Source organism: Streptomyces sp. NPDC030862, from assembly GCF_055571835.1.
In genome coordinates this window covers 470263-524881 of the sequence record NZ_JBVIEN010000005.1, presented here as the reverse complement: position 1 = coordinate 524881, position 54619 = coordinate 470263, and the positions used below count along the sequence as shown (strand labels likewise).

At 72.7% G+C, this 54619-nt stretch carries 52 protein-coding genes and 7 tRNA genes (2 of these 59 running past the window's edge); 23 read left to right on the top strand and 36 right to left on the bottom strand.

Annotation, left to right across the window (positions count from 1 at the left end; translation table 11 throughout):
- Positions 1 to 16: the beginning of a phosphatidylinositol phosphate synthase gene (gene pgsA, locus ACZ42X_RS16935; RefSeq protein WP_468289990.1), read on the bottom strand. Its footprint begins 644 nt before the window's first position; only the first 16 of its 660 coding nucleotides appear in the window; its start codon is at positions 14 to 16; its stop codon lies off the left edge, out of view.
- Positions 17 to 314: 298 nt separating this feature from the next.
- Between pgsA and ACZ42X_RS16930 the strand changes: the two genes are divergently transcribed.
- Positions 315 to 2516, top strand: coding sequence for an elongation factor G-like protein EF-G2 (locus tag ACZ42X_RS16930; RefSeq protein ID WP_468289987.1), 2202 nt, complete (start codon positions 315 to 317; stop codon positions 2514 to 2516).
- A 225-nt stretch (positions 2517 to 2741) separates the two neighbouring features.
- On the top strand, positions 2742 to 4388 hold the full coding sequence (locus ACZ42X_RS16925; protein ID WP_468289984.1) for a hypothetical protein: 1647 nt from the start codon (positions 2742 to 2744) through the stop codon (positions 4386 to 4388).
- On the opposite strand, the gene ACZ42X_RS16920 is transcribed toward ACZ42X_RS16925, so the two are convergent.
- From ACZ42X_RS16920 to ACZ42X_RS16905, 4 genes are all read right to left on the bottom strand, one after another.
- Complete coding sequence (locus ACZ42X_RS16920) at positions 4389 to 4955, bottom strand: HIT family protein (protein ID WP_468289981.1); 567 nt, start codon at positions 4953 to 4955, stop codon at positions 4389 to 4391. It abuts the gene before it with no gap.
- A 145-nt stretch (positions 4956 to 5100) separates the two neighbouring features.
- Positions 5101 to 7083, bottom strand: a complete 1983-nt coding sequence (gene thrS / locus ACZ42X_RS16915; RefSeq protein ID WP_468289979.1) for a threonine--tRNA ligase — start codon at positions 7081 to 7083, stop codon at positions 5101 to 5103.
- Between the two features lie 108 nt (positions 7084 to 7191).
- Positions 7192 to 8463, bottom strand: coding sequence for a hypothetical protein (locus tag ACZ42X_RS16910; protein ID WP_468289976.1), 1272 nt, complete (start codon positions 8461 to 8463; stop codon positions 7192 to 7194).
- Complete coding sequence (locus tag ACZ42X_RS16905; RefSeq protein ID WP_468289973.1) at positions 8463 to 9029, bottom strand: DUF4365 domain-containing protein; 567 nt, start codon at positions 9027 to 9029, stop codon at positions 8463 to 8465. The genes ACZ42X_RS16910 and ACZ42X_RS16905 overlap by 1 nt, the downstream gene beginning before the upstream one ends.
- A gap of 156 nt (positions 9030 to 9185) precedes the next feature.
- On the opposite strand from ACZ42X_RS16905, the gene ACZ42X_RS16900 reads away from it, so the two are divergent.
- Entirely contained in the window at positions 9186 to 9914 is a 729-nt protein-coding gene (locus tag ACZ42X_RS16900) for a 3'-5' exonuclease (protein ID WP_361428891.1), read from the top strand.
- 78 nt (positions 9915 to 9992) lie between these two features.
- Here the strand turns inward: ACZ42X_RS16900 and ACZ42X_RS16895 are convergent.
- A tRNA-Val gene (locus tag ACZ42X_RS16895) sits at positions 9993 to 10064 on the bottom strand.
- A 142-nt stretch (positions 10065 to 10206) separates the two neighbouring features.
- On the opposite strand from ACZ42X_RS16895, the gene ACZ42X_RS16890 reads away from it, so the two are divergent.
- Positions 10207 to 12531: an SCO7613 C-terminal domain-containing membrane protein gene (locus ACZ42X_RS16890; RefSeq protein WP_468289970.1), complete on the top strand. Its 2325-nt coding sequence runs from the start codon at positions 10207 to 10209 to the stop codon at positions 12529 to 12531.
- 73 nt (positions 12532 to 12604) lie between these two features.
- Here the strand turns inward: ACZ42X_RS16890 and ACZ42X_RS16885 are convergent.
- Together ACZ42X_RS16885 and ACZ42X_RS16880 are read right to left on the bottom strand one after the other, a co-directional pair.
- Positions 12605 to 12679 (bottom strand) — tRNA-Val (locus ACZ42X_RS16885).
- Positions 12680 to 12755: 76 nt separating this feature from the next.
- The gene (locus tag ACZ42X_RS16880) at positions 12756 to 13220 is read right to left on the bottom strand and encodes a TIGR02611 family protein (protein WP_468289967.1); all 465 of its coding nucleotides are present in this window, start codon (positions 13218 to 13220) and stop codon (positions 12756 to 12758) included.
- Between the two features lie 190 nt (positions 13221 to 13410).
- Between ACZ42X_RS16880 and ACZ42X_RS16875 the strand changes: the two genes are divergently transcribed.
- Complete coding sequence (locus ACZ42X_RS16875) at positions 13411 to 13824, top strand: SsgA family sporulation/cell division regulator (protein ID WP_003959770.1); 414 nt, start codon at positions 13411 to 13413, stop codon at positions 13822 to 13824.
- Between the two features lie 320 nt (positions 13825 to 14144).
- Complete coding sequence (locus tag ACZ42X_RS16870; RefSeq protein ID WP_468289962.1) at positions 14145 to 14705, top strand: CGNR zinc finger domain-containing protein; 561 nt, start codon at positions 14145 to 14147, stop codon at positions 14703 to 14705.
- Between the two features lie 7 nt (positions 14706 to 14712).
- On the opposite strand, the gene ACZ42X_RS16865 is transcribed toward ACZ42X_RS16870, so the two are convergent.
- Together ACZ42X_RS16865 and ACZ42X_RS16860 are read right to left on the bottom strand one after the other, a co-directional pair.
- Positions 14713 to 14865 carry a hypothetical protein gene (locus tag ACZ42X_RS16865; protein ID WP_355368378.1) on the bottom strand — a complete coding sequence of 51 codons (153 nt, stop codon included), beginning with the start codon at positions 14863 to 14865 and terminating at the stop codon, positions 14713 to 14715.
- Positions 14866 to 14969: 104 nt separating this feature from the next.
- The gene (locus tag ACZ42X_RS16860; protein WP_468290170.1) at positions 14970 to 15389 is read right to left on the bottom strand and encodes a hypothetical protein; all 420 of its coding nucleotides are present in this window, start codon (positions 15387 to 15389) and stop codon (positions 14970 to 14972) included.
- A 176-nt stretch (positions 15390 to 15565) separates the two neighbouring features.
- Here ACZ42X_RS16860 and ACZ42X_RS16855 point away from each other — a divergent pair, with 176 nt between their 5' ends.
- Entirely contained in the window at positions 15566 to 16111 is a 546-nt protein-coding gene (locus ACZ42X_RS16855; protein WP_468289958.1) for a DsbA family protein, read from the top strand.
- A 10-nt stretch (positions 16112 to 16121) separates the two neighbouring features.
- Here ACZ42X_RS16855 and ACZ42X_RS16850 read toward each other — a convergent pair whose 3' ends face one another.
- From ACZ42X_RS16850 to ACZ42X_RS16835, 4 genes are all read right to left on the bottom strand, one after another.
- Complete coding sequence (locus tag ACZ42X_RS16850) at positions 16122 to 16787, bottom strand: maltokinase N-terminal cap-like domain-containing protein (RefSeq protein ID WP_468289955.1); 666 nt, start codon at positions 16785 to 16787, stop codon at positions 16122 to 16124.
- Between the two features lie 83 nt (positions 16788 to 16870).
- Positions 16871 to 17719 carry a GNAT family N-acetyltransferase gene (locus ACZ42X_RS16845; RefSeq protein ID WP_468289952.1) on the bottom strand — a complete coding sequence of 283 codons (849 nt, stop codon included), beginning with the start codon at positions 17717 to 17719 and terminating at the stop codon, positions 16871 to 16873.
- Positions 17720 to 17752: 33 nt separating this feature from the next.
- The gene (locus ACZ42X_RS16840; RefSeq protein ID WP_468289950.1) at positions 17753 to 18565 is read right to left on the bottom strand and encodes an aminotransferase class IV; all 813 of its coding nucleotides are present in this window, start codon (positions 18563 to 18565) and stop codon (positions 17753 to 17755) included.
- Positions 18562 to 19617: a chorismate-binding protein gene (locus tag ACZ42X_RS16835; RefSeq protein WP_468289947.1), complete on the bottom strand. Its 1056-nt coding sequence runs from the start codon at positions 19615 to 19617 to the stop codon at positions 18562 to 18564. The genes ACZ42X_RS16840 and ACZ42X_RS16835 overlap by 4 nt, the downstream gene beginning before the upstream one ends.
- Positions 19618 to 19762: 145 nt before the next feature.
- On the opposite strand from ACZ42X_RS16835, the gene ACZ42X_RS16830 reads away from it, so the two are divergent.
- From ACZ42X_RS16830 to ACZ42X_RS16810, 5 genes are all read left to right on the top strand, one after another.
- Positions 19763 to 19835 (top strand) — tRNA-Gly (locus ACZ42X_RS16830).
- A 35-nt stretch (positions 19836 to 19870) separates the two neighbouring features.
- Positions 19871 to 19944 (top strand) — tRNA-Cys (locus tag ACZ42X_RS16825).
- Between the two features lies 1 nt (position 19945).
- Positions 19946 to 20017 (top strand) — tRNA-Val (locus tag ACZ42X_RS16820).
- A 34-nt stretch (positions 20018 to 20051) separates the two neighbouring features.
- A tRNA-Val gene (locus ACZ42X_RS16815) sits at positions 20052 to 20123 on the top strand.
- Positions 20124 to 20173: 50 nt separating this feature from the next.
- Positions 20174 to 20245: transfer RNA gene (locus tag ACZ42X_RS16810), tRNA-Val, on the top strand.
- A 57-nt stretch (positions 20246 to 20302) separates the two neighbouring features.
- On the opposite strand, the gene ACZ42X_RS16805 is transcribed toward ACZ42X_RS16810, so the two are convergent.
- From ACZ42X_RS16805 to ACZ42X_RS16795, 3 genes are all read right to left on the bottom strand, one after another.
- Positions 20303 to 20584: a TFIIB-type zinc ribbon-containing protein gene (locus ACZ42X_RS16805; RefSeq protein WP_468289944.1), complete on the bottom strand. Its 282-nt coding sequence runs from the start codon at positions 20582 to 20584 to the stop codon at positions 20303 to 20305.
- A gap of 41 nt (positions 20585 to 20625) precedes the next feature.
- Positions 20626 to 21600, bottom strand: coding sequence for a phosphotransferase family protein (locus ACZ42X_RS16800; protein ID WP_468289941.1), 975 nt, complete (start codon positions 21598 to 21600; stop codon positions 20626 to 20628).
- A 174-nt stretch (positions 21601 to 21774) separates the two neighbouring features.
- Positions 21775 to 21981, bottom strand: coding sequence for a hypothetical protein (locus tag ACZ42X_RS16795; protein ID WP_361428914.1), 207 nt, complete (start codon positions 21979 to 21981; stop codon positions 21775 to 21777).
- Between the two features lie 545 nt (positions 21982 to 22526).
- Here ACZ42X_RS16795 and ACZ42X_RS16790 point away from each other — a divergent pair.
- Positions 22527 to 23744 carry a serine/threonine-protein kinase gene (locus ACZ42X_RS16790; protein WP_468289937.1) on the top strand — a complete coding sequence of 406 codons (1218 nt, stop codon included), beginning with the start codon at positions 22527 to 22529 and terminating at the stop codon, positions 23742 to 23744.
- Between the two features lie 21 nt (positions 23745 to 23765).
- On the opposite strand, the gene ACZ42X_RS16785 is transcribed toward ACZ42X_RS16790, so the two are convergent.
- The 8 genes from ACZ42X_RS16785 to ACZ42X_RS16750 form a co-directional block, all read right to left on the bottom strand.
- Positions 23766 to 24584 (bottom strand): TrmH family RNA methyltransferase, encoded by an 819-nt coding sequence (locus ACZ42X_RS16785; RefSeq protein ID WP_468289934.1) that lies wholly within the window; start codon positions 24582 to 24584, stop codon positions 23766 to 23768.
- Between the two features lie 58 nt (positions 24585 to 24642).
- Positions 24643 to 25896 carry a uroporphyrinogen-III C-methyltransferase gene (cobA, locus tag ACZ42X_RS16780; protein ID WP_468289931.1) on the bottom strand — a complete coding sequence of 418 codons (1254 nt, stop codon included), beginning with the start codon at positions 25894 to 25896 and terminating at the stop codon, positions 24643 to 24645.
- Between the two features lie 502 nt (positions 25897 to 26398).
- Positions 26399 to 29734, bottom strand: coding sequence for a nicotinate-nucleotide--dimethylbenzimidazole phosphoribosyltransferase (gene cobT, locus ACZ42X_RS16775; protein ID WP_468289928.1), 3336 nt, complete (start codon positions 29732 to 29734; stop codon positions 26399 to 26401).
- Positions 29735 to 30046: 312 nt separating this feature from the next.
- The gene (cbiE, locus tag ACZ42X_RS16770) at positions 30047 to 31255 is read right to left on the bottom strand and encodes a precorrin-6y C5,15-methyltransferase (decarboxylating) subunit CbiE (RefSeq protein WP_468289925.1); all 1209 of its coding nucleotides are present in this window, start codon (positions 31253 to 31255) and stop codon (positions 30047 to 30049) included.
- Positions 31256 to 31322: 67 nt separating this feature from the next.
- The gene (locus tag ACZ42X_RS16765) at positions 31323 to 31970 is read right to left on the bottom strand and encodes a GNAT family N-acetyltransferase (RefSeq protein WP_468289922.1); all 648 of its coding nucleotides are present in this window, start codon (positions 31968 to 31970) and stop codon (positions 31323 to 31325) included.
- A 171-nt stretch (positions 31971 to 32141) separates the two neighbouring features.
- On the bottom strand, positions 32142 to 33011 hold the full coding sequence (locus tag ACZ42X_RS16760) for a MetQ/NlpA family ABC transporter substrate-binding protein (RefSeq protein ID WP_468289919.1): 870 nt from the start codon (positions 33009 to 33011) through the stop codon (positions 32142 to 32144).
- A gap of 69 nt (positions 33012 to 33080) precedes the next feature.
- The gene (locus ACZ42X_RS16755) at positions 33081 to 33752 is read right to left on the bottom strand and encodes a methionine ABC transporter permease (RefSeq protein WP_468289916.1); all 672 of its coding nucleotides are present in this window, start codon (positions 33750 to 33752) and stop codon (positions 33081 to 33083) included.
- Entirely contained in the window at positions 33749 to 34813 is a 1065-nt protein-coding gene (locus ACZ42X_RS16750; RefSeq protein WP_468289913.1) for a methionine ABC transporter ATP-binding protein, read from the bottom strand. Before ACZ42X_RS16750 ends, ACZ42X_RS16755 begins: the two co-directional genes overlap by 4 nt.
- 613 nt (positions 34814 to 35426) lie before the next feature.
- Here ACZ42X_RS16750 and ACZ42X_RS16745 point away from each other — a divergent pair.
- Positions 35427 to 35786, top strand: coding sequence for a hypothetical protein (locus tag ACZ42X_RS16745; RefSeq protein ID WP_468289910.1), 360 nt, complete (start codon positions 35427 to 35429; stop codon positions 35784 to 35786).
- Positions 35787 to 35823: 37 nt separating this feature from the next.
- Positions 35824 to 36198, top strand: coding sequence for a hypothetical protein (locus ACZ42X_RS16740; protein ID WP_468290168.1), 375 nt, complete (start codon positions 35824 to 35826; stop codon positions 36196 to 36198).
- Here ACZ42X_RS16740 and ACZ42X_RS16735 read toward each other — a convergent pair.
- From ACZ42X_RS16735 to ACZ42X_RS16725, 3 genes are all read right to left on the bottom strand, one after another.
- Positions 36176 to 36652 (bottom strand): GNAT family N-acetyltransferase, encoded by a 477-nt coding sequence (locus ACZ42X_RS16735; RefSeq protein ID WP_361422410.1) that lies wholly within the window; start codon positions 36650 to 36652, stop codon positions 36176 to 36178. The genes ACZ42X_RS16740 and ACZ42X_RS16735 overlap by 23 nt on opposite strands.
- A gap of 39 nt (positions 36653 to 36691) precedes the next feature.
- Complete coding sequence (locus ACZ42X_RS16730; RefSeq protein WP_468289907.1) at positions 36692 to 37318, bottom strand: sigma-70 family RNA polymerase sigma factor; 627 nt, start codon at positions 37316 to 37318, stop codon at positions 36692 to 36694.
- An 88-nt stretch (positions 37319 to 37406) separates the two neighbouring features.
- Positions 37407 to 38555 carry a glycerophosphodiester phosphodiesterase gene (locus ACZ42X_RS16725; protein WP_468289904.1) on the bottom strand — a complete coding sequence of 383 codons (1149 nt, stop codon included), beginning with the start codon at positions 38553 to 38555 and terminating at the stop codon, positions 37407 to 37409.
- 242 nt (positions 38556 to 38797) lie between these two features.
- On the opposite strand from ACZ42X_RS16725, the gene ACZ42X_RS16720 reads away from it, so the two are divergent.
- Positions 38798 to 39469 (top strand): lysophospholipid acyltransferase family protein, encoded by a 672-nt coding sequence (locus ACZ42X_RS16720; protein WP_468289901.1) that lies wholly within the window; start codon positions 38798 to 38800, stop codon positions 39467 to 39469.
- 189 nt (positions 39470 to 39658) lie between these two features.
- On the opposite strand, the gene ACZ42X_RS16715 is transcribed toward ACZ42X_RS16720, so the two are convergent.
- Together ACZ42X_RS16715 and ACZ42X_RS16710 are read right to left on the bottom strand one after the other, a co-directional pair.
- Complete coding sequence (locus ACZ42X_RS16715; RefSeq protein ID WP_468289898.1) at positions 39659 to 41203, bottom strand: MFS transporter; 1545 nt, start codon at positions 41201 to 41203, stop codon at positions 39659 to 39661.
- Positions 41200 to 41751, bottom strand: coding sequence for a TetR/AcrR family transcriptional regulator (locus ACZ42X_RS16710; protein ID WP_468289895.1), 552 nt, complete (start codon positions 41749 to 41751; stop codon positions 41200 to 41202). The genes ACZ42X_RS16715 and ACZ42X_RS16710 overlap by 4 nt, the downstream gene beginning before the upstream one ends.
- Positions 41752 to 41836: 85 nt before the next feature.
- Between ACZ42X_RS16710 and ACZ42X_RS16705 the strand changes: the two genes are divergently transcribed.
- Positions 41837 to 42343, top strand: coding sequence for an HAD domain-containing protein (locus tag ACZ42X_RS16705; protein ID WP_468290166.1), 507 nt, complete (start codon positions 41837 to 41839; stop codon positions 42341 to 42343).
- 21 nt (positions 42344 to 42364) lie between these two features.
- Here the strand turns inward: ACZ42X_RS16705 and argH are convergent, their stop codons facing one another.
- Together argH and ACZ42X_RS16695 are read right to left on the bottom strand one after the other, a co-directional pair.
- Positions 42365 to 43792: an argininosuccinate lyase gene (gene argH, locus ACZ42X_RS16700; protein ID WP_468289892.1), complete on the bottom strand. Its 1428-nt coding sequence runs from the start codon at positions 43790 to 43792 to the stop codon at positions 42365 to 42367.
- Between the two features lie 96 nt (positions 43793 to 43888).
- Positions 43889 to 45082, bottom strand: coding sequence for an argininosuccinate synthase (locus tag ACZ42X_RS16695; protein WP_361422391.1), 1194 nt, complete (start codon positions 45080 to 45082; stop codon positions 43889 to 43891).
- A 217-nt stretch (positions 45083 to 45299) separates the two neighbouring features.
- Here ACZ42X_RS16695 and ACZ42X_RS16690 point away from each other — a divergent pair, with 217 nt between their 5' ends.
- The 6 genes from ACZ42X_RS16690 (at position 45300) to ACZ42X_RS16665 (ending at position 50852) form a co-directional block, all read left to right on the top strand.
- The gene (locus tag ACZ42X_RS16690) at positions 45300 to 45791 is read left to right on the top strand and encodes a keywimysin-related RiPP (RefSeq protein ID WP_468289890.1); all 492 of its coding nucleotides are present in this window, start codon (positions 45300 to 45302) and stop codon (positions 45789 to 45791) included.
- Positions 45792 to 45866: 75 nt separating this feature from the next.
- Positions 45867 to 47762, top strand: a complete 1896-nt coding sequence (locus tag ACZ42X_RS16685) for a lasso peptide isopeptide bond-forming cyclase (protein WP_468289887.1) — start codon at positions 45867 to 45869, stop codon at positions 47760 to 47762.
- Positions 47743 to 48063 (top strand): lasso peptide biosynthesis PqqD family chaperone, encoded by a 321-nt coding sequence (locus tag ACZ42X_RS16680; RefSeq protein ID WP_468289884.1) that lies wholly within the window; start codon positions 47743 to 47745, stop codon positions 48061 to 48063. The genes ACZ42X_RS16685 and ACZ42X_RS16680 overlap by 20 nt, the downstream gene beginning before the upstream one ends.
- Entirely contained in the window at positions 48060 to 48476 is a 417-nt protein-coding gene (locus ACZ42X_RS16675) for a lasso peptide biosynthesis B2 protein (RefSeq protein ID WP_468289882.1), read from the top strand. Before ACZ42X_RS16680 ends, ACZ42X_RS16675 begins: the two co-directional genes overlap by 4 nt.
- Positions 48473 to 50251 carry an ABC transporter ATP-binding protein gene (locus tag ACZ42X_RS16670; protein WP_468289879.1) on the top strand — a complete coding sequence of 593 codons (1779 nt, stop codon included), beginning with the start codon at positions 48473 to 48475 and terminating at the stop codon, positions 50249 to 50251. The genes ACZ42X_RS16675 and ACZ42X_RS16670 overlap by 4 nt, the downstream gene beginning before the upstream one ends.
- A 7-nt stretch (positions 50252 to 50258) precedes the next feature.
- Positions 50259 to 50852, top strand: coding sequence for a pyridoxamine 5'-phosphate oxidase family protein (locus ACZ42X_RS16665; RefSeq protein ID WP_468289877.1), 594 nt, complete (start codon positions 50259 to 50261; stop codon positions 50850 to 50852).
- Positions 50853 to 50914: 62 nt separating this feature from the next.
- Here ACZ42X_RS16665 and ACZ42X_RS16660 read toward each other — a convergent pair whose 3' ends face one another.
- The 4 genes in view from ACZ42X_RS16660 to argJ are tightly spaced (at most 7 nt apart) and all read right to left on the bottom strand, a layout consistent with a single transcriptional unit that may run on beyond the window.
- Positions 50915 to 51451 carry an arginine repressor gene (locus tag ACZ42X_RS16660; protein ID WP_361422385.1) on the bottom strand — a complete coding sequence of 179 codons (537 nt, stop codon included), beginning with the start codon at positions 51449 to 51451 and terminating at the stop codon, positions 50915 to 50917.
- Positions 51452 to 51458: 7 nt separating this feature from the next.
- Positions 51459 to 52655: an acetylornithine transaminase gene (locus ACZ42X_RS16655; protein ID WP_468289874.1), complete on the bottom strand. Its 1197-nt coding sequence runs from the start codon at positions 52653 to 52655 to the stop codon at positions 51459 to 51461.
- Positions 52655 to 53554, bottom strand: coding sequence for an acetylglutamate kinase (gene argB / locus ACZ42X_RS16650; RefSeq protein WP_468289871.1), 900 nt, complete (start codon positions 53552 to 53554; stop codon positions 52655 to 52657). Before argB ends, ACZ42X_RS16655 begins: the two co-directional genes overlap by 1 nt.
- Positions 53551 to 54619, bottom strand: the 3' portion of a protein-coding gene (gene argJ / locus ACZ42X_RS16645) for a bifunctional glutamate N-acetyltransferase/amino-acid acetyltransferase ArgJ (protein WP_468289868.1). The gene runs 86 nt beyond the window's last position; the window shows 1069 of its 1155 coding nt (coding positions 87–1155); its start codon lies off the right edge, out of view; it ends in the stop codon at positions 53551 to 53553. Before argJ ends, argB begins: the two co-directional genes overlap by 4 nt.

Below are 54619 nucleotides of genomic sequence, written 5' to 3'. Positions count from 1 at the left end.
CGTACTTGTTCAGCATGGCCTTCCCGAGGGTCGGTGGGCCGCGCGGCCCCATCGGCCGCCGGCTGGCCCATCGTAGCCAGCACCGCCCCGCCCACACCCCGGGGCACCACGCACCCCACGTGGCATCGGCGAGTACCCGATGCGCGACGCACCCGTATGTCTGTCGTATGGACGCGGCCTGACCGGAGTGGAAAGCTCGAAAGACCACCGCGGGCACCGCCGGAGCTGCCCCGTTTGAGGGTCGCTCCCCCGCGCCCGCGCCCCCCACCTCCACCGTGCACGCACCGTGCACCGGCGATCAGGAGGAAGAAATCATGGGCGACAAGGCGAACACCCACCCAGGAGCCGCCGGCAGGGCTCTTACGGCCGACCAGCCCGCATCGGTACGGAATGTGGTGCTGGTCGGCCACAGCGGATCCGGTAAGACCACCCTCGTCGAGGCCCTCGCGCTGACCGCCGGCGCGGTCAACCGGGCAGGACGGGTCGAGGACGGCGCCACGGTCTCCGACTACGACGAGATCGAGCACCGTCAGCAACGCTCCGTACAGCTCTCCCTCGTCCCCGTCGGCTGGGACGGCTACAAGATCAACCTGCTCGACACCCCCGGTTACGCCGACTTCGTCGGGGAGCTGCGGGCCGGCCTGCGCGCCGCGGACGCGGCCCTCTTCGTCGTATCGGCGGCCCAGGAGGCCGACGCCGTCGCCGGCTCCACCCGGATGGTGTGGGAGGAGTGCGCGGCCGTCGGCATGCCCCGCGCCATCGTCGTCACGCACCTCGACACCGCGCGCACCGACTTCGAACGGCTCACCCAGGTCCTCGCCGACATCTTCGGCGGCGACGACCCCGACGCCATCCTCCCCCTCTACCTGCCCGTACTCGGCCCCGAGGCACCCGACGGGCACGCCCCCGCCACCGGACTGGTCGGCCTGCTGACCCAGAAGATCTTCGACTACTCCTCCGGCGAACGGAGGGAGAACCCACCCGACGACACCCAGCGCGACCTCATCGCCGAGGCCCGCAACCGGCTGATCGAGGGCATCATCGCCGAGAGCGAGGACGAGACCCTCATGGACCGCTACCTCGGCGGCGAGGAGATCGACCTCAAGACCCTCATCGAGGACCTGGAGAAGGCCGTCGCACGCGGCACCTTCCACCCCGTCCTCGCCGCCGCCCCCGCCGCCCCCGGCGGCAAGCAGGGCCTCGGCACCGTCGAACTGCTGGAGCTGATCACCCGCGGCTTCCCCACGCCCCTGGAACGCGAGGCACCCGCCGTCACCACCCCGGACGGCGCGCCGCGCCCGGCGATCACCTGCGACCCCGACGGGCCGCTGGTGGCCGAGGTCGTCAAGACGGCGTCCGACCCGTACGTCGGCCGGATCTCGCTGGTACGCGTCTTCTCCGGGACCCTGCGCCCCGACGAGACCGTCCACGTCTCCGGGCACGGCCTCGCCGACCGCGGCCACGAGGACCACGACGTCGACGAGCGCGTCGGGGCCCTGTCCGCGCCCTTCGGCAAGCAGCAGCGGCAGATGAACCACTGCATCGCCGGCGACCTGTGCTGCGTGGGCAAACTGGTCCGCGCCGAGACCGGCGACACGCTCTCCGCCAAGGACGACCCGCTCCTCATGGAGCCCTGGACCATGCCCGAGCCGCTGCTGCCGCTCGCCATCCAGGCCCACAGCAAGGCGGACGAGGACAGGCTCTCCCAGGGCCTCGCGCGCCTCGCCGCCGAAGACCCCACCATGCGCCTCGAACAGAACCAGGACACCGGTCAGGTCGTCCTGTGGTGCCTCGGCGAGGCCCACATGGACGTCGCCCTGGAACGGCTGCGCACCCGCTACGGCGTCCAGGTCGACGCCGTACCCCACAAGGTGGCCCTCCGCGAGACCTTCGCCGACAGGTCGGCGGGGCGCGGACGGCACGTCAAACAGTCCGGCGGACACGGCCAGTACGCCATCTGCGAGATCGAGGTCGAACCGCTGCCCCAGGGTTCCGGCATCGAGTTCGTCGACAAGGTGGTCGGCGGCGCCGTGCCCCGCCAGTTCATCCCGTCCGTCGAGAAGGGCGTACGGGCCCAGGCCGCAAAGGGCGTCGCCGCCGGGCACCCGCTCGTCGACGTACGCGTCACCCTCCTCGACGGCAAGGCTCACTCGGTGGACTCCTCCGACGCCGCCTTCCAGACCGCCGGCGCCCTGGCCCTGCGCGAAGCCGCCGCCGACGCCCGGATCAACCTCCTCGAACCCGTCGCCGAACTCCAGGTCCTCGTCCCCGACGAGTACGTCGGCCCGGTCATGAGCGACCTCTCCGGCCGCCGGGGCCGCGTCGTCGGCACCGAACAGGCCGGGCCCGGGCGGACCCTCGTCCGCGCCGAGGTGCCCGAGCTGGAGATCGGACGGTACGCCGTCGACCTCCGCTCCATCTCCCACGGCACGGGCCGGTTCGACCGGACGTACGCGCGCCACGAGCCCATGCCCGCGCACGTCGCGGAGAAGGTCCGCGAAAAGACCGAAAGCTGACCCAAATCCATCCCGAATCCATCCCGAATCGATCAGCCGCCCACCGCAACCGTCCCGAGGACCACCCGCGGTGGGCGGCATTCGGCCGTCTCCGGACACCGGCCCGTACACCCCGATAGGCTGTACTGCTCGGCTCAGGGCGGCCACCAGGTGTGCCGGGCACGGTCGTTGGGAAGGCCGCAGAGCGGACAGCTGTGAGAGGTGGGGGCGGCGGCAGTGACGACGATGGACAGTTTCAGCCCCGGGGCGCAGGTCCCGATCCAGGGCTCGGCCGGACAGATGGCGGCGACGCACGCGCTCGCCTCCGCCGCCTACCGCGACGACAAGATGGAGAAGATCCTCGACGCCAACAACGAATGGCACGAGTCGACGGTGAAGAAGGGCAAGTTCTCCCTCTTCGCACCCAACCTCGGTGAGGCCTTCTCCCGTGCCGTACAGGTCCGGATGCTGGGCGGCGCCCGCAAGCCGCTGATCCAGTCCTTCGGCGCCGAACCCCAGACGGTCGTCGAGCACTGCCTGGCCGCCACCAACATCCGCAGGCGGCGCGACAAGCTCCTCACCCTGATCACCGTCTTCTTCGGCGTCGTCTTCCTGCCCGGCATGCTCGCCTGGATGACGGTCTTCCAGGTGCGCAGCGCCCTCGCCAAGACCTCCGCCGACAAGAAGGGCGCCGGCGCCCTGGGCACCGGCCTCCTCGTCGGCATGGGCATCCTCGCCGTCCTCTTCCTGCTCCGGCTGCCCTTCACCGGCTTGCTGGGGCTCTACCTCCGCATCATGATCGTCGCCCCGGTCGTCGGCTGGTTCCTCGCCAAACGCGTCTGCGAGCGCACCGCCAAGGACCTGCGCGCCCGCTGGGACTCCCTCCTCAGCGGCGGTGGCGGCATCGGCCCCAAGATCCCCGAAGCCGTACCCCAGGACCCCAACGAGACCGCCGCCGAAGAGCTGCGCCGGTCCCTGGAGAAGCTCACCGCCGAGCAGCGCTCCAACGTCGTCTTCTACGCAGGCCCCAAGGGCATACTCGGCATGGGCACGCGCTGGGGCAGCTGGCACCTCGCCGAGGAGCTGATCCCCAAGGAGGGCAAGGAGATCCACGCCTTCCGCACCTGGGACGTGATCCGCCCCATCCACGACCAGCTCAAGATGCTCGAACGCGGCACCCTCAAGACCGGCTTCCCCACCCCGTCGGTCAGCCACTGGATCGTCTCCCCCGTCGGCGAGGGCGCCAAGGAGGTCGCGCGGCCCGAGGGCGAGGACGTCGTCGCGTACCAGGTCAAGCCGCACGAGATACAGCGCATCTGCAACGAGAACCAGTTCGGCAAGGGCAACCGCCACTACCTCGGCGTGCAGTTCGTCCTCTGGGACGGGCAGCTGGTGCTCACCATGATGGTCACCGTCACCGCCCTGCTGCACACGCTCCGCATCGAGGTCACCGGCCACGCCCTCGGCCCCGTGCACTCGCTCTTCACCACGAAGCCGGAGGCGCCGAAGAAGGAGGTCTCCAAGACCGTCCGGTTCTGGGAGACCAAGGAGGTGCTGCTGCCGCTGATCACCAACGACGAAGTCGTACGGCTGGCCGTCCGCGCCCCGCTGACCTGGTTCCCGCCGGTCCTCGACTTCCTCGGCGGCAAGCTCGTCCTGCCCGAGCCCTTCGGCCTGCGGCACGCCTGGGCCGCCCAGCCCTGGCGCCACCGCTTCATGGCCGACGACGCCATCCGCGCGGCCACGCCCGTCCTGCGGGCGGTCCACGCCGCGACCATCAAGATGCTCGACGATCACGGCGTGGACACGGAGCGCTTCACCAACCGCTCGATGGTGCTCAGCGGGTTCGTCCAGGACCCGATGCCGAAGAAGGCGGACGTGTACGACGCCTGACTAGGCGGTCGGCGTCGGCCAGGCGTCGGCGAGCATCCGGCGGGTGTCCGCGAGGAGTTGCGGCAGCACCTTGGTGTGGCCGACGACCGGCATGAAGTTGGTGTCGCCGCCCCAGCGCGGCACGATGTGCTGGTGCAGGTGGGCGGCGATCCCGGCGCCGGCGGCGCTGCCCTGGTTCATGCCGATGTTGAACCCGTGCGCACCGGAGGCGGTGCGCAGCGCGGTCATGGCCTGCTTGGTGAACACCGCCAGCTCGGCGGTCTCGGCGTCGTCGAGCTCGGTGTAGTCGGCCACGTGCCGGAACGGGACGACCATGAGGTGCCCGCCGTTGTAGGGGTACAGATTGAGTACGGCGTACACCTTCTCGCCCCGCGTGACGATCAGCCCGTCCTCGTCGGACTTCGCCGGGATGGTGCAGAACGGACAGCCGTCGTCGGCCCCGGGGCCGGTGGGCTTGTTCTCGCCCTGGATGTACGCCATCCGGTGGGGCGTCCACAGGCGCTGGAACGCGTCAGGCGTCCCGACTCCGATCTGCTGCTCCGGCTCAGTCGTCATGCGAGCCAGCATATTCGCTGGCGTGCGGGCGGATGCGGCGAGGGGCGGACCCGTCTGGGACCGCCCCTCAGAACCCCCGCGGGTGCGGGGACCACAAACGCTGACCCCGATTCTGGATCTCCTGCATCGGGCCACCCCCGCTTATGCGGGGAACGTGTCACACCTGTACCCGGCGCTCCACCACATCAACGATCTTCGCGATCGCCTGGTCACGGGGAATCCCGTTCTCCTGCGAACCGTCTCGGTAGCGGAAGGAGACCGTGCCAGCCGCCATGTCGTCGTCGCCGACGATGATCATGAACGGAACCTTCTGCTTCTGCGCGTTCCGGATCTTCTTCTGCATCCGGTCCGAGGACGCGTCCACCTCGACCCGCAAGCCCTTCTTCTTCGCCTCGGCGGCGAAGTCCTGAAGGTACGAAACATGCGCGTCACCGACCGGGATGCCCACCGCCTGGACCGGAGCCAGCCAGGCCGGGAAGGCGCCCGCGTAGTGCTCCAGGAGCACGGCGAAGAAGCGCTCAATGCTTCCGAAGAGCGCCCGGTGGATCATGACGGGCCGCTGCTTGGAGCCGTCGGCCGCCGTGTACTCCAGGTTGAAGCGCTTGGGCTGCTGGAAGTCGACCTGGATGGTCGACATCTGCCAGGAGCGGCCGATGGCGTCCCGCGCCTGCACCGAGATCTTCGGGCCGTAGTACGCCGCGCCGCCCGGGTCCGGGACCAGCGGCAGGCCCTGCTTCTCGGCCGCCTGGCGCAGCGCCTCGGTGGCCTCCTCCCACTCCTCGTCCTCGCCGATGAACTTGTCGGACTCGGGGTCGCGGGTCGACAGCTCCAGCTCGAAGTCGGTCAGGCCGTAGTCGCGCAGCAGGTCCAGGACGAAGGTGAGGAGCGAGTCGAGTTCCTGCGGCATCTGCTCCTTGGTGCAGTAGATGTGCGAGTCGTCCTGGGTGAAGCCGCGGGCGCGGGTCAGGCCGTGCACCACACCGGACTTCTCGTACCGGTAGACCGTGCCGAACTCGAACAGCCGCAGGGGCAGCTCACGGTAGGACCGGCCACGCGCCCGGAAGATCAGGTTGTGCATGGGGCAGTTCATCGCCTTCAGGCGGTAGTTCTGCCCGTCGAACTCCAGCGGCGGGAACATCGCGTCCGCGTAGTTCGGCAGGTGCCCCGAGGTCTCGAAGAGCTGCTCCTTCGAGATGTGCGGCGTGTTGACGAACTCGTAGTCGGCGTCCTCGTGGCGCTTGCGCGAGTACGCCTCCATCTCCCGGCGGACGATGCCGCCGCGGGGGTGGAAGACGGCCAGGCCGGAGCCAAGCTCCTCCGGGATGGAGAAGAGGTCCAGCTCGGCACCCAGCTTGCGGTGGTCGCGCTTCTCGGCCTCGACCAGGAAGTCGAGGTACGCCTTCAGCTCGTCCTTGGACGGCCACGCGGTGCCGTAGATGCGCTGGAGCTGCGGGTTTTTCTCGCTGCCGCGCCAGTAGGCGGCGGCCGAGCGCATCAGCTTGAACGCCGGGATGTTGCGGGTGGTGGGCAGGTGCGGGCCTCGGCACAGGTCGCGCCAGCAGAGCTCGCCGGTCTTGGCGTCGAGGTTGTCGTAGATGGTCAGCTCGCCGCCGCCGACCTCGGCGTCGGCGCCCTCGGCGGCCTGCGCGGCGTTGCCCTTGAGGCCGATGAGTTCCAGCTTGTACGGCTCGTTCGCCAGCTCCTCGCGGGCGGCCTCATCGGTGGTGACCCGGCGCGAGAACTTCTGGCCTCGCTTCTGGATCTCCTGCATGCGCTTCTCGATGCGCTTGATGTCCTCGGGGGTGAACGGCTCCGCGACGTCGAAGTCGTAGTAGAACCCGTCCTTCACCGGCGGGCCGATGCCCAGCTTCGCCTCGGGGAAGAGCTCCTGCACGGCCTGCGCCATGACGTGCGCGGTGGAGTGCCGGAGGATGTTCAGGCCGTCCTCGGAGGAGATCTCGACCGGCTCGACGGTCTCGCCGTCGCGGACCTCGTACGCGAGGTCCTTCAGCTCGCCCGCGACGCGCGCCGCGACGATGGTGCGCTCGCCGGCGAAGAGGTCGGCGGCGGTAGTGCCCGTCGTCACCACGCGCTCTTCCCGCTCGGAATCGCGTTGGATGATCACACGGACGTCTGACACCGGTCTCTCCTGCCTGAAGGGGAAGCGCCGCATTCGTATCGCGCGCGCCGTACCGAATGGTACCGAGGGACCGACTCCGCCCGCGAAACGGTTTCCCCTTCCGTCCCCTCAGTCGGCGGGCGCGTCCGCCTCCCCGAAGAAGCCCAGGTTCTCCTGGAGGGACTTCATCAGCCGGTCCCGCTCCGCCTCGTCGACCTGGACGAGTACGACGTCGGAGGCGTCCGTCAGCCGCCGGAAGCCGCCCCGGCTCTCCAGCCGCCCGGTGACGCGGAGGGGCAGGCCGTGCAGGTGGGCGTGGCCGGCCGTGCGGTACGCGTCCTCGTCCAGGGCCACCCGTACGTGCGGTACCTCCGCCCCGGCGAGCACCCGGAGCCGTACGGTGCCCGGCCCGCGCGGTCCCGACCGGCGGAGGCGTACGACCGCTCCGGTGAGGCGGACGGGGACGGAGGGCTCGTCCTGGAGGTAGCGGGCGCCGGCCTCGCGCAGGGCGGGCAGGTCCCCGGGCGAGAACTCGACCGGTTCGGGGCGGGGCGCGCACCCTTCGGGCGCGCCGGCGGCGGGGGCCCAGGCGAGGGTGATCGCGGCGCCTTCGGCGCCTCGTACGAGGGCGATGAGGGCCTCGGTGAGCTCGCGGCTGGCGCCCGCCTCGACGGCGGCGTCGAAGGCGTCGTGGCGTCCGGTGGCCCGCTGGTAGTCGACGGCCTCGCGGGTGGCGTACAGGGCGTGGTAGAGCCGTGCGGTGACGGCGCGGGCGGGGTCGACGGGGACGAAGGCGGTGAGGCCGCGCCCGCCGGGCGCCGCCGCCACGAGGACGCCGTCCAGGAGGGCCTGGGCCTGCCGCCGGTGGCGTGCGCCGTGGTAGCGGGCGCGACCCCGTACGGCGAGGGCGCCGGCGAGGAGGATCTGGCGGGCGGCGGAGCGGAACTGCTCCTGGGCGGTCCAGGTGGCGGTGGAGGAGGGGCCGGGGGGCGTGTCGCGCCACCAGCGGATCTCGTCGCTGGGCACGGTGAGGCCGACGAGCACCTCGCGGGCGGAGGGCGCGGGGCAGCGGGCGAGCGCGGTGAGGGCCTCGCCGAGGAGGTCGTCGCAGTCCGGGAAGGCGCGGCTCTCAGGGACGAGGAGGCTGATGGGCGTGGTGCCGGGGCCCGGCGGGGTCCACCGGCTGTAGCGCCCGGTCGCGCCGCCGCGGCGCCGCCAGCCGTGCCGGCCGAGCAGCGCGCCGAGGACGAGGGGGTCGACGCGGGCGGGGTCGAGGGCCGGGCCGGGGGTACCGGCGGCGGGGCCGGGGGCCGCGCCCGTCCACGGGGACGGGACTCCGGTCACGGGGTGGGGGTGGGGGTGGGGGTGGGGCCACATGGGCTCGTCGGTCGGCCGGTGCATCAGGGTCTTCCTCCCGCCCCGACCCGGGCCATGATGTCGCACAGTGCCCGGTCGTCGAAGATCCGTGTGGTGGGGATGCGCACGGTGGTGCGGCGCCTGCCGGTGACCGGGTGGCCCGCGAGGTTGGTCCAGTAGCAGCAGTGCCGCAGGTCGAGGCGGTCGTGGTCGGCGCGCAGCCATTCCTCCCGGACCCTGGGGACGATCATCACGACCAGGATCTTGTGCACGGCGACGGGGGTCCGGGCGAGCTTCACCAGGTGCTCGTTGTCGAGGGTGAAGGAGAACGTCGGCCCCGGGGGGTGCGGCGGGATCTGGTACGTGGCCTTGAGCTGCACCTTGACGGTGACTTCGTCGTCGACCACGTGCCCGGGGGCGCTGTGGCTGACGTGCCAGTCGATGCCGTTGTCCGGGAAGGGCTGGGAGAGCGAGCAGCCGGCGGCGGCCGCGACCGCGTGGAGGTAGCCCACTTGGAGGGTCTCCATGCAGGCGGTGGTGGCGAGTGCGCCCCGCAGCGGTGCGATCTGCTGGGGAAGCAGCCCCCCGGGTTCGGGCTGCGCGAGCGCCATGGCTCTTCATGCCTTCCAGGCGACGACGGGGCGTCAGTTCGACCACCCCTCACCTGTGTTGTCACCGCGTTGCGTACGGTGCAAACGGCGCGGGTATCACCGTTCCGGGCAGATGGCATGACGCCATGTGCCGGGCACGCGCGAGGAGTTCGGGGTATGACGCTCTGGTACGAGGGGCCCCTGGCCGCATTCGACACGGAAACCACGGGAGTTGACGTCGAGCGGGACCGGATCGTGTCGGCCGCCGTCGTCGTTCAGGACACCGCGGGCGGGCGGGTCCGGGCCACGCGGTGGCTGGTGAACCCGGGCATACCGGTGCCGCGGGAGGCGACGGAGGTGCACGGCCTGACGGACGATCACCTCCAGCGCAACGGGCGCTGGCCCGCCCCGGTGATGGAGGAGATAGGCCGGACGCTGGCGGAGCACTGTGCGGCGGGGCGGCCGCTGGTGGTGATGAACGCGCCGTTCGACCTGACGCTGCTGGACCGGGAGCTGCGCCGCCATCGCGCCTCGTCGTTCGCGCGCTACCTGGAGAACGCGCCGCTGTGCGTGCTGGATCCGCGGGTGCTGGACAAGCACCTGGACCGCTACCGCAAGGGCCGGCGCACCCTGACGGACCTGTGTGCCGAGTACGAGGTCCCGCTGGAGGGGGCGCACGACGCGGCGGCGGACGCGGCGGCGGCGCTCGAGGTGGTACGGGCGGTGGGCCGGCGGTTCGCGGCGCGCCTGGAGCGGCTGTCGCCGGCGGAGCTGCACGCGCTGCAGGCGGTGTGGCACGCGGCGCAGGCGCGCGGGCTGCAGGCGTGGTTCGCGCGCAACGGGTCGGAGGAGGCGGTGGATCCGGCATGGCCGTTGCGTCCGGAGGTGCCGGCGGCGGCCGCGTAGCCCCGGCCTCCCGTGGGACTCTCCCGTGGGACACGAAAAAGCCGGTCCGTACGGTGACGGACCGGCTCTTCCCGGCGGTGGGCGATACTGGGTTCGAACCAGTGACCTCTTCGGTGTGAACGAAGCGCTCTCCCACTGAGCTAATCGCCCGGGAACGCACTGAACCATACAGGTCCGGGTGCGTTTCCTTCAAACCCGTTACGACCCCGGACCGCGTGCGCCGGGTGTACTCATGCGCATCTGAGTACGAGCACCGATGCCGCGGCGGCGTGACGGGCACCACACTCCGCATATGAACAACATTCCGCCGCCCGCACAGGAGCTCGCGCTCGTCGAGCGTGAGCTGGCTCAACTGGATGCGCGCCGCGCGCAGTTGCTGGCACGCCGGGCCTGGCTGCTCAGCGTGCTCCACGCCCCTCTTCCGCCCGTTCCGCCGGTGGCGGGGCGGGAGGCCTCGCCGCGCAGCGCGCAGAACGTGCTGCTGACGCTGGGCGGGGCGCTGCTGACGGTGGCCGCCGTCGCCTTCACGCTGGTCAGCTGGGGTCACTTGGGCATCGCCGGCCGCGCCGCCGTCCTCGGTGTCGTGACGGCCGTGGCGCTGGCGGCGCCGGTGGCGCTGCTGCGGCGGGGGCTGGCGTCGACCGCGGAGTCGGTGGCGGGGCTGGGTCTGGTGCTGATGGCGCTGGACGCGTACGCGCTGCACCGGGTGGCGCTGCCGGACGCGGGCGGCCTGGGGTACGCGGCGGTCGCCTCGGGTGTGCTGGCGGTGCTGTGGGCCGGTTACGGCACGGGGGTCGCGCGGCTGCGGCTGCCGCTGCCCGCGGCGGTGGCGGCGGCGCAACTGCCGCTGCCGTTGGGGGCGCTGGCGGCGGACGCGGGGGCGTTGTCGGTGGCGTGGGCGCTTCTGGTGACGGCGGGACTGGACGCGGTGCTGGCCCTGTGGGCGCGGCCGACGCCGGCGGTGCGCGGGGTGGCGTGCGCCGGGGCGTGTGCGGCGGGCGCCTGGGTGGTGCTGACGGGTGTCCGGCTGTCGGTGGTGGCGGGCGGCTCCGGTGGGGCCGTGCTGCTGCTGGGGGCGTCGGGCCTGGCGCTGTACGTGGCGTGGCGCACGGCCGCGCTCCGGGAGGACGTGGCGGTGGTGTGCGCTGCGGCGGCGGGCCTGGCGGCCGTGGCCGGTGCGGGCGGGTTGCTGCGAGGGGTGCTGCCCGCGGGGTGGGTGGTGCCGGGGTACCTGCTGTGCGCGGTGGCCGTGGCGGCGGTGGCCGGTGCCGGGCGGGTGCCGGGTGGTGTGCGGCTGGGGCTGCTGGGCGCGTCGGGCGTGGTGCAGGGCCTGTCGGTGGCGTGGGCGGCGGCGCCGCTGATGGCGGCCGTGGCGGGGCCGGGCCGGGGAGTGCCGTGGTCGACGCCGGTGGTGCTGGTGACGGTGGCGGCGGTGCTCGCGGTGGTGCGGTGGACGGCGGCCCGTTCGGGCGCGCTGATCGTGGCGTCGGCGGCGGCGCTGTCCCTGCCGGAGGCGGTGCGGCTGCCGTACGCGGCGTCCCTGGCGGCGCAGTTGGTGCTGACGGCGGTGCTGCTGGCGCTGGTGGCTCGCCCGGAGGCGCTGGCGCGGCGGCTGCCGCAGCAGGGCGAGGCGGGCGCTCCGGGTGGTGTTCCGGCGGCTGTGGCGCTCGGTTGCGGGCTGGCGTCGGCCGGGGCCGCCGCGTGGGCGGCGAGTGCCGGGCCGGTGGCCTCCGTGGTGGTGGCCGGGGTGCTGGCCGCACTGTTCGCGGGCGCGGCGCTGGCGGCGGTGGCGCAGGGCGTGGCCGTACGGGCGGTGGCGGCGTGCGTGGCGGTCGTCGCGGCGGCCGGGTGCGTGGGCGCGGGCGCCGGGCTCGCCGCGCTGTCCGCGCACGGCACGGCTCTCGCGCTGCTCGCGGTGCCCGCGGCGACCGTCGCCGTGGGAGCGCGGCTGCGGCTCCACCCGGTGGCGCTGCCGGTCGAGCTGACCGGTGCGGGCGCGGCGGTGGTGGCGGTGGGACTCGCGGCCGGCCGTCCGGCGCACCTGGCGCTCGTGCTGGCGCTGTGCGGCGTACTGGCGGCGGCCACGGCGCTGCGCCCGGAACGGCGCCCTGTCGCCGGGTACGCGGCCGTGGTGCTGTGCGTGGCGGCGACGTGGGTGCGGCTGGCGGCCTCGGGGGTGTCGGTACCGGAGGCGTACACGCTCCCCGTGACGGTGCCGGCCCTGGTGGTGGGCGTGCTGCGCAGGCGGCGCGACCCGGAGGCGTCGTCGTGGGCGGCGTACGGCCCGGGGCTGGCCGCGACGCTGGTGCCGAGCCTGTTCGCGGCGTGGGGTGACGCTCAGTGGGCGCGGCCGCTGCTGCTCGGGCTGGGGGCCCTCGCGGTGACGCTGCTGGGGGCGCGGCTGCGGCTCCAGGCGCCGCTGGTGCTGGGTGGTGCGGTGCTGGCGCTGGTGGGGCTGCACGAGCTGGCGCCGTACATCGCGCAGGTGGTGGGTGCGCTGCCGAGGTGGCTGCCGCCGGCCCTGGCGGGGCTGCTGCTGCTCGCGGTGGGCGCGACGTACGAGCAGCGGTTGCGGGACGCTCGCCGGCTGCGCGAGAGGGTGGGCCGGATGCGCTGACGCAGGGACGCGGGCGGGCCGGGTACGCCGGAGGCCCGGAGACGTGATCACGTCTCCGGGCCTCCGGTCCGGGTGGTGGGCGATACTGGGTTCGAACCAGTGACCTCTTCGGTGTGAACGAAGCGCTCTCCCACTGAGCTAATCGCCCGGGCGCACCGCAAACATTACCGCATGTCAGCAGGTGCCTCCGACCACCCCGGGAGGGGCCGGTGAGGGTTGTCCCGTCAGCGGGGGATCTTCCACGGCATGACGATGCCGTACTTCCACACGTAGACACCGACGAGCGCGGCGATGATCACCAGGCCGATCGTCGTGAGGATGATGTTGCGCCTGCGTACCTTCGGGTCGAGGGCGCGCTGCGCCGCCTCGGTGACCTTCCGCTTCGTCCAGCGGAGCACCAGCTGCGCCCAGACGAACTCGGTGGCCCAGATGGCCATGCCGCCGAAGATCACCACCCAGCCCGGGCCGGGCAGCGGCAGCATCACGATGCCCGCCCCGACCACGGCGAGGCCGACGACGAACACGCCGACCTGCCAGCTGAGGTGCAGCGTGCGCCGCGCCTTGATGAAGCCGGGTGCCCGCGAACCGAGCGCCGGTTCGTCGGTCTCGCGGCCTGTCACGTCCCCCGTGGCGGGTTCCGGAGCGGCCGGTTCGGCGCCTCTCCCCCGCTCGTCACTCTCCGCTTTCATGAGGCCCAACCTACCGGACGAGGCGGGGGCACCGGAATGGCCGTATAACCACCGGTTACACACCGCCATATGAGGGAGCTCAACCATCACAAAACAGACAGAGGGGTTTACAACGGCACCGTAGGTGGCATGTCGATTTCGCCGACGTGCGAATCCCCGAGCGCACACTGAGCGAAAGGCCCTGGCGCTTATGAACACCACGGTCAGCTGCGAGCTGCACCTGCGCCTCGTTGTGTCGAGCGAGTCCTCACTGCCTGTACCGGCGGGCCTGCGGTATGACACGGCCGATCCGTATGCCGTGCACGCCACCTTCCACACCGGAGCCGAGGAGACGGTCGAGTGGGTGTTCGCCCGCGACCTTCTCGCCGAGGGGCTGCACCGCCCCACCGGAACCGGCGACGTCCGAGTCTGGCCATCTCGCAGCCACGGCCAAGGCGTCGTCTGCATCGCGCTGAGCTCCCCGGAGGGAGAAGCCCTGCTCGAGGCCCCGGCGAGGGCCCTGGAGTCGTTCCTGAAGCGGACCGACGCCGCCGTCCCCCCGGGCACCGAGCACCGACACTTCGACCTCGATACGGAGCTCTCGCACATCCTGGCCGAAAGCTGACCGGCTGACGAGCTGAGCGGCTGAGCCAGGCCGAGAGCCGCACGGCGCCGTCCGACTCGGGGCGACGGCGCCGCGCGGACAACCCCACACGGCCACCGACAGGCTGTACAGGACGGACACCCGCGCCGTCACGGCGAACCCTCGCCGTGACGGCGCGGTCGTGTTCCGCCCACTCCGTGAAGCCCGCGAAGCCCCCGAAGCCCGCGAAGCCGGTACGAAACCGGCACACATCCGGTGGCGCGCGCACGAGCCGCTAGAGTCGGCGCCACATGCGGCGGGCGCCCGCCCACCGCATCAGGCCAGGGAGCGGAGCGGAATTCGTGCTGATCCCCCACGACACCCGGATCGCCCTCGACACCGTCGTCGACTTGATGAACACGGCGCCCGAGGGCGGGCGGGACGACATACTCGGGGACGTCGCCGCCTTGTACGCGTTCGTACGCGACCACGACGTCAGCGGCGTCGGCGAGCTCGACACGCGGGATCTGAAGGCGGTCCAGGACGTACGGAAACGGTTCGCCGAGGTGTTCGCGGCGCCCGACGCACACACCGCAGCCGACCTGATCAACCAGCTGGTGGCCGCGGCCGGCACCACACCGCAGCTCACCGACCACGACGGCTACGACTGGCACGTGCACTACTTCGCGCCGGGCGCGTCGGTCGCCGACCACCTGGCCGCCGACTGCGGCATGGCACTGGCGTTCATCCTGGTCGCGGGCGAGCGGGAGCGGCTGCGGCGCTGCGAGGCGCCGGACTGCGGGCGGGCCTTCGTCGACCTGTCCCGCAATCGCTCCCGCCGCTACTGCGACAGCCGTACCTGCGGTAACCGTCTGCATGTGGCGGCGTACCGGGCCCGCCGCAAGGAAGCCACGACCGGCTGATCCGGGGTCACAGCAGGAACAGGTCGTGGACGGCGGCCATGAGCAGCAGGCCGCCGATCACCCCGAGGAAGATCATCAACGGGGGCTGGGACAGCGCGAAGAGGCAGCCGCGCGGCTCTTTCGTGGTGGCGGGAGGACGCTCCCGCGAGGTATCCAGCATCTCGGGGCCGATGATGGCGCAACCGGGTGCCCGATGATCGGGGAACCGCCCTTCCAACACGCTTGTGGGGGACGCCGGTTCCTCAAAGGTCCCTCAGCCGCTCGTCAGATGCCGTGTTTTTTGAGGATGGCCTCGATGTCGCTGAAGTCGTCGGCGGGGCCGGACTTCCCGGCGGGCCGGCCCGTGCCTCCGGCCGCCAGGGAGGGCGCCGAGGCACCCGGGGCGACCGGGCCAGGGGCGCCCGCGTCCGGCTGCGCGCGCCTGCCGGCCCTGCGCCGCTCGACGGCCCTGCCGGTCGCGAACAGCAGCCACGCCATGCCGAGCACGCCGAAACCGGCCCACGCCACCGGGCTGAAGGCCGTCCCGGCCAGCCACTCCACGGCGCCGGTCATCACCAGCCCGAGCGGGACGAGCGCGTAGGCGGCGATACGGGTGGCGGCGAGGAACCGCCTGCGGTACGCGGCGATGGCCGCGATGCCCAGCCCTGCCGCCGACACGGCGGAGCAAACGGTCTCGGCGAGCATCCGGTCCTCCAGGGCCTGGGCGGTGAGCGGGGTCGTACGTCTTCGGGTCGTACACCCTCGGGTCATACGTCCCCTCCATCCTGCACCGGGCGCGCATCCGGCGGCCACGGTCCCCGGCCAACCTCAGGGAGATCTCCGGGTTGGGGACCCGCGACCCCTGCTGGAAAACTGGTCTCATGACTGACTCCCCCACCGACAGCACCACCGACCACACCGCCGACCGCGCCGCCGGCCCCGTCGTCCTCGACGTCTGGTGCGAGCTCCAGTGCCCCGACTGCCACGCCGCGCTGGAGGACCTGCGCGCCCTGCGCGCCCGCTACGACGACCGGCTGGAGGTGCGGCTGCGGCACTTCCCGCTGGAGCGGCACCAGCACGCCTACGCTGCGGCGCAGGCCGCCGAGGAGGCGCTGGAGCAGGGCAAGGGCTGGCCGTACGCGGAGGCGGTGCTGGCCAGGACCGAGGAGCTGGCGTCGCGCGGGGAGCAGCTGCTGCTGGAGGTGGCGGCTGAACTGGGCCTGGACACCGAGGAATTCGACACGGCGCTGATCGACGGCCGGCATCTGCTGGCCGTGGACGCCGACCAGGCCGAAGGCAAGGCGATCGGCGTCACGGGCACGCCCACGTACGTGATCGGTGGCGAGCGGCTGGACGGCGGCAAGAGCCAGGAGGGTCTGCGCGAGCGCATCGAGGAGATCGCCGACCGGCTCCTGGCCCAGGCCTAGGCTCCGGCTCTCAGACGTGCAGGACGGCGACCAGGCCCCGCGCCCGGCTGCCGTCCGGCAGCTCCCAGGCACCGGCGACATGTCCGGCGGCCCCCTCGGGCAGGTCCGCCGGGGCGTCGGAGCCGGGGCTCAGGATCCGCCGCAGGACGAGCGTCGCGCCGTCCGGCGTGGACAGCTCGGTGCGCTCCGGGTGGTCGACGACGGTGGTGAAGTCCGCCGGGACCGGCCCGTCGCCGGTGAAGGAGCGGGCGACCTCCTGGTCGACGGCGTCGCTGACGCTCTGGGCCTGGGCCTGCACCCGGCCCTCGATCAGGGCGAGCAGCTGGGCGACGAGGACCGGGTCGTGACAGCCGTCGTAGACCCATCGCGTGCCCAGCACCCCGTGCTCCGCGGTGCTGACGAGAGCATGCTCCGCCCCGTCCAGCGGGGCGCCGCGGTAGGTGAGCGGCACCAGGTAGCCGGCCGGCGCGGAGGCGCCGTCGGCGCCCGGGGCGGCGTCGGTGACCACCATGAACTCGATGCCGACCTCCCCCTCCGGGTCGTCCAGCCGGAAACCGCCGGCCTTGGTCAGCCGCGGTTCCCCGTCGCCGCCGCGGTACCAGGGGCGTGAGGGCAGCCAGGCGGTGAGCATCTCCAGCTTGCTCGGGGTGATGGTGGTCTGGTGGATGACGGCCATACCGGGGACTCTCCTCCGTCGGACGGTGTACGTACCAAGATCCACAAGGTACGCCGCGGCCCCACCGCCTGCCTAGACATCCCCTAGAGCAGGGGCTTGAAGCGGTGGAGGTGCGTGGTGGCGTAGCCGAGCGACTCGTACAGCCGGGTCGCCGGGGTGTTGCCCGCGAAGACGTGGAGGGCGATGCGGCGCAGCCCCCAGCCGTGGGCGGTGCGCTCGGCGGCGAGCATCAGGGTCCGGCCGTAGCCCCGGCCGCGCTGGCTGTCGGCGACCTCGACGTCGTACACGTACGCGACCGGCTCGCCGCCGGGGTCGAGCGCGCGCCGGCCGGTCCATAGGTGGCCGGCGATCACGCTCCCGTCGCGTACGGCCACGTGGAAGGCGGTGCCCTCGGTGGCGAGGCCGTCGGGGAGGCTCGTGCGGTGGCTGGTTTCGGACGCCGCCCTGGCCTGGGCCTCCGGTACGCCGCGGGTGACCCAGCCGCGGGCGAAGGTCTCCCGGGCCGTGGCGTACCACTCCTGGAACTCGGCCTCGCTCATCGGCCGCACCGTCACGCCGTCGTCGGGCAGCGCGGGCGGCGGCCCCGCGAGGTCCTTCACCATGGTGCGGCCGCGCTCGGTGTAGCCGAGGGCTTCCGTCATGCGGAGCGCGACGGTGGCCTCGACGGGGACGACGACCTGGATCTGGCGGCAGCCCCAGCCCCGCAGGACCTCCTCGGCGGCGAGCGCGGCCACGGTGGCGCGGCCGCGCCGCCGGTCGGGCTCGTCGACGCGCAGCGAGCGGACGGTCCCGATCGCCGTGCCGAATCCGGGCAGGGTGCCGAGCTCGACCGCGCCGACGGGACGGCTGTTCACGCAGATGTCGTACGAGCGTGAGCGCGTGCCGTCGGGGGCCTGCTGAAGCGGCCCGGTCGGCCGCAGGGTGGTGGTCATCAGCTGGTTCCTACCCACCCCGCGACCGGGGGCTCACATCTGGGCGGCGCGCTCCGCGAAGATCCGCATGGCCTTGGCGGTGACCGGGCCGGGGGCGCCGGGCAGGTCGCGCCCGTCGACCCGGTGGACCGCCTGGACGTCGCGCAGGGTGGAGGTCAGGAAGATCTCCTCGGCGCTCCGCAGGACGTCCATCGGCAGGTCGGTCTCCTGGGCACCGGTCCACTCCACGGTCAGGGCGCGGGTGATGCCGGCGAGGCAGCCGGAGGCGAGCGGCGGGGTGTGGAGCTGCCCGTCGAGGACGACGAAGACGTTGGAGCCGGTGCCCTCGCAAAGCTGTCCGACGGTGTTGGCGAAGAGCGCCTCGGAGGCGCCCGCCGCGTGGGCCTTGGCGAGGGCGACGACGTTCTCGGCGTACGAGGTGGTCTTCAGGCCCGTGAGGGCGCCGCGTTCGTTGCGGGTGAAGGGGACGGTGATCACGGCCGTGGTGTCGGGCCGGCGCTTGGCCTCGCCGAGGGCGACGATCAGGGTGGGCCCGGTGTCGCCGCGCTCGGAGCCGAGCGGGGACAGGCCGCCGGTGTAGGTGATGCGCAGCCGCCCGAGCGGCATGGGGTTGGCCTCCAGGACGGCGGCGCAGGCGCGGCGCACCTCGTCGAGGTCCGGATCGGGCAGGCCGAGGCCGCGGGCGGAGCGGGTGAGCCGGTCGAGGTGCGGTTCGAGCGCGAACAGGCGGCCGTCCTCCGCCTTGACCGTCTCGAAGATCCCGTCGCCCACGGTCAGGCCGTGGTCCAGCACGGAGACCCGGGCGGTGTCCGCGTCGCGCAGCCCGCCGTCGACCCACAGCTTCATTGTCCGATGGTCCTTCCACTCGCCTCGTACGTCCCCGACGCTACCGCGAGCAGCCGCGACGCCTTGAGTTCGGTCTCGGCCCACTCGCGCTCCGGGTCGGAGCCCCAGGTGATACCGGCGCCGGTGCCGAAGCGCAGCACGGCCGCGCCGTCCGTGCGGTCGATCCAGAAGGTGCGTATGCCGACGGCGAGCTCTCCGGTGCGGCGGTCGGCGTCGACCCAGCCGATGCCGCCGCAGTACGGACCCCGGGGCGCGGTCTCCAGCGCCTCGATGATCTTCAGGGCGCTGGACTTGGGGGCGCCGGTGACGGAGCCGGGCGGGAAGGTGGCCTCCAGCAGCTCCGTCCAGCCCGCTCCCGGGGCGAGCTCGCCGCGCACGGTGGAGACGAGGTGGACGAGTCCGGGGTGCGCCTCGACGGCGCAGAGCGCGGGGACGGTGACCGATCCGGTGGCGCAGACGCGGCCCAGGTCGTTGCGGACCAGGTCGACGATCATCACGTTCTCGGCGTGGTCCTTGTCGAGCAGGTCCTCGGGCGTGCGGCCGGTGCCCTTGATCGGGCCGGACTCGACGGTGCGGCCGTCGCGCCGCAGGTAGAGCTCGGGGGACGCGGTGGCGATCTCCACGCCGTGGGCGGGCAGACGAATCGTTCCGGCGTACGGGGCGGGGTTGCCGCGCGCGAGGAGCGCGGTGAGCGCGTCGACGTCGGCGGCGGCGTCCGGCAGGGGCGCGGAGAGCACCCGGCAGAGGTTGGCCTGGTAGACCTCGCCCGCCGCGATGTGCTCCCGGATCCTGCGGACGCCCGCGGTGTACGCGGCGCGGTCGAGCGACGACGTCCAGTCGCCGGTGGCGGGTCCGCGCCAGGCGCCGGGGACGGGCGCGGGGACCGGGGCCGTACGGACGTCACCGAAGCGGGCGCAGGTCAGACGGCCTTCGAAGTCGGCGCTGACGGCCCAGAAGCCGGTCGAGTCGAGGGCCTCGGGGTCACTGGTGACATCCCGCAGGTCGGTGGCGAGGAGGCCGCCGAAGCGGGCCAGAGGAGCGAGGTGGTGCACGCTTGCGAGTCTATGGCGGGGGCCGGTGGGACGGCGCCGGGCGAGGTCAGCGCAGCACGCTGGGCAAACGCGTTTTTGTACTGGCCCGGGAATCCGCTAGAGTTCAACACGTCGCCGGGACGCGAAAGCGAAACGGAAACGACAAGCGGACGTGGCTCAGTTGGTAGAGCATCACCTTGCCAAGGTGAGGGTCGCGAGTTCGAATCTCGTCGTCCGCTCGAAGTGGGGGATCTTCCCGACCCCCTGCACTCCGGGTGGAGTGGCCGAGAGGCGAGGCAACGGCCTGCAAAGCCGTCTACACGGGTTCAAATCCCGTCTCCACCTCCAAGGACGATTAGCTCAGCGGGAGAGCGCTTCCCTGACACGGAAGAGGTCACTGGTTCAATCCCAGTATCGTCCACTGGATCTTCGGATCCCGGATCCTCGGATCCCCCGCGCGATTAGCTCAGCGGGAGAGCGCTTCCCTGACACGGAAGAGGTCACTGGTTCAATCCCAGTATCGCGCACGCAGTGCCCATGATCTTGATCGTCTTCATTGTTCGGATCATGGCCCCGAGGACGATTAGCTCAGCGGGAGAGCGCTTCCCTGACACGGAAGAGGTCACTGGTTCAATCCCAGTATCGTCCACACCGTCCGGAGCCCCGGTCGCATCACGCGGCCGGGGCTCCGTGTTGTTCCCCCCGCTCAGGAGGAGAAGAGCAGCCGGCCGAAGCCGCGGTGGTGGCTGCCGTGGTGCCCGTGGTGGCCTTGGTGCGGCGCACCCCAGGCGGGGGCGGCCGGAGCCGGGTAGCCCTGCGGGGCCGGCGGGGCGGGCGGGGCCTGCTGCACCCACTGGGCCTCCAGGCGGGTCAGCGCCTCCAGCTCGCCGTAGTCGAGGAAGATCCCCCGGCAGCCGCTGCACTGCTCGATCTGGACGCCGTTGCGGTTGTACGTGTGCATGGGCGCGTGGCACTTGGGACACTGCATGGTTCGGCTCAACTCCTCGCCGTACGGATGGTGTCCTCACCCTACGACGTGGGGCCGGGGTCCAACTCGGGCGGGAGTGTCGCAATTCGGGTACAGGCTTCGACGACGCCGAGCTCGACGTCGTCCAGGTCCCGGTGCTCGGCGCGGGACTTGGCGACCGCGAGGGCGGCGGTCTGCACCGTCAGCGCGCGGGCCGGGACGTCGAGCCGGGGCCACGGGTCGCCGTCCGCGGGGACCGCCGGGCCCCCTGCCGCGCGGTACGCGCCGAGGAACCGCGCCCACACGTCGGGCGCCAGCAGGCCGGCCGCGTACCAGGCCGCCGGGCGGGCCAGGTCCCAGGCGGGGTCGCCGAGACCGAGGTCGTCCACGTCGATGAGGAGCCACGGGCCGGTGGCGGCCGGGTGGCGGACGAGCTGGCCGAGGTGGAGGTCGCCATGGCAGAGCGCCGCCGGGCCGGGCGACGGGGCTTCGTCGCGGGCCCAGGCGGGCAGCCGCGTCCAGGCCGCCAGGACGGGGGCCGCGGCCGGGTGCGGCTCCGCCGCCCGCATGCGCGCCACGGCGCGGGCCGCCTTGGCGGGGCCGCGCATGGGGGGCAGGGGGCCGGGGAGGCCGGCGGGCGGGACCGCGTGGAGTCGGGCCAGCAGCGTCGCCGCCTCCTCCCAGGGTGCGGCGTCCGGGTCGGCGGGGTCGACGGGTGTGCCGTACGGCCAGGCCGTCACGGGGCGGCCCCGCACCTCCGCGGCGCTCACCGGCAGGGGCGGCAGCAGGATGCCGGACAGCAGGGGATGCGCGGCGACCGCGAGGCGCGCGCGGTGCGCGGCCTCCTCGGTGTCGGGCGCGTGGGCCTTGGCGACGGCGTGCCCGTGCCGTACGACGGTTCCGTCCGCGCGGTCGGCCAGCACGGCGGGCGCGCTCCGCCCGCACGCGGGGCACCCCGCGCGCGCCGGACCCTGGGGATGCGCGGCACGCCGGGCGACCCCCGCGAGCTCCTGGACGAGTACCTTCCCGGTCTCCATACGCCGACCCTACGGCCCGGGAAAAGCTCGGTGGCCGGCAGCTCCCCAGCTGCCGGCCACCCACAGGGCCTGCCTTTCGGAGCAGGCCCCAGCCGTCCGCCGCACCCCCGTCCCCACGGGGTTGTTGGCCGGATGTCCCCGACCCGGGCCGCTCTCCCGGATCCGGGGCGCCGCTCAGCGCCCCAGCATCACGCCCACGGACGACGCCTGTGTGAGCACCGCGTCCCAGCCGCCGAAGGCGACCACCAGCAGTGCCGCCAGGGGAAGAACCATCATCGTCGCCACCAGCGGGTGGCGCCTGCCGGACGGGCGGTCGCCGAACGAGGCGTAGGCCTTCCGTCCCTGCGCGCGGACCAGCGTCCGCGGTGCCGTGTCCGCCATGGTTCCTCTCCTGCCGATCTGGCAGCGGCGGGCGTCCGATCTCGGGGGACGAGTACCGCACCCGCCGCTTGACCCCAACATTAGGGACGCGGCCGGTCCGAGGCGTCATGCCCGCGTACCGATTGCCAGGCCTCCCGGAGGATGAGCCGTGGGCCCGGCGCGTACTCCCCTGGGTGGAGACGCGGTCCCGGCGGTGAGGGACATCCCCGAGGGGTGGCGGGGCGGGCGACGGGTTCGCGGGAAGTGGGAGCGGAGGTGGGGCGCGGGGTTCGCGGGAGGTGGGGGCGCGGGGGTGACGTCGATCACCCCGCTCGGCGGTGCACCCGGGCGGCTTCGCACCGCGCCCCAACTCCCGCTGGTCCGGCGGGCCGTGGCACCCGGGGCCGCCGGAAGCCGTATCCCCGCCGCCTTCTGACCACTCCTCAATCCGGCTGCGAGGGCGCGGCCTATGAGCACACCGGGGCGCGGGTACGTAAGCTGTGCCCGTCAAACGGATAACCGCGGCTGCGGGGTGGGGAGCTCCCCACCGTAGGTAGGGGACGGACATGGCGATGATGCGGCTCCGGCGCGAGGATCCGCGTGTCGTCGGCTCGTTCCGGCTGCACCGGCGGCTGGGCGCCGGCGGCATGGGGGTCGTGTACCTGGGCTCCGACCGGCGTGGACAGCGGGTGGCCCTGAAGGTGATCCGGCCGGATCTCGCCGAGGACCAGGAGTTCAGGTCGCGCTTCGCCCGCGAGGTGTCGGCCGCGCGGCGCATTCGCGGCGGATGCACGGCGCGGCTCGTGGCGGCCGACCTGGAGGCGGATCGCCCGTGGTTCGCCACCCAGTACGTGCCGGGTCCGTCCCTGCACGACAAGGTCGCCGAGGAGGGGCCGCTGTCGGCGGCCGACGTGGCCGCCATCGGCGCCGCGCTCTCCGAGGGGCTGGTGGCCGTCCACGAGGCCGGAGTGGTCCACCGGGACCTCAAGCCGTCGAACATCCTGCTGTCCCCCAAGGGCCCCCGGATCATCGACTTCGGCATCGCCTGGGCGACCGGCGCCTCCACGCTCACCCACGTCGGTACGGCGGTCGGCTCCCCCGGCTTCCTCGCGCCCGAACAGGTGCGGGGCGCGGCCGTCACGCCCGCCACGGACGTGTTTTCGCTGGGCGCGACCCTGGCGTACGCGGCGACGGCCGACTCGCCGTTCGGGCACGGCAGTTCCGAGGTCATGCTCTACCGGGTGGTGCACGAGGAGCCGCAGCTGCGCGGCGTACCGGACGCGCTGGCCCCCCTCGTACGGGCCTGCCTGGCGAAGGACCCGGAGGAGCGGCCCAGCACGCTGCAGCTGTCCATGCGGCTCAAGGAGATCGCCGCGCGCGAGGCCCAGGGCCTGTCGGAGAGGCCGCTCGCGCAGCGACCGGTGGGGCGGTCCCTGGACGAGCGGCCCACGGACCGGCCCACCGAGCGGTACACGGAGCGCAACGGGGAGCGGGGCCCCGCGCGGGACACGGAACGCAACACCGGCCGCAACACGGGCGGGCGTACGACCCAGGGGCGCGGCGCGCCGCGTACGCCCGCACCGCACCCCTCACGCGGGGGCGCGCGGACCGGAGGCGGGCGCCCCGGGACCCGGCCCACGGGCTCCCGGCCCGGCGTACGGACGTCGCCCGGCGGGCGCCGGCCCGCGAACCCGCGGCTCCTGCGCCAGCGGATCGTCGTCTTCGTCGTCGTGACGCTGATCGTGCTGCTGGGGATCGCGGCCGCGCAGGGCCTTCAGGGGTAGCAGGGCTTCAGGGGTGGGCGCTCAGGACTCGGGGCGGCCGGTGGCGACCGCGTAGAACGCGACCGCTGCCGCCGCGCCCACGTTCAGCGAGTCCACCCCGTGCGCCATGGGGATGCGGACCCACTCGTCGGCCGCCCGCAGCGCCTTCGCCGACAGACCCTCGCCCTCCGCACCCAGCATCAGCGCCACCCGCTCCATGCGGTGCGGAGCCACCTCGTCGATCGCCGCCGCCTTCTCGTGCGGCGTCAGCGCGAGCAGCCGGAAGCCCGCCTCCCGGACCGTCTCCAGCCCCTGGGGCCAGGACTCGAGGCGGGCGTACGGGACGGAGAACACCGCGCCCATGGAGACCTTCACCGAGCGGCGGTACAGCGGATCCGCGCAGTCCGGCGACAGCAGCACCGCGTCCATGCCCAGCGCGGCGGCGCTCCGGAAGATCGCGCCGATGTTGGTATGGTCGTTGACGCCCTCCATCACGACGACGCGGCGCGTGCCGGCGAGCAGCCCGTCCGCCGTCGGCAGCGGCTTGCGCTGCATCGAGGCGAGCGCGCCGCGGTGCACGTGGTAGCCGGTCACCCGCTCGGCGAGGTCCGGACTCACCACGTACACCGGGGCCTCGGCCTCCTCGATGACGTCCCGCATGACGTCGACCCACTTCGCCGACAGCAGCATCGACCGCATCGCGTAACCGGCCTGGGCCGCCCGCCGGATGACCTTCTCGCCCTCGGCGATGAACAGCCCCTCGGCCGGCTCGCGCCTGCGGCGCAGCTCGACGTCGGTCAGGCCCGTGTAGTCGTGCAGCCGGGGGTCGTCGGGATCGTCGAGGGTGAGGAGTTCCGCCACGGGGGTGCTGCCTTGTCGTCGTCGGAGCGGGTCGAGTGTGGTCGCGTGTGAGGGGGCGTTACGCGGACGGCTGCGACGCGGAGCCGGGGCGCTTGTGCGGGCCCTCGTGGACGACGTCGCCGATGACGATGACCGCCGGCGGGCGTACGTCCTCCGCCTTGACCTTCTCCGCCACCGTCGCGAGCGTCGCGTCCACGCGCCGCTGCGTGGCCGTCGTGCCCTCCTGGATCAGCGCCAGCGGCGTCTCCGGGGCCTTGCCGTACGCGACCAGCGCCTGCGCGATGGCGCCGATCTTGTCCACGCCCATGAGGATCACCAGGGTGCCGCGGAGCTTCGCAAGGGACTCCCAGTCCACGAGCGAGCGCGGGTCGTCGGGCGCGACGTGGCCGCTGACCACGGTGAACTCGTGCGCCACGCCGCGGTGCGTCACCGGGATGCCCGCCGCGCCCGGCACGCTGATCGAGCTGGAGATGCCCGGCACGACCGTGCACGCGATGCCCGCCGCCGCGAGCGCCTGCGCCTCCTCCATGCCCCGGCCGAAGACGAACGGGTCACCGCCCTTGAGGCGGACCACGGACTTGCCCGCCTTCGCGTGCTCGATCAGCGCGTTGTTGATCGCCTCCTGGGCCATGAAGCGGCCGTACGGGATCTTCGCCGCGTCGATCACCTCGACGTGCGGCGGCAGCTCGTCGAGCAGGTCACGCGGGCCCAGGCGGTCCGCGATGACGACGTCCGCCTCCGCGAGCAGGCGGCGGCCGCGGACCGTGATCAGGTCCGGGTCGCCGGGGCCGCCGCCGACCAGGGCGACGAACGGCGTACGGGCGCGGTGGTGCGGCGCGCCGATGGAGCCGTCGCGCAGCCCCTCGAGGATCGCGTCCCGCACGGCGGCGGAGCGGCGCGGGTCGTGGCCCGTGAGGACCGCGACGGTGACGCCCTCGCCGCGGCCCGTCGCCGGGGTCCAGGCCGTGGCCGCATCGGCGTCGTCGGAGCGTACGCACCACACGCGGTGGCGCTCCGCCTCGGCGGAGGCGCGGGCGTTGGCCTCCGGGTCGGTGGACGCGACCAGCGCGTACCAGGCGTCGGCGAGGTCGCCGTCCTCGTAACGGCGCCTCACCCACGTGATCTCGCCCGCCTCCGCCATGGCCTCGACGGACGGGGTCGCGGACGGCGAGACGAGGGTGATGTCGGCGCCCGCCGCGATGAGCGCGGGGAGACGGCGCTGGGCGACCTGGCCGCCGCCGATGACGACGACCCGGCGCCCGGAGAGGCGAAGTCCGACGGGGTAGGCGGGCTGCTCGGCGTACTCGACCATGAGGGTGCGGCTCCTCGGCGGGGGCGGTGGTGCGGTGTGCGGTCTGCGATGTGCTGTCTGCGAGGCCGCTGCGACGGTGAAGCGGCTGGTGGGGCAGGGGGTGGCGCGGGAGGCGCGCGGCGGTGGGGCGCTTGCGACCACCTTACGGTGCGGTGCGCCGGGGTGGTCCGGGGGCTTTCTCCGTGGAGGGCGGCTTGCGCCGGTGGGGCGCTTGTGGCCCGTGGGTGCTTGCGGTGGTTGCCCGCTTGCGCCGGTGGGGGGCTTGTGGCCCGTGGGGCGGGGGCGGTGGGCGCTTGCGGTGGTGGGCGCTTGCGGTGGTGGGCGCTTGCCGCCAGAGCGCTTGCGCCGGTGGGCCCGGGCGGGGGCCGGGGCCTTCGGTGGGGGGTGCTCGGGCTCTCGTTCACCGCGCTTCGCGCGAGTTCAGTCGTTTTACGCCCGAGCACCCCCCACGCTCCGACCCCGTCCCCCTCACGCTCGTGGGCGGGACCTCCGGAGCGCGGAGTTACTTCTCCGTGACGCCCGCCGAGTCGAACGTCGCGACCTCGTGCATCGCGCGCGCCGCGCTCTGGACCACCGGGAGGGCCAGCAGGGCGCCCGTGCCCTCGCCGAGGCGGAGGTCCAGGTCGACCAGCGGGCGCAGGCCCAGCTTGTTGAGAGCCGCCACGTGGCCCGGCTCGGCGCTGCGGTGGCCCGCGATGCACGCCGCGAGGGCCTCGGGTGCGATGGCGCGGGCCACGAGCGCCGCGGCGCCCGCGCTGACGCCGTCCAGGATGACCGGCGTACGCAGCGACGCGCCGCCGAGGATGAAGCCGGCCAGCGCCGCGTGCTCCAGGCCGCCGATGGCCGCGAGGACGCCGATGGGGTCGGCCGCGTCCGGCTGGTGGAGCTCCAGGGCCCGGCGGACGACGTCCACCTTCCGGGCGTGCATCTCGTCGTTGATGCCCGTGCCGCGGCCGGTGACCTCCGCCGGGTCGACACCCGTGTAGACGGAGATCAGCGCGGCGGACGAGGTGGTGTTCGCGATGCCCATCTCGCCGGTGAGCAGGCCCTTGTTGCCGGCGGCGACCAGGTCGCGGGCCGTCTCGATGCCCACCTCGATCGCGGCGAGCACCTCCTCGCGGGTGAGGGCGGGACCGATGGTGAAGTCGGCCGTGCCGGGGCGCACCTTGCGGGGCAGCAGGCCCGGCGTGGCGGGCAGGTCGGCCGCGACGCCGACGTCGACGACGCAGACCTCCGCGCCCACCTGGTTGGCGAACGCGTTGCAGACCGCGCCGCCGCCGAGGAAGTTGGCCACCATCTGGGCCGTCACCTCCTGCGGCCACGCGGTGACGCCCTGGGCGTGGACCCCGTGGTCACCCGCGAAGATCGCCACGGCGGCGGGCTCCGGGATCGGCGGCGGGCACATCCGGGACAGACCGGAGAGCTGGGCGGAGATGATCTCCAGCATGCCGAGCGCCCCGGCGGGCTTCGTCATGCGCTTCTGCCGCTCCCACGCCTCGCCGAGCGCCTTCGCGTCCAGCGGCCGGATGTTGGCGACGGTCTCCTGGAGCAGGTCGTGCGGCTCCTCGCCGGGCAGCGCGCGGCGGCCGTACGTCTCCTCGTGGACGACCCAGGAGAGCGGGCGGCGCTTGGACCAGCCCGCCTGCATCAGCTCGGGCTCCTCGGGGAATTCGTCGACGTAACCCACGCAGAGGTACGCGACCACTTCGAGGTGCTCGGGCAGGCCGAGGGCGCGGACCATCTCGCGCTCGTCGAAGAAGCTGACCCAGCCGACGCCGAGGCCCTCGGCGCGGGCGGCGAGCCAGAGGTTCTCGACCGCGAGGGCCGAGGAGTACGGCGCCATCTGGGGCTGTGTGTGGCGGCCCAGCGTGTGGCGGCCGCCCCGGGTCGGGTCGGCGGTGACCACGATGTTGACCGGGGTGTCGAGGATCGCCTCGATCTTCAGTTCCTTGAACTGCTTGGCCCGGCCCTTGGGCAGCGACTTGGCGTACGCCTCGCGCTGGCGCTGGGCGAGCTCGTGCATCGCGCGCCGGGTCTCGGCGGAGCGGATGACGACGAAGTCCCACGGCTGCGAGTGGCCGACGGACGGTGCCGTGTGGGCTGCTTCGAGGACGCGGAGCAGGACCTCGTGCGGGATCGGGTCGCTGCGGAAGCCGTTGCGGATGTCGCGCCGCTCACGCATCACGCGCAGGACCGCCTCGCGCTCGGCTTCGTCGTAGCCGGGGGCGGGCGGGGTGGCCGCTGCCGGGACCGGGGCCGCTTCCGGATGCGTGGCCGGACCGGCATCCGTGGCCGGGGCCGGGGCCTCTCCCGGCTGCGTGGCCGGGGCCGGCTCCGTGGCCGGGGCCGGGGCGGCCTCCGTGGTGTCGGTGGCGACCGTGGTGGTCGTGTCGTCGGCGGGGGCCTCGACCGGCTGGACCGGCTCGGGGGCTGCCTCTACCTCGACCGGCTGGACCGGCTCCGGGGTTACCTCCACCTCGACCGGCTGCTCCTCGGCGACCGGCGCCTCGGTGGCGGGCTCGACGGCGGGCGGCTCCTCGACGGCCGGAGCCTCGGGCGCGGGGACCTCGGCCACCGGCTGCTCGATCACCGGGGGGACCTCAGGCGCCGCAGGAGCCTCGGGCACCTCAACAACCTCGGGCGCCGCGGGAGCCTCGGGGGCCGCAGCAGCCACGGGAGCCTCGGGCGCCTCAAGTACCTCGGGAGCCGCAGAAGCATCGGGCGCCTCCGCCACCGGCGGAACCTGCGGCTCCTGCGGGGTGGCCTCCGTCTCGACGGGGGCCGCGGGGGCCGGGGCCTCTGCCACGGGCTCCGGGGCGGCCACGCGCTGCGCCGGGACGGTCGCGACCGGCTCCGGGGCGGCCTCGGCGGCAGGCTGTTCCGCGGCGGACGGCTCCACCGGCGCCTCCGGAACGACCGTTTCTGCTGAGGCCGGAGCCTCCGGCCGGGGCTCCGCCGGGGCGGGCGACGGCTGGACGGCCTCCCCCGGCTCCACGGCCTCCACCGGCTGCGGGGACCACGGCTCCGCGCCCTGCGGCGGGATGTCCGCGAGCTGCGGACCCGGCTGGACGGGCGCGGGCTCCTCGTGGGCCACCTCGAAGTACTCGGGGCCGGTCGTCGCCGGGCCCGGGTTCTGCACCGGCACCGGCACGGGCTCCGGCATCGGCTCCGGCGCCGGAACGGGAGCGGGAGCCGACGGAGCGGCGGCCGGGCCGCGGTCGGCGAGGGAGCGGACCACACCGGAGGGCGCGTCGGTCACCGGCGGCCCCATGTGGAGCGGGCGCCGCGCGGGCGGCGGGCCCTGGACGGCCGGCGCCGGAGCCTGGGCGGGTTCGGGAGCGGGCGCGGGCGCGGCTTCCGCCAGCGGCATCCGTACGGCGCCGAGGTCGACCGACCCCGAGTCACGACCGCCCGCCACGTGCGCGTCCGCCTCCTGGGCGGCCGGTTCGTACGCCGCCTGCGGCTGCTGCTCGGAGGCGGCCGGTTCGTACGCCTCGTACACGGGCTGCTGCTGCTCCGGAGCGAACGGTTCCGGGGCGGGCGCCTCCACCGGCTGCGGCGTCGGCTCCGGTGCCTGGAGCTGCTCCGGCGCCTGGTGCACCGGCATCGCCTGCGGCTGTGCCTGCACCGGCATGGGCGAGGGCGGCACGGCGGCGGCCTGCGGGTCGCTGCCCCACGCGCCCTGGGCGCCCGGCATCAGCAGCAGGTCGTCGTCCTCGGCGGTGGTGTCGGAAGGGTCCAGGAAGGTGTACGCGTCCGGAGCGGGGATGCCCGGCTGCTCCACCATGCCCGGGCTCTCCGGCTGTCCCTCGCCCGGGACCTGGCCGGTGTCAGTCATGCGTACCCCTCGCCCATCGGTTGTGCTCCTTCAGACCTTCGCCCGCACTCATCGAAGAGAACGAGCGTGCGCGCCGCGCGGCACGAAGGCCCGCGGGACATCACGTATTGTCGCGGGCTTCGGCCGGGCATGGCAGCGGGTTCCGCCACCGTTGGCTGTGGACTGCGCCACGTCGCGCACCCCCCGATTGCGCCATACCACAGAGGCCACCCCAAAGAGGGCTCCTTTTCCGGACATTGGCATACGAAGTGCCGAACACCCGGCTGCGGTACAACAATCGGCCAGCCTACCTCCCGCGCCGTAGTGGCATGGTCACGGGGCCGGGGCCAGCCTGCTCCCGGCCAGCAGGAACACCACGGAGCGGTCGCGCTCCCGCCAGGCGGAGGTGTCGAGTTCGACGCTCTGGAGCAGCGCGCACTCGACCGCGTATCCGCCCTCCGCCAGGGCGGCGCCGATCGCCTCGGCCTCGTCCCTGGTGGTGGCGTGCGCCACGATCCGCTCGGGGCGGCGGTCGGCGCAGGCGGCGACGACCGGCACTCCCCCGCCCCCGACGCGTACGACGTCGGGCTCGGGCAGCCGTTCCAGGACGTGCGGGGCGCGGCCCGCGACGGTCTGGAGCTGGACGCCGAAGCGGCGGGCGGCGGCCTCGGTGCGGGTGCAGGCGTCGGGGTCGGCGTCGACGGCGATGACGGCGGCGCCGAAGCGGGCGGCCTCCACGGCGAGGGCGCCGGAGCCGCAGCCGATGTCCCAGACGAGGTCGCCGGGGCGGGGCCCGAGACGGGCGAGCTGGGCGGCGCGCAGGTCCGCCGATTCGCCGCGGGAGGCTTCGCCGTCGTACGCGCCGGGCGGCAGGGCCCAGCCGCGTACGGGGCCGGGGTCGCGGCCCATCAGCCAGGGCCCGGTGGGGGCGGGGGCGGCGGTGGCGCCGATGACGATGACGACGTTGGGGTCGCGCCAGGCGTGGTCGGCGGCCTTGTCGGAGGTGAGGACCGTGACCTGTTCGCGCTCGGTGCCGAGCTCCTCGCAGATGACGAAGGTGCGGTGCACGCCCTCGAGGAGCAGGGCCAGTTCGGCGGGGCCGGCGCCCGGGGAGGTGAGGACGGCGACCTTGGTGTGGGCGCGGCACACGTTGACGGCCCGGCGCAGCGTACGGCTGTGGGCGACCACGATCTGCGCGTCGTCCCAGGGCATGCCGGCCCGGGCGAAGGCGGCGGCGACGGAGGAGACGGCGGGCACCACTTCGACCTCCAGTCCGTGCTGGGGTGCGCGCAGGGTGCGGACGACGCCGAAGAATCCCGGGTCGCCGTCGGCGAGGACGACGGCGGTGCCGCGGTGGCCGGCGATACGGCGGGCGGCGAGGTCGACGCTGCCGAGGCGGATGCGCTCCGCGGTCGGCGGGACCTCGGGGAGCGCGAGGTGGTGGGCGGCTCCGGCCACCAGGGTGGCGGCCGACAGGGCGGACCGCGCGGCCGCGGTGAGGGGCGAGCCGTCCCAGCCGATCACCGTGACCCGGTCGGCCATCTTGGTCTGTCTCCTGGGGTGTTGGTGCAGGTCGGGGGCAGGCTGAGGGTACCGCGCGGGGCGGCGGTCAGTTCCAGTCGGTGAAGCCGGAGTAGCCGGCGTCGGCGTGCTGGTCGGCGGCGCCTTCGAGGTCCTCGGGGAGCAGGCTCCAGACGATCAGGTCGGTGCGGATGTCGGCCCAGCCGCCGTCCTCCGTCCGGCTGCGGGCTATCCACGCGTTGCGGAGCACGCCTTCGCTGATGCAGCCGATCTTCTGGGCGACCTGCTGGGAGGCGGTGTTGCCGGCGGCGGTGCGCAGTTCGAGGCGTTCGAAGCGCCGATCGCGGAAGAGCCACTGGGCGACGGCGAGGAGGGACTCGGTGGCGTAGCCCTCGCCGCGGGCCCAGGGGGCGGTGACGTAGGCGGCCTCGGTGGCGCGGGTGTGCCAGTTGGTGTTGCGGAGGTGGACGGAGCCGACGAGGCGCTGGGTGAGGAACTCGGTGACGGCGAGGACGATGCCGCGGCCTTCGGTGCGCTCGGCAGGAGCGATCCTGCTGACCCACTCCTGGGAGTGGGAGGTGGTGTACGGATGGGGAACCGACGTCCAGGCGACGATCAGCTCGTCGTTCATCATCTCGGTGTGAGCCGGAATGTCTGATTCCTCGTAGGGGCGCAGCACCAGCCGTTCCGTGCTGATGGAGATGTCCGGAAAGGTGGATGTCATGCGCTGCTCCATGCCGAAGACCGTCCGTAAAACCGTTCGTAAAGCCATGAACGCACAGCATGCAGCATGGGGCACGCGGTACGCATGGGCGGGTCGGTACGGCCGCGTCGTTACGTCACCGTTGTGACGCCGCAGGCCCCGCGTACCGGACGGGGTGCGCGGGGCCTGCGGGGTTCGGGGGTGCTACTTCACGGCGCCGAAGGCGGGGATGACCGCGCCGTTGCTGTAGGTCTCCTCGATGTACTTCTTCACCTCGGGCGAGTTCAGCAGCTTGACGAGCTTCTGGACCCGGGGGTCGTTCTCGTTGCCCTTCTTGACGGCGAGGAAGTTGGCGTACGGGTTGCCCTCGGGCTTCTCCAGCGCCAGGGCGTCCTCGGCCGGGTTGAGCTTGGCCTCGATGGCGTAGTTGCCGTTGATGACGGCGGCGTCGACGTCGTTCAGGGCGCGGGGCACGGTGGCGGCCTCCAGCTCCTTGAACTCCAGGCCCTTCTTGTCCTTGATGTCGGAGAGCTTGGCGTCGGCGCCGACGCCGTCCTTGAGGGTGATGACACCGTGGTCGGCGAGGAGCTTGAGCGCGCGGCCCTCGTTGGTGGTGTCGTTGGGGACGGCGACGGTCTGGCCGGGCTTCAGGTCCTTGAGGGACTTGACCTTCTTGGAGTAGAAGCCGAGGGGCTCCAGGTGGACGTTGACCACCGGGACGATGTCGGTGCCGTTCTTCTTGTTGAAGTCGTCGAGGTACGGCTTGTGCTGGAAGTAGTTGGCGTCGACCTGGCCCTGGTCGGTGGCGGTGTTCGGCAGGACGTAGTCCGTGAACTCCCGCACCTTCAGCTGCAGGCCGGCCTTCTCGGCCAGGTTGTCCTTGACGAAGGTGAGGATGTCGGCGTGCGGCGTCGGGGACGCGGCGACGACGAGCGGCTTGGACGCGTCGGCCTTGCCGCCGTCGGACGTGGCGCCCGGGTCGGAGGCCGTGCCGCAGGCGGTGAGGCCGAGGGCGAGGGCGGTGATGCCGGCGAAGGCGGTGGTGAGCTTCAGGTTCTTGATGTTCTTACGCACGAAAAGTGCCTCTTTCTGGTGGTGCGGACAACGCCCGGACAAGGAGTGCGGGCTGTGTGGGGGAGAAAGTCAGGAGGCGGTACGTCCCCGGCGGGCCAGGAGCCGTACGGCGAGGTCGCCGATGAGCTGGACGACGGTCACGATGACGATCAGCAGCACCACGGTGACGAGCATGAACTCGGTCTCGAAGCGCTGGTAGCCGTAGGTGATGACCTTGGAGCCGAGCCCCTCGCCGCCGACCGCGCCGGCCAGCGCCGAGTAGCTGATCAGCGTGATGACCGTGGTGGTGAGGGCGGCGATCAGGGACGGCAGGGCCTGCGGGAGCAGCACCTTCCGCACGATCGTCGGGATGGAGCCGCCCATGGACTGGACGGCTTCGACCAGTCCGTGGTCGACCTCGCGGATCGCCGTTTCGACGAGGCGCGCGAAGAAGGGGATGGCGCCGATGGAGAGCGGCACGATCATGGCGCTCGGGCCGATGAAGGTGCCGACCACGAAGGTCGTGAAGGGGATCAGGGCGACGAGCAGGATGATGAACGGCAGCGAGCGGCCGATGTTCACGATCGCGCCGATGACCTTGTTCACCGGTCGGTTCTGCAGCAGTCCGCCCTTGTCGGTGAGGACGAGGAGGACGCCGAGCGGCAGACCGCCGATGACGGTGACGACGGTGGACCACAGCACCATGTAGAGCGTGTCGATGGTGCCCTGTTCCAGCAGGGGCCGCATCTCTTCCCAGGTCACTTCGTGGCCTCCTTGACCAGCAGCGGCTCTTCGGTGGCGGCGGTGGCACCGGTCGCCTCGTCGTCGATGACGTCGACCTGGAGGCCCTGCTCGCGCAGGAAGCCGACGGGCACGACGTTCTCCTCGTAACGGCCGGGCAGCTCGATGCGCATGCGCCCGATCTGCTTGCCGCCGACGGTGTCCATGGCGGCGCCGAGGATCGAGATGTCGACGTTGTACGTGCGCGACAGCTGGGAGATCACCGGCTGGGTGGCGGCCTCGCCGTGGAAGGTGACGTCGAGGACCGTGCGGTCCGGGCCGGTGGCGGTGCCGGTGACCGGGAACAACTCGTGGGCGAGCTCGGAGCCGGGGGTGGCCAGCAGCTCGGCGACGGTGCCGGACTCGACGATCCGGCCCTTCTTCATCAGGGCGGCCGAGTCGCAGATCTGCTTGACGACGTCCATCTCGTGCGTGATGAGGAGGACGGTCAGGCCGAGCTGGCGGTTGAGGTCGCGCAGCAGTTGGAGGATGGAGCGGGTGGTCTCCGGGTCCAGCGCGCTGGTCGCCTCGTCGGAGAGCAGCACCTTCGGGTTGCCGGCGAGCGCGCGGGCGATGCCGACGCGCTGCTTCTGGCCGCCGGAGAGTTGGCCGGGGTACGCCTTGGCCTTGTCGGCGAGGCCGACGAGGTCGAGGAGTTCGCGCGCACGGCGGGAGCGCTCGGCACCGTGGACGCCGAGGATCTCCAGGGGCAGCTCGATGTTGTCCTGGACGGTGCGCGAGGACAGCAGGTTGAAGTGCTGGAAGACCATGCCGATGCGGCTGCGCGCGCGGCGCAGCTCCTTGCCGGCGCGGCGGCCCCGGCCGGCGAGCGCGGTCAGGTCGGTGCCGTCGACCGTCACGGTGCCGGAGGTGGGACGCTCCAGGAGGTTGACGCAGCGGATGAGGGAGGACTTGCCGGCGCCGCTCTGTCCGATGACGCCGAAGACCTCGCCCTCGCGGACGTGGAGGTCGACGCCGTCCAGAGCGGTGACCTGGCGGCCTCTCGTCTCGTAGACCTTGGTCAGGCCCGAGGTGGTGATCACAGGGGTTTCCGTCACTGTCGAGTGCGCGGCGCGGAGTCCGCCGGGCACGGGGCATTCGTCACACGGGTCGTTCGTCGTTCCGACGCGCGGCACGGCTGGTCCGGCGGTGACCGGGGGGTGGCACGTGCGCGGGGCGGGCGGCGGGGTCCGGCGGTCGCGGTGGTGGTTCCGCTTGCGTACGGACGCGGCGGCCGGCTCGGCTGTCGGTCTCGCTTCGGGGCGCGAGGCTCACGCGGGGGCCCTCAGAAGGCGCACATTCGACACATACAACGAGCACCGGGCGTCATCATCGCCTCGGTCGCAAGGGTGCGGCTGCTCGTCGTGGTCATGCGTGCCAGTAAAGCAGACACGTCTTCGGGGTTCGGGCGGCTGTCCGCATAGCGGACTGCTGCGTCGCACCATGCGGACGCCGATATTCCGCCCCTCGCGCGGTGGCGGCACCTCCATGACCTGCGCGGATACGGCGGGACGACCGGTTCGGCGGCCGAGGCGGCGGCCCGCACGCGGTGGCATGTTGTGGTCAAGACCACGGCTGCCGGGGTGGTGGACGGAGCCGGGTGCCGCCCATGGGGGCGGTCGCACCGGGCCTTTTGGGCCGTATTAGTCTCGGCGCATGCTCGACGCCCTGACGGTCGCGGTTTCCGTGGCCGCGCTCGCCCTCGCCGCCTGGTGCGGCTTCGCCGCCTACCGGGACCAGCCCACGAAGGACTGGCACTTCATCGGCATGGCGGTGGTCACGGTGCTGGCGCTCGCTCAGCTGGTCATCGGCGTCGTGCTGCTGGCGCGCGGCGAGAAGGCCGACGAGGGCACGGCCATCTTCGTGGCGTACCTGATCGGCGCGTTCTGCGCGGTACCGGCGGCCGCGTTCATGTCGCTGGCGGAGCGCACCCGCTGGGGGTCGGCGACCGTCGCGGCGGGCGCGGTCGTGCTGGCCGTGCTGGAAGTGCGCCTCTTCGACATCTGGGGGGCCTGACGTGGCGGCGGAGCGCAGGCTGGTCCAGGGGCCGGGCATGCTCGTGGTCTGGCTGTACGGGGTGATGTCGGTCGGCGCCGTGTCGCGGTCGGCGTACCAGATCGCGACCGAGTTCGACCGCGCGCCGCTGCCGTACACGCTGTCGGCCCTCGCGGCCGTGGTGTACGTCTTCATCACGTACACGCTGGTACGGGGCGGGGAGACGGCCCGCAGGGCGGCGCTGGTGTGCTGCGCCGCCGAGCTCGTGGGCGTGCTGGCCGTGGGGACCTGGTCCCTGCTGGACCCGGGCGCGTTTCCGGACACCACGGTGTGGTCCCGGTACGGGTACGGCTACGTCTTCATCCCGGTGCTGCTGCCGGTGACCGGGATCCTGTGGCTGCGGAAGGCGGCTACGCGGCCTTCTCCAGCGTGACGAGGGTGAGGCGCGGCCCGACCTGCCGGGTGGCGACCGCCTCGTACCCCTTCTTGCGGTAGAGGCGCAGGTTGCCGTCGCTGCGGTGGCCGGTGAAGAGCTGGTAGCGCTTGGCGGCCGGGTCGGCGGCGAAGTGCTGCTCGATGGCGTCGAGGAGCCGGCTGCCGAGACCGTGGCGGCGCATGCGCGGGTGGACGATGAGCTTGGCGATGCGGGCCGTGCCGGTGGCGTCGACCTCGCCGCGTACGGAGGCGACGACCTCGCCGCCGAGCCGTGCCACGAGCGCGTGGCCGCGGGCGATCTCGGCCTTCAGGTCGTCGAGGGTCTGGGTGAGGGGCTCGATGGTGTAGTCGCCGTAGAGCTCGGCCTCGCTCTGGTAGCAGAGGTACTGCAGCTTGAGGATGTGCTCCGCGTCCTGCTCGTCCGCCGCTGAGATGGTCACGCTCATGCCCATGTGTGCATGCCTCCGGCTCACCTGATACGCCCTGTCGGTCTACCGCACCATTCCCCGATGGGCGGGAGCGGCAACCTCTGCCGGCAGCATTCTGCGCAGACATCCCAGGCAACGGGAACGCATTGGCCCTAGACTCCCCTGTGAGATACCCAACTCTCCTGCGATTTCGCGGTAGGTCGGGTCGTTTGGCGACAACATCGCAGCCAGCAGCCTCCGACAGTGGGCGGGCGCCCGATCGATGGCGTGCCGCAGGACGCGGCGCCGTTCGGCGGTGAGCGCGGCGCTCTCGGGCTCGGGTTCGCCGTCTGGGAACCGCTCCTCCCCGCCGTACTGGTGCTCGCGCACGGCCGTACGGCGGGCGCGGCGGGCCTCGGCACGCACGGCGCGGCGCAGCCAGTCGGCGGGGTCGTCCGGCACGCCGCCGGGCCGCCGGGAGGCGGGGCCGCCGCGGGGCCGGGAGGCGGGACTGGAACCGGGCCGGGAGGCGGGGCCGGAGCCGTCCAGCCGTTCCAGGAGGCGGAGCCACACCGCCTGTTCGAGGTCGTCCGGCTCGATGCCGGCGGCCGCGGCCTCGGCGTGGCACTCGGCGGCGAGGAGAGGCGCGAGGGCGCGGAGGGGTTCGGGGAGGTGGAGGGCGCCGGGGGCGCCGGTCGGTGTCGTCGTCATGCCGGGCATGACTCGGGCGGTTCGGGCGGCGGTTTCCACGCGCCGCCCAAACCGCCCGTGCGGGTGACCCCGGCTCCCGGCCCCCGGCTCAGCGGGTGCGGGCGTCCGCGGCGCGGGCGGCGTCCGCCGCCGCCAGCAGGCCCGTGTCCGGGTGGTCGGTGAAGATGCCGTCGATCCCCGTGGCGAAGTAGGTCTCGTACGCGCCGAAGACGTCCCCGAACGCCGCCGGATCCGTGCCGCGCCGGAAGTCGGCCGGCAGGAAGGTGTTCTCGTTGCGCAGCGTGTACGGGTGGACGAGCAGCTTCGCGGCGTGCGCGTCGCGCACCAGGTTCGTCGGCTTGCCCAGCTTGCCGTCCTTGTCCTTGGGGATGACGAGGTCGAGCAGCGGACCGACGCCCTGCGCGTATGCGGCGATCCCCTTCAGGCCCTCGGGCGTGATCAGGTCGGCGACCGTGCGGGGGTCGCCCGCCTCGCGGAAGTCCCACGGGCGGTCGTCCGGGGTCCACAGCAGCACGACGCGCGGCGTGGAGACGAGCTTCGCCATGCGCTCCATGCTGGTCGGCTCGAAGGACTGGAGGAAGGTCGGCGAGTCGGCGCCGTGGCGCCCGTACCGGCGCAGCAGCCGGGCGAGCCGCTCCTCGAGGCCGAGGCCGAGCTTGCGGAAGTAGGTCGGGTGCTTGGTCTCGACGTACAGCCACACCGGGTGGCCGCGCCGGCGGCCCTCCTTCTCGGCCCAGCGCAGCACCTCCTCGAAGGTGGGGACGGTCCAGCGCCCGTCGTACAGGGTGTTCTCCTGGCGGGTGGCCGGGATGCGCTCCTTGGCGCGCAGGGTCTTCAGCTCCGCGAGGGTGAAGTCCTCGGTGAACCAGCCGGTGAGGGTGGTCCCGTCGACGGTCTTGGTCGTCTTGCGGGAGGCGAACTCGGGGTGGTCGGCGACGTCCGTGGTGCCGGTGATGTCGTTCTCGTGGCGGCAGACCAGGTGGCCGTCCTTCGTCGGGACGAGGTCCTGTTCGATGACGTGCGCCCCCATGTCGAGGGCCAGCTGGTACGAGCCGAGGGTGTGCTCCGGCCGGTAGCCGCTGGCGCCGCGGTGCGCGATGACCGTGGGGACGGGCAGCCGCCGGTGCGGGGCGGGGGGCCTGGCCTGCGCCGTACCGGCGCTCCCCGCCGAGAGGACGGCGGCCGAGCCGAGCACCGCCGCTCCGAGGACGGCTCGCCTGCGCGCACCCTGTGTCATGAAGGCTCCTTACGTACGTCAGCGTGATCGCCCTTTCGGGCGAGTGAGCGAGGCCCGATCGTAGGTACTTCGGCCTTACGTACGGGAGACCCCCGACGAACGTGTGGAAAACACAGGTCAACGTCGTGTATCGGGTACGTCAACCCGATGTGCGGTGCGGGGTGACCCGCGAGTATCGTCCTCACCCGCACATACTGGTCACATACCCGGTTGGCTTTTCGGCTACTTCGTCGGAGGACTCGTTGTCCCGCTTCGCCCTCATCAAGGCAGTGCTCGGCCCCGTCATGCGCCTGATGTTCCGCCCCCGGGTGGAGGGCGCGGAGAACATCCCCGGATCGGGACCGGTCATCCTCGCGGGCAACCACCTGACCTTCATCGACTCGATCGTCCTGCCGATCGTCTGCGACCGGCAGGTCTGCTTCATCGGCAAGGACGAGTACGTCACGGGCAAGGGGATCAAGGGCCGTCTGATGGCCTGGTTCTTCACGGGCGTCGGCATGATCCCGGTGGACCGCGACGGCGCCAACGGCGGCGTGGCCGCGCTGATGACGGGCCGCCGGATGCTGGAGGAGGGCAGGGTCTTCGGCATCTACCCGGAGGGCACCCGCTCCCCCGACGGCCGGCTCTACCGGGGCCGTACGGGCATCGCGCGGCTGACGCTGATGACGGGCGCGCCGGTGGTGCCGTTCGCGATGATCGGCACGGACAAGCTCCAGCCGGGCGGCGCGGGGCTGCCGCGCCCCGGCCGGGTGACGGTGCGCTTCGGCGAGCCGATGGAGTTCTCGCGGTACGAGGGCATGGACCGCGACCGGTACGTGCTGCGGGCGGTGACGGACTCCGTGATGACGGAGGTCATGCGGCTGTCCGGGCAGGAGTACGTGGACATGTACGCGACGAAGGCGAAGGCGGCCTGACGGGCCACCGCCGGCCGGCGGCCGGCGCGGCCGCCCGAAGCTTGTGAGGCGCCCCGGCGCCGAGCCCGCGAGGGCGGCGGACGAAGCCGCCGCGACGAAGGCGAAGGCGGCGTAGCCGACGGCCGGCGCACGCGGCTGTATACGACGGAGGGCCGCACCCCCGGTGGGGTGCGGCCCTTCGTCATGGCGTCACGGGTGCTCGACGCCCTCCGCCAGCTTCTGGCCCCGCAGCAGAAACCAGGCCGCGACCGCCGTCGCCAGCAGGACCACCGCGCCGACGCCGGCCGCGATGCGCAGGCCGTCGACGAAGGCGTCCTGCGCGACCGTGACGAGCGCGGTGGCCGTGGCGTCCGGCAGGCCGGCCGACGCCTCGACCGCGCCGCCCAGTGACTGGTGCGCCGCCGCGGCCGTCCCGGCGGGCACGCCGTCCGGTGTGGCGAAGTCGCTGTAGACGCCGGTCACGACGGAGCCGAGGAGCGCGATGCCGAGCGCCGCACCGAGTTCGTACGCCGTCTCGGACACCGCCGAGGCCGCGCCTGCCTGCTCCCGGGGGACGCTGGAGAGGATGACGTCGGCGGTGACGGTGAACGCGAAGCCCGCGCCCACGCCGACGACCAGCAGCGACGCGCCGAGCATGGGGTAGCCGGTGGACCGGTCGAGCAGCGTCAGCGCGGCGAGGGCCAGGCCCACGCCGGCGAGGCCGCCGGAGACGACGGACCGCACCGAGAAACGGCGGGCGACGGTGCCCGCGATCAGACCCGCCGTCACGGCGCCGATCGCGGCGGGCAGTTCGGCGAGGCCCGCCTCCAGCGGGTGGCGGCCCTGCACCAGTTGCAGGAACTGGGAGAGGAAGAACACCAGTCCGGACAGGCCCAGGATGGTCAGCAGGTCGGCGAGGACGGCCCCGGAGAAGCCCCGGTGGTGGAAGAGCCGCATGTCGAGCACGGGAGCCTCCAGCCGGAGCTGGCGCCGTACGAACCAGGTGAGGGCACCCACGCCGATCACGGCGGCGACGGCCATGTCGAGGCGCAGGCCGTGCGCGGCCGCCTCCTTGACGGCATAGACGACACCGATCATGCCGACGAGCGAGAGCGCGACGCTGAGCAGGTCCCAGGGACCGGGCGCCGGGTTCTTCGACTCGGGGATGAACTTGATGCCGACGACCACCAGCACCACCATGACGGGCAGGTTGATCAGGAAGACCGAGCCCCACCAGAAGTGCTCCAGCAGGAACCCGCCGACGACCGGGCCGACGGCCGCGCCGGCCGAGGCCATGGCGCCCCAGATGCCGATGGCGAGGCTGCGCTCGCGCGGGTCGTGGAAGAGGTTGCGGATCAGCGCCAGCGTGGACGGCATAAGGGTCGCGCCGGCGACACCGAGCAGGGCGCGGGCGACGATCATCAGCTCGGGGGTGGTGGCGTACGCGTTGAGCACGGACACCGCGCCGAAGGCGGCGGCACCGGTCAGCAGCAGCTTCTTGCGGCCGATGCGGTCGCCGAGGCTGCCCATCGAGACGAGGAGTCCGGCGATGACGAAGGAGTAGACGTCGCCGATCCACAGCAGCTGGGTGCCGGTGGGGCGCAGGTCCTCGCTGAGGAAGGGGGTGGCCAGGCCGAGGACGGTGGCGTCGACCGCGACGAGCAGCACGGCCAGGACGAGTACGGCGAGTGCCAGCCACCGCCCGGGGCGGCGTACAACCTCCGATCCCTTGGTGAGCTGTTCGGTACGGGTCATCTCTCCACGCTCCTGCGTGCTCCGCCGAGCAGCAACTCGGCGATCATGTACTGGAAGTCCTTGGCGGCGACCCGCCCGTCCTGCACGGCCCAGGCGCCGGTGCCGATGAGGCCGTAGAGCGCCTCGGTGAGCCAGGCGGGTGTGAGGTCGATCCGGAACTCGCCCTCCTCCTGGCCGCGCCGGAACAGCGCGGCCACGCGGGCGTCGAGGCGGGCCCAGCCCTCGTTCACCTGGTCGCCCTCGAAGAGCTGGTTCTCGGTGACGAGGAACGCGAGCAGTCCGGCGACGGGCTCCACGCCGGCGATGAGCCGGCGCAGTGCCGCATCGGCGGGGCCGTCGTCGAGCCGGGCGGCGTCGAGGGCCGCCTCGAACTCCTGGATGCCGAGCGCCTCCAGCGCCCTCACCAGCGCGTCCCGCCCGGCGAAGTGCCGGTGGAGGGTGGCCCGGCCGATGCCTGCGGCGCGGGCGACCTCGTCCATGGTGGCGGTCGCCTTGCGGGAGAGGAGGGCGGCGGCGGTGCGCAGCACCTGCTCACGATCGACTGTCATGAGACAACCATAACCCACATGAGACATCCGTGTCTCATTCGAAATTCGATCGACTCACGAGGAGGAGGGCAGGATGCTGCGGCGCATGAAGCCGCTGCTGCTGATCGACGTGGACGGTCCGCTCAATCCGTACGCCGCCCAGGCCCAGCGCAGACCGGAGGGGTACACCACCCACCGCATGCGACCCACGGGTTGGACGGAGGGGAAGCCGCTGCGAGTGTGGCTCAATCCGGAGCACGGGAAGGAGCTGCTCGCCCTCGCGGAGGACTACGAGCTCGTCTGGGCCACGACGTGGAAGGGCGAGGCGAACGACTGGATAGGGCCGCATCTGGGCCTGCCCGAGCTCCCGTACATCGACTGGCCCCGGATGCACGGAAAGGCCCCTCGCGGGACCTTCTGGAAGACGCAGTACATCCTCGCGTACGCGGCGGGGCGGCCGTTCGCGTGGGTGGACGACGACATCACGCCGTACGACCGGGAGTACGTGGAGCGGGAACACCTCGCCGCCGCCCTGCTCGTGCACGTCGATCCCCGTATCGGACTGATACGGCCGGACTTCGACGCGCTCGCGGAGTGGGCGGCGGCGAGGTGAGGTCGCGAGGACGGGTGAGGACTAGTGCTTGGCGGTGGCCCAGGCGCGCTGGATCACCAGGTCGGCCTTGACCTCGGAGAGCTGGGTGGCGACGGCCGAGGGGGCCGTGCCGCCGCGGCCGTCGCGGGAGGCGAGGGCGCCGCGGACGTTGAGGACCGTGCGGACCTCGGGGGTGAGGTGCTCGGAGATCTTGGCGAACTGCTCGTCGGTGAGCTGGTGCAGCTCGATGCCGTGCGCCTCGCACTCCTTGACGCACTCGCCCGCGACCTCGTGCGCCACGCGGAACGGCACGCCCCGCTTGACCAGCCACTCGGCGATGTCCGTCGCGAGGGAGAAGCCGGCCGGGGCCAGCTCCTCCATGCGCTCCCGGTTCACCGTGAGCGTGGCCATCATGCCGGTGAAGGCGGGGAGCAGGACCTCCAGCTGGTCGCAGGAGTCGAAGACCGGCTCCTTGTCCTCCTGGAGGTCGCGGTTGTAGGCGAGGGGCAGGGCCTTGAGGGTGGCCATGAGCCCGGTCAGGTTGCCGATCAGGCGGCCGGACTTGCCGCGCGCCAGCTCCGCGATGTCCGGGTTCTTCTTCTGCGGCATGATCGACGAGCCGGTGGAGAAGGCGTCGTGCAGGGTCACGAAGGAGAACTCCTTCGTGTTCCAGATGATGATCTCCTCGGCGATCCGGGAGAGGTTCACCCCGATCATCGCGGTGATGAAGGCGAACTCGGCGACGAAGTCGCGCGAGGCCGTGCCGTCGATGGAGTTGCCCGCGCTGCCGTTCTCGAAGCCCAGGTCCTTGGCGACCGCCTCCGGGTCGAGCCCGAGGGACGAGCCGGCGAGGGCGCCGGAGCCGTACGGGGAGACCGCCGTGCGCTTGTCCCACTGGCGCAGCCGCTCGGCGTCCCGCGACAGGGACTGCACGTGCGCGAGGACGTGGTGGGCGAAGAGCACCGGCTGGGCGTGCTGGAGGTGCGTACGGCCCGGCATGGCGACGTCCGGGTGGGCCTCCGCGAGGCCGACGAGGGCGTCCTGGAGGTCGGCGAGCAGGCCGCCGATGATCCGGGCGTGGTCGCGCAGGTACATCCGGAAGAGCGTGGCGACCTGGTCGTTGCGGGACCGGCCGGCCCGCAGCTTGCCGCCGAGGTCCGGGCCGAGCCGCTCCAGCAGGCCGCGCTCCAGCGCGGTGTGGACGTCCTCGTCGGCGATGGTGCCCACGAAGGAGCCGTTCGCGACGTCCGCCTCCAGTTGGTCGAGGCCCGCCAGCATGCGCGTCAGCTCGTCCGCCGTGAGCAGCCCCGCCTTGTGGAGCACGCGCGCGTGGGCGCGGGAGCCGGCGATGTCGTACGGCGCGAGGCGCCAGTCGAAGTGCACGGACGCCGACAGCTTGGCCAGGGCCTCGGCGGGGCCGTCGGCGAAACGGCCACCCCAGAGCCGGACGTCACCGGTGTTGCTGCTCACTTGCTCAAGCTCCTCAAGGCTGTGGGTCAAGCTGTGGAAGTACGACGCCTCCCCCTCCGGGCGCGGACGGGGAGGCGGGTGTCGAACGAGTCGGCGTCAGGCCAGGTCACGCCGGGCGGCGATCTTCGCCGACAGGGCGAAGATGTCGATGAAGCCCTGGGCCTTCGACTGGTCGAAGGTGTCGCCGGTGTCGTACGTGGCGAGGTTGAAGTCGTACAGCGCCTGCTCGGACTTCCGGCCGGTGACGACGGCGCGGCCGCCGTGCAGGGTCATCCGGATGTCGCCGGAGACGTGCTGGTTGGCCTCGTTGATGAAGCCGTCCAGGGCGCGCTTGAGCGGCGAGAACCACAGGCCGTCGTAGACGAGCTCGCCCCAGCGCTGCTCGACCTGCCGCTTGTAGCGGGCCAGCTCGCGCTCGACGGTGACGTTCTCCAGCTCCTGGTGGGCGGTGATCAGGGCGATCGCGCCGGGAGCCTCGTAGACCTCGCGGGACTTGATGCCGACGAGGCGGTCCTCGACCATGTCGATCCGGCCGATGCCCTGGGCGCCGGCGCGCTCGTTGAGCTGCTGGATGGCCTGGAGGACGCTGACGGGCTTGCCGTCGATGGCGACCGGGACGCCCTCCTTGAAGGTGATGACGACCTCGTCGGCCTCGCGCGGGGTGGCGGGGTTCGACGTGTACTCGTAGATGTCCTCGATCGGCGCGTTCCAGATGTCCTCGAGGAAGCCGGTCTCGATGGCGCGGCCGAAGACATTCTGGTCGATGGAGTACGGGGACTTCTTGGTGGTGGCGATCGGCAGCTCCGCCTTCTCGGCGAAGGCGATGGCCTTGTCCCGGGTCATCGCGTAGTCGCGGACCGGGGCGATGCACTTCAGGTCGGGGCCCAGGGCCTGGATGCCGGCCTCGAAGCGGACCTGGTCGTTGCCCTTGCCGGTGCAGCCGTGCGCGACGATGCCGGCGTTGTGCTTCTTGGCGGCGGCGACCAGGTGCTTGACGATCGCGGGCCGGGAGAGCGCCGAGACCAGCGGGTAGCGGTCCATGTACAGGGCGTTGGCCTTGATCGCCGGGAGGCAGTACTCGTCGGCGAACTCGTCCTTGGCGTCCGCGACCTCGGCCTCGACCGCACCGCAGGCGAGCGCGCGCTTGCGGATGACGTCCAGGTCCTCGCCGCCCTGGCCGACGTCCACGGCGACGGCGATGACCTCGGCACCCGTCTCCTCGGCGATCCAGCCGATGGCGACGGAGGTGTCCAGTCCGCCCGAATAGGCGAGTACGACGCGCTCGGTCACGGGTTTCTCCTTACAGTGCATGCGGTGATGGGTATAAGTATGCAGGGGTCCGTATGGTTCGTCAATCCGGGCTCACAGGCGTGACGTGGGCCACACGGGGCGCAGCTGGGGGCGGGGCCGGTGGGGCGGGGGTCGGCGGGGCGGGCGGCCGGGCCCCTGCGGGAGGACCTGGGCCGGACGGGGAAGACGTTGAAAGGCACAAGCGTCGACACGTCGAATGGTGGAACGCGGCACCATGTGCGCCGCGAGGGCCCCCAACCCGCCTGCGGTAGCGGGGAATACGGCGCCCGCGGCCGACGACTCCCCGCTCCCTCCTTTCCGTTGTGGCGTCCTTATGCACACGAGGACGGTAAGGATTAGGCTGGAACTCGCGAAAAGCACACGGCCCGCTCCACCAAAAAGGTTGAAAACCACGATGGTTGAGGCGGCAAGAGTGGGCCGGGTGAAAGGGTCCTTGAGTTTTCATGTGACTCCTGCGAGGTCCCCGGCCATAAGGCCGACGACCCCGAAACAGCATTCCAAGGCGGCGAATCCGGTGATGCGACCGCGCTTTCCGTGTGGCCGCACCGCCCCGTGCGACGAGAGGAGGTGTGACGACATGCGCGTCTACGAGCGTCCGACGTTGACGGCGGTCGGCTCTTTCCGCAAGACCGGCCTGGGTACCTCACGAGGCCCTGAGAAGGTCCTGGTCTTCCGGTTCAGCTTCTGAGGAGGAGACGCCGGGTGGCGGTGGGTGTGCGCTGATGACCCCGCCGCCCCCGGTTCCGCGTCAGGAAGGCACCTCATGGTCAGTTTTCCCGTATCCGGGGAGGGCCCCGGCCGGTTCGTCGTCCTTCCGGACTCCGCCGCGGCGGACCCGGTCGTCGCCGCGCTGCGTCGACGGGCGGTGCCGGCCGTACCCGCGCTCCAGGAGGTCGGCCACCCCAGTGGCCGCCCCTGGCTGCTCGGCCGCTGGTCCCCCGGCGCCATGGCCGTCGGTGAGGCGGGCCGGGTGAAGATCGCCGTCCTCGGTGAGCACGCGGTCACGGCCGACCGGCTCACCCGGGAGGCCGGCCGCATGCGGACCGTGGCCGACCTCGACGGGCTGGCCGGTTCCCTGGTGGGCAGCGCGTACCTGGCCGCTTCGGTCGCCGGGTCCGTACGCGTCCAGGGCGGTGTCACCGGGCTGCGACGGGTGTTCCACGCGAGGGTCGGCGATGCCGCGGTGGCCGCCGACCGGGCGGACGTGCTGGCCGACCTGCTCGGCGCCGAGGTCGACGCGGAGCGGATGGCGCTCCGCCTGCTGCAGACGATTTCGCTGCACCCGCTGTCGGGTGAACCGGTGTGGCGCGAGGTGAGCGCCCTGCCGCTCGGCCACTACCTGGCGCTCGACGGCGGTGGCGGGGGACGAGCCGTCGCCTGGTGGACGCCCCCCGAGCCGGTGGTGCCGATGGCCGAGGGGGCGCGGGCGCTGCGCGCGGCGCTCTCCGCGGCGGTCGAGGCGCGGGTGCGGGGCCGGGCGCCGGTCAGCTGCGACCTGGGCGGGCTGGACTCGACGTCGGTGTGCTCGCTCGCCGTCCGCGCCGGCGCGCAGGTGGTCGCGTACACCGCCGACGGCCGCGACCCCATGGGCGACGACGTGGCATGGGCCCGCCGTACCGTCGAAGGGCTGGGCGGCGTCGAGCACCACGTCATCGCGGGCGACCGGTTGCCGATGGTGTACGACGGCCTGGCCGACGGCGACGGAGGGGCCACCGGGGGCGTGGACGGGCTCTTCGACGAGCCGTGCCCGGCCGCCGCCTTCCTCAGCCGATGGCTGGAGATCCCGCGGCTCGCCGCGGAACGCGGCTCGCGGACGCACCTGACCGGCTTCGGCGGGGACGAACTGCTCGCCGGCTCGCCGGCGCACCTGCACGACCTGATCCGCACGCGGCCCCGGCTCGCGTGGCAGCGCGTGCGCGGTTTCGCCGCCCAGCGCCCGTGGCCGTACCGCGAGACGCTGCGGCAGCTGTGGGACAACCGCCCCTACCAGGCCTGGCTCGCGAGCGCCGCGGACCAGCTCACCGCCCCCGCCCCGCCGACGGAGCGGCCCACCCTGGACTGGGGGTCGCCGCCGGGGCTGCCGCCGTGGACGGCACCGGACGCGGTGGCGGCCGTACGGGAACGGATACGCGCCGCGGCCCGTACCGTCGAACCGCTGGCCGACAGCCGTGGACTCCACGTCGAGCTGACGGGGATGGCCGCCATCTCCCGGATGGTCCGGCAGCTGGCCCAGGTGACCGACCGCTTCGGGCTCACGCTCGCCAGCCCCTACTACGACGACCGGGTCATCGAAGCGGGCCTGGCCGTGCGGCCGGAAGACCGGATCACCCCGTGGCGGTACAAGCCGCTCATCGTCGAGGCGATGCGCGGCATCGTCCCCGGCGACAGCCTGACCCGCCACACCAAGGACGAAGGCTCCCACGAGGTCGAGGTGGGCCTGCGCGAGCACCGCGCCGACGTGCTGGCGCTGTGCGAGGACTCCCGGCTGGCCCGGCTGGGCCTGATCGACGTGGACGCGTTCCGCGAGGTGTGCTCCCGGCCGTTGCCCCCGACCCTGTCGTTCGACGCGCTGTACCAGACGGCGGCGTGCGAAATGTGGCTCCGTACGCGGGAAAGTACGCGCGAAAGGGAGAGGTCCCATGACGTTCAAGCTGCGTGACGGCGTGTTCACGGCCGAGACCGAATACGGAATCGCGCTCCTGGATGAGGACCACGACCAGTATTGGACCCTCAATCCCACCGCCGCGCTGATTCTGCGTACCCTGCTGGACGGCGGCACCCCCTCCGATGCCGTACGTTCCCTGACCCGTGAATTCGCGGTGGACGCCGACAGCGCCGACCGGGACGTGCGGGAACTGGTCGGTGAATTGTGCGCTGCCGGTCTGGCCGAGGAGAACGGCGGAGAATCCGCGCGACGCCATCGCCTGTACCGGCGGCGCACGGAGAAGAAAAGCTCATGAGTACGCCGGAAGTCGTCTTCCACCGGCCGCGCTCGGTGCCCCTCCGCCGCCGGATCGTCGTCCGGCTCGTCGTCGGCGTCGCACGGCTGCTGGCGACCCGGCGGCCCCGGCGCATCCGTACCGTGCTCGCCTGGCTCCGCCGGGGCGCCCGGCCGGCCACCGTGGAACAGACGCGGGCGGCCCGGGACACCGTCGTCGCGGTGAGCCTGGCCTGCGGAGGGCGGGAGGGCTGCCTGCCCAGGTCGCTGGCCACGACCCTGCTGTGCCGGCTCCACGGCCGGTGGCCGACCTGGTGCGTGGGCGCGCGGCGCCTGCCGCCCTTCGGCGCGCACGCCTGGGTGGAGGCGGAGGGCGTGCCCGTGGGCGAGGACTATCCGCCCGACTACTTCCGCACTCTCTTCACGGTGCCGTGAAGCGGCGGGCGACGACACCCGAGCCGCACGGCGCCGGGTTCCGGGACGTGGTGCGGCTGCTCCGGGGGCACCGGCGGTGGGTGGGGTTCGCCGTGGCGCTGACGCTCGGCGCGTCGGCGCTCGGACTGGCGCAGCCCCTGCTGGTGAAGAGGGTGATCGAGTCGACGGCGGCCGGGAGCGCCATCGGGTTCCTCGTCGCCCTGCTGGTCGGTTTCTTCGTCGCCCAGGCGCTGGTGCAGAGCCTCGCCCAGTACGTCCTGGCCCGTACCGGCGAAGGCATCGTCCTGGGTGTCCGGCTCGGGCTCATCGGGCATGTGCTGCGGCTGCCCATGGCCGTGTACGACCGGCACCGCATCGGGGACCTGATCTCGCGCACCAGCAACGACAGCACCGCCCTGCGGCTGCTCATCGCCCAGGGGTTCACCGACGCGGTGACCGGCGTCATCGGGCTGGCGGGCGTCGTCGCGCTGATGGTCTGGCTGGACTGGACGCTCTTCCTGGTCGTGGCCGCCGTGATCGCCGTCGGCGCGCTGGCCGTCGCCTCGGTGCTGCGCGGCATCCAGACGGCGTCGTTCCGCGCCCAGCAGGCGACCGGCGCCATGACGGCGGAGCTCGAGCGGGCGCTGGGCGCCCTGCGTACCGTACGGGCCAGCCGTGCCGAGGCGCGGGAGGCCGGACGCATCGGGGCGCGGGCCGCGTCGGCGTACGCGGCGGGGGTGCGGATGGGCCGGCTCGACGCGGTGGTGGCGCCGGCCGTGGGGCTCGCGCTCAACGGCTCGTTCCTGGTGGTGCTGCTCATCGGCGGCGTACGGGTCGCGGGGCGGGAGGGTTCGGTCGCGGATCTGGCCGCGTTCCTGCTCTACATGCTGTACCTGGTGGGGCCGGTGGGCGCGGTCTTCCAGGCGGTGAGCACCCTGGAACAGGGCATGGGCGCCCTGCGCCGCATCGACGAGGTCCTGCGCCTGCCCGGCGAGGAGGACACCGACACCGCCCGTACGGTGCGCAGGCCGCCGCCGGCCCCGGTCCGCGCGGGGACACCCGTCCCGCCCGTCCTCGAGTTCCGGGACGTCTGGTTCGGGTACGAACCCGGGCGCCCGGTGCTGCGCGGCATGTCGTTCCAGGTGCCGCAGCACGGCCATGTCGCGCTGATCGGCAGCTCGGGCGCCGGCAAGTCCACGGTCTTCGCGCTCGCCGAGCGCTTCTACGACCCGGACGCGGGGCGCGTGTTCTTCGACGGCCAGGACGTACGCGCCCTGAGCCGGTCCGAACACCGCTCGCGCATCGGGCTCGTCGAGCAGCACTCCCCCGTCCTGTACGGGACGCTGCGGGAGAACCTCCTGTACGCGGCGCCCGACGCGGGCCCGGACGAGCTGGCCCGGGTCGTCGAACTGGCGCACCTGACCGACCTGGTCGACCGGCTCCCGCACGGCCTGGACACCGAGGCGGGCGAGCACGGCGCGGCGCTGTCGGGCGGTGAGCGCCAGCGCATCGCCCTGGCCCGCGCCCTGCTGACGCGCCCCCGACTGCTGCTCCTCGACGAGCCGACGGCCCATCTGGACGCGGTGAGCGAGGAGGCGTTGCGCCGTTCGATCCGGCGGGTGTCCCGCGAGTGCACCCTGCTGGTCATCGCGCACCGGTACTCCACGATCCGGGCGGCGGACGTCATCGTCGTCCTGGAGGGCGGCCGGGCCGTCGCCACCGGCACGCACGACCAACTGCTGTCCGCGAGCGACCATTATCGTTTCCTGTCCCGGGCACAACGGGTGGGACGATAATGCGCTCATGGGACAACGCTACGCACGCATCGAAGGCCGGATACGCGACTTCATCGAGCAGCAGCCGGTCTTCTTCACGGCCACCGCCCCGCTGACGGGCGACGGCCACGTCAGCCTCTCCCCCAAGGGCCGCAAGGGCAGTCTCGTCGTCATCGACGAACTGACCCTCGCCTACCTGGACTTCGGCGGCAGCGGCGCCGAGACCATCGCCCACGTGCGCGAGGAGGGCAACGGCCGCATCACGCTGATGTGGTGTGCGTTCAGCGGTCCCCCGAAGGTGCTGCGGGTGCACGGCAAGGGTGAGGCGGTGTTCCGGGACGACCCGCGCTGGGCCGAGTTCATCCCGTACTTCAAGGACGTCGACGGCCCCTCGGCCCGCGCGATCATCCTCGTCCGCGCCCAGCGGATCAGCGACGCGTGCGGCTTCGCCGTGCCGTTCATGGACTACCGCGAGGAGCGCACGCAGCACGCCGAGCACTTCGGCCGCAAGACGGACGAGGAGTTCGCGGCGTACTGCGAGAAGAAGGAGCACGTCGGCGTGAGCCTGGACGGCCTGCCGGCCCTGCCCTTGCCGCTGCCGCCGCGCACGGACGCGGTCTGAGAACCGGCGTCGGCTCGTGCCGGGTGACGGCCGCGGAGCCGTCACCCGGTACGGGCCGGCGCCTATCGCTCCTTCTGCGCCAGCCGCAGCAGGTGGTCCGCCAGCGCCTGGCCGCCCGACGGGTCGCGGGAGATGAGGAGCAGGGTGTCGTCGCCCGCGATGGTGCCGAGGACCGCGTGGAGTTCGGCCTGGTCGATCGCGGAGGCGAGGAACTGGGCCGCGCCCGGTGGGGTGCGCAGGACCACCAGGTTGGCGGAGGCCTCGGCGGAGATCAGCAGTTCGCCGGAGAGGCGCCGCATGCGCTCCTCCTTGGCGGACTCGCCGAGGGGCGCCTGCGGGGTGCGGAAGCCGCCCTCGCTGGGGACCGCGTAGATCAGTTCGCCGCCCGTGTTGCGGATCTTGACCGCGCCGAGCTCGTCGAGGTCGCGGGAGAGCGTCGCCTGGGTGACGCTCAGCCCGTCGTCCGCGAGGAGCTTCGCCAGTTGGCTCTGGGAGCGCACCGGCTGCCGGTTGAGGATGTCCACGATCCGGCGGTGGCGCGCGGTGCGCGTCTGCGGAACGGACGGCCCGCCGTTCTCGTTGTCCTGGGCCTCGCTCATCGTCGTCTCATTCTCCGGATCGTCCGTCCCCGTTGCCTGCTGCGTCGAGGGCGCCGGGCAGGGCCCGGAGGAAGGCGTCCGCCACGTCGTCGCCGATGGTCAGCGGGGGCATGAGCCGTACGACATCGGGGGCGGGCGCGTTCACCAGGAGGCCGGCGTCCTGAGCCGCCTGCTGCACCTGAGGCGCGAGGGGCTCGGTGAGCACGATACCCAGCAGGAGGCCGGCGCCGCGGACGTGGGAGACCAGCGGGTGGCCCAGGGCCTCGATTCCGTCGCGCAGCTTCTCGCCGACGCGCTTGACCTGGTCGAGGGCGCCGTCGGCCGCGAGGGTGTCGAGGACGGCGAGTCCTGCGGCGCAGGCGACGGGGTTGCCGCCGAAGGTGGTGCCGTGGTGGCCGGGCTTCAGCAGGTCGGCCGCCGGGCCGAAGGCGACGGTCGCGCCGAGGGGCAGTCCGCCGCCGAGGCCCTTGGCGAGGGTGACGAGGTCGGGCTCGACGCCGTGCGCCTGGTGCTCGAACCAGTGGCCGCACCGGCCGATGCCGGTCTGCACCTCGTCGAGGACGAGGAGGGTGCCGGTCGCGCGGGTGATCTCGCGGGCCGCCTTCAGGTAGCCGGCGGGCGGGACGGCGACGCCGATCTCGCCCTGGATGGGCTCGATGATGACGAACGCCGTCTCCTCGGTGACCGCCGCGCGCAGCGCGTCGACGTCGCCGTACGGCACGTGCGTCACGTCGCCGGGCAGCGGCAGGAACGGCTGCTGCTTGCCGGGCTGGCCGGTGAGGGCGAGCGCGCCCATGGTGCGGCCGTGGAACCCGCCGGTGGTGGCGACCATGTGGGTGCGCCCGGTCAGCCGGCCGATCTTGAAGGCGGCTTCGTTGGCCTCGGCGCCCGAGTTGCAGAAGAAGACCCGGCCCGGCCGGCCGAAGAGCTGGAGCAGCCGCTCCGCGAGCGCGACGGGCGGCTCGGCGACGAAGAGGTTGGAGACGTGGCCGAGGGTGGCGATCTGCCTGGAGACGGCCTCGACGATCGCGGGGTGGGCGTGGCCGAGGGCGTTGACGGCGATGCCGCCGACGAAGTCGAGGTACTCGGTCCCGTCGGCGTCCCAGACCTTCGCGCCCTGACCGCGTACGAGGGACAGCTTCGGCGTGCCGTAGTTGTCCATCAGCGCGGCCTGCCAGCGCTGCCGCAGTGCGTCGGTGCTCATCACTCCCCCTGTCCGTCCGGCACGACCATCGTGCCGATGCCCTCGTCGGTGAAGATCTCCAGGAGGATGGAGTGCTGCACGCGGCCGTCGATGACGCGCGCGGTCGTCACGCCGTTGCGTACGGCGTGGAGGCAGCCCTCCATCTTGGGGACCATGCCGCTGGAGAGCTCGGGCAGCAGCTTCTCCAGCTCGGTGGCGGTGAGCCGGCTGATGACCTCGTCGGAGTGGGGCCAGTCCTCGTACAGGCCCTCGACATCGGTCAGGACCATCAGTGTCTCGGCGCCCAGCGCCGCAGCGAGTGCCGCAGCCGCCGTATCAGCATTGACGTTGTAGACATGTCCGTCGTCCTGGGAACGGGCGATCGACGAGACGACCGGGATGCGGCCGTCGGCGAGCAGGGCCTCGATGGCGCCGGTGTCGATGCCGGTGATCTCACCGACCCGGCCGATGTCGACGAGCTCGCCGTCGATGCGCGGCTGGTGCTTGGTGGCGGTGATGGTGTGGGCGTCCTCGCCGGTGAGGCCGACGGCGAGCGGGCCGTGCTGGTTGAGCAGCCCGACGAGCTCGCGCTGGACCTGCCCGGCCAGGACCATCCGTACGACGTCCATCGCGTCCTCGGTGGTGACCCTCAGGCCCGCCTTGAACTCGCTGACGATGCCGTGGCGGTCGAGCGCCGCGCTGATCTGCGGGCCGCCGCCGTGCACCACGACCGGCTTGAGGCCGGCGTGGTGCAGGAAGACGACGTCCTGGGCGAAGGCGGCTTTCAGGTCCTCGTCGATCATGGCGTTGCCGCCGAACTTGATGACGACGGTCTTGCCGCGGTGGCGGGTCAGCCACGGCAGCGCCTCGATGAGGATCTGGGCCTTGGGCAGGGCGGTGTGCTTGCGTGTCGTGCTCATGAGCTGTACGCGCTGTTCTCGTGGACGTAGTCGGCGGTGAGGTCGTTGGTCCAGATGACCGCCGACTCGGAGCCGGCCGCGAGGTCGGCGGTGATCGTCACTTCCCGGTAGCGCATGTCGACGAGGTCGCGGTCCTCGCCGACGGAGCCGTTCTTGCAGACCCAGACGCCGTTGATGGCGACGTTGAGCCGGTCCGGCTCGAAGGCGGCCTTGGTGGTGCCGATGGCGGACAGGACGCGGCCCCAGTTGGGGTCCTCGCCGTGGATCGCGCACTTGAGGAGGTTGTTGCGGGCGATGGAGCGGCCCACCTCGACGGCGTCCTCCTCGGAGGCGGCGTTGACCACCTCGACGCGGATCTCCTTGGACGCGCCCTCGGCGTCGCCGATCAGCTGCCGGCCGAGGTCGTCGCAGACCGTGCGGACGGCCTCGGCGAACTCCTCGTACGCGGGCGTGGTGCCGGAGGCACCGGAGGCGAGGAGCAGCACGGTGTCGTTGGTGGACATGCAGCCGTCGGAGTCGACCCGGTCGAAGGTGACGCGGGTGGCGTCGCGCAGCGCCTTGTCGAGCGTCGCGGCGTCGACGTCGGCGTCGGTGGTGAGGACGACGAGCATGGTGGCGAGGCCGGGGGCGAGCATGCCCGCGCCCTTCGCCATGCCGCCGACGGTCCAGCCGTCCTTGCCGGTGGCGACGGACGTCTTGTGGACGGTGTCGGTGGTCTTGATGGCGATGGCGGCCTTCTCGCCGCCGTGCTCGCTGAGCGCCTCGGCGGCCTTCTCCACGCCGGGGAGCAGCTTGTCCATGGGCAGGAGTACGCCGATGAGGCCGGTCGACGCGACGGCGACCTCGCCCGCGCCGATGCCGAGGACGTCGGCGGCCTTCTCGGCGGTGGCGTGGGCGTCCTGGAAGCCCTGCGGGCCGGTGCAGGCGTTGGCGCCGCCGGAGTTGAGGACGACAGCGGTCAGCTCGCCGGTCTTCAGGACCTGCTCGGACCACAGGACGGGCGCGGCCTTGACGCGGTTGGAGGTGAAGACGCCCGCGGCGGCGCGGCGGGGCCCGGTGTTGACC

Excerpts from the sequence above, each read along its gene's own strand:
- ACZ42X_RS16920 (WP_468289981.1), bottom strand. The coding sequence starts at position 4,955 with ATGCTGGCTCGCATGACGACTGAGCCGGAGCAGCAGATCGGAGTCGGG.
- ACZ42X_RS16930 (WP_468289987.1), top strand. The coding sequence starts at position 315 with ATGGGCGACAAGGCGAACACCCACCCAGGAGCCGCCGGCAGGGCTCTT.
- ACZ42X_RS16705 (WP_468290166.1), top strand. The coding sequence starts at position 41,837 with ATGAAGCCGCTGCTGCTGATCGACGTGGACGGTCCGCTCAATCCGTAC.
- ACZ42X_RS16660 (WP_361422385.1), bottom strand. The coding sequence starts at position 51,451 with ATGAGCGAGGCCCAGGACAACGAGAACGGCGGGCCGTCCGTTCCGCAG.
- ACZ42X_RS16675 (WP_468289882.1), top strand. The coding sequence starts at position 48,060 with ATGAGTACGCCGGAAGTCGTCTTCCACCGGCCGCGCTCGGTGCCCCTC.
- ACZ42X_RS16745 (WP_468289910.1), top strand. The coding sequence starts at position 35,427 with ATGCTCGACGCCCTGACGGTCGCGGTTTCCGTGGCCGCGCTCGCCCTC.
- ACZ42X_RS16855 (WP_468289958.1), top strand. The coding sequence starts at position 15,566 with ATGACTGACTCCCCCACCGACAGCACCACCGACCACACCGCCGACCGC.
- ACZ42X_RS16655 (WP_468289874.1), bottom strand. The coding sequence starts at position 52,655 with ATGAGCACCGACGCACTGCGGCAGCGCTGGCAGGCCGCGCTGATGGAC.
- ACZ42X_RS16925 (WP_468289984.1), top strand. The coding sequence starts at position 2,742 with ATGGACAGTTTCAGCCCCGGGGCGCAGGTCCCGATCCAGGGCTCGGCC.
- ACZ42X_RS16905 (WP_468289973.1), bottom strand. The coding sequence starts at position 9,029 with ATGGCGCTCGCGCAGCCCGAACCCGGGGGGCTGCTTCCCCAGCAGATC.
- argB (WP_468289871.1), bottom strand. The coding sequence starts at position 53,554 with ATGAGCACGACACGCAAGCACACCGCCCTGCCCAAGGCCCAGATCCTC.
- ACZ42X_RS16865 (WP_355368378.1), bottom strand. The coding sequence starts at position 14,865 with ATGCTGGATACCTCGCGGGAGCGTCCTCCCGCCACCACGAAAGAGCCG.
- ACZ42X_RS16805 (WP_468289944.1), bottom strand. The coding sequence starts at position 20,584 with ATGCAGTGTCCCAAGTGCCACGCGCCCATGCACACGTACAACCGCAAC.
- ACZ42X_RS16710 (WP_468289895.1), bottom strand. The coding sequence starts at position 41,751 with ATGACAGTCGATCGTGAGCAGGTGCTGCGCACCGCCGCCGCCCTCCTC.
- ACZ42X_RS16875 (WP_003959770.1), top strand. The coding sequence starts at position 13,411 with ATGAACACCACGGTCAGCTGCGAGCTGCACCTGCGCCTCGTTGTGTCG.
- ACZ42X_RS16880 (WP_468289967.1), bottom strand. The coding sequence starts at position 13,220 with ATGAAAGCGGAGAGTGACGAGCGGGGGAGAGGCGCCGAACCGGCCGCT.
- ACZ42X_RS16715 (WP_468289898.1), bottom strand. The coding sequence starts at position 41,203 with ATGACCCGTACCGAACAGCTCACCAAGGGATCGGAGGTTGTACGCCGC.
- ACZ42X_RS16860 (WP_468290170.1), bottom strand. The coding sequence starts at position 15,389 with ATGCTCGCCGAGACCGTTTGCTCCGCCGTGTCGGCGGCAGGGCTGGGC.
- cbiE (WP_468289925.1), bottom strand. The coding sequence starts at position 31,255 with ATGGCCGACCGGGTCACGGTGATCGGCTGGGACGGCTCGCCCCTCACC.
- ACZ42X_RS16730 (WP_468289907.1), bottom strand. The coding sequence starts at position 37,318 with ATGACGACGACACCGACCGGCGCCCCCGGCGCCCTCCACCTCCCCGAA.
- ACZ42X_RS16725 (WP_468289904.1), bottom strand. The coding sequence starts at position 38,555 with ATGACACAGGGTGCGCGCAGGCGAGCCGTCCTCGGAGCGGCGGTGCTC.
- ACZ42X_RS16665 (WP_468289877.1), top strand. The coding sequence starts at position 50,259 with ATGGGACAACGCTACGCACGCATCGAAGGCCGGATACGCGACTTCATC.
- ACZ42X_RS16765 (WP_468289922.1), bottom strand. The coding sequence starts at position 31,970 with ATGGAGCAGCGCATGACATCCACCTTTCCGGACATCTCCATCAGCACG.
- ACZ42X_RS16735 (WP_361422410.1), bottom strand. The coding sequence starts at position 36,652 with ATGGGCATGAGCGTGACCATCTCAGCGGCGGACGAGCAGGACGCGGAG.
- ACZ42X_RS16900 (WP_361428891.1), top strand. The coding sequence starts at position 9,186 with ATGACGCTCTGGTACGAGGGGCCCCTGGCCGCATTCGACACGGAAACC.
- ACZ42X_RS16840 (WP_468289950.1), bottom strand. The coding sequence starts at position 18,565 with ATGAAGCTGTGGGTCGACGGCGGGCTGCGCGACGCGGACACCGCCCGG.
- cobT (WP_468289928.1), bottom strand. The coding sequence starts at position 29,734 with ATGACTGACACCGGCCAGGTCCCGGGCGAGGGACAGCCGGAGAGCCCG.
- ACZ42X_RS16685 (WP_468289887.1), top strand. The coding sequence starts at position 45,867 with ATGGTCAGTTTTCCCGTATCCGGGGAGGGCCCCGGCCGGTTCGTCGTC.
- ACZ42X_RS16845 (WP_468289952.1), bottom strand. The coding sequence starts at position 17,719 with ATGACCACCACCCTGCGGCCGACCGGGCCGCTTCAGCAGGCCCCCGAC.
- ACZ42X_RS16680 (WP_468289884.1), top strand. The coding sequence starts at position 47,743 with ATGACGTTCAAGCTGCGTGACGGCGTGTTCACGGCCGAGACCGAATAC.
- ACZ42X_RS16890 (WP_468289970.1), top strand. The coding sequence starts at position 10,207 with ATGAACAACATTCCGCCGCCCGCACAGGAGCTCGCGCTCGTCGAGCGT.
- ACZ42X_RS16790 (WP_468289937.1), top strand. The coding sequence starts at position 22,527 with ATGGCGATGATGCGGCTCCGGCGCGAGGATCCGCGTGTCGTCGGCTCG.
- ACZ42X_RS16740 (WP_468290168.1), top strand. The coding sequence starts at position 35,824 with ATGCTCGTGGTCTGGCTGTACGGGGTGATGTCGGTCGGCGCCGTGTCG.
- ACZ42X_RS16850 (WP_468289955.1), bottom strand. The coding sequence starts at position 16,787 with ATGGCCGTCATCCACCAGACCACCATCACCCCGAGCAAGCTGGAGATG.
- ACZ42X_RS16800 (WP_468289941.1), bottom strand. The coding sequence starts at position 21,600 with ATGGAGACCGGGAAGGTACTCGTCCAGGAGCTCGCGGGGGTCGCCCGG.
- ACZ42X_RS16690 (WP_468289890.1), top strand. The coding sequence starts at position 45,300 with ATGGTGGAACGCGGCACCATGTGCGCCGCGAGGGCCCCCAACCCGCCT.
- ACZ42X_RS16910 (WP_468289976.1), bottom strand. The coding sequence starts at position 8,463 with ATGCACCGGCCGACCGACGAGCCCATGTGGCCCCACCCCCACCCCCAC.
- cobA (WP_468289931.1), bottom strand. The coding sequence starts at position 25,896 with ATGGTCGAGTACGCCGAGCAGCCCGCCTACCCCGTCGGACTTCGCCTC.
- ACZ42X_RS16795 (WP_361428914.1), bottom strand. The coding sequence starts at position 21,981 with ATGGCGGACACGGCACCGCGGACGCTGGTCCGCGCGCAGGGACGGAAG.